Here is a 57511-nt window from a genome sequence, read left to right as displayed (position 1 = left end):
ACCGCACGCTTGGCGATGGCCCAGCGGTGGACTTCCGAAGGCCCGTCGTAGATGCGGAAGGGCCGTACTTCGCGGGAGAGGCGCGCCAGCGGGAGGTCGTCGGAAACACCGAGCCCGCCGCACAACTGAATGCTGCGGTCGACGATGCGGAAGATCGCCTCGGCGGCGAAGGTCTTCGCGATCGAGGTGGCGTTGCCCGCGTGCTCTCCGTTGTCCAGTTCCCAGCAGGCGCGTACCAGCAGCGCGCGGGTGGCGGCGATGTCGATCTCGTTGTCGGCGATCATCTTCTGCGCCATGCCCAGATCGCCGATCCGGGAACCGAAGCCTTCACGCTGGGCGACACGCTCGACGGCGATGTCGTGGCCTCTGCGCGCCGCTCCCAGCCAGCGCATCACGTGCGTCATGCGAGCCGGACCCAGTCGCACCTGGGCGTATTCGAAGCCGCGGTCGACAGCGCCGAGCACCGCTTCGCCGGGGACGAACATGTCCTCGAAGAAGACTTCGCAGTGTCCGCCGATCATGGCGCGGTCCAGCGTGGTGATATGCCTGCCCACGCGCAGGCCTGGGGTGTCGGCGGGTGCCAGGAACATCGTGGCCCCGCCCCGCTGTCCCGGTTCGCCGGACGTGCGGGCCATCACGATGAAGAAGCCGGCCCCGTCGGCGCCGGTGATGAAATGCTTGTGGCCGTTGATCCGCCAGCCGCCGTCGACGGGGACGGCCCTGGTGGCCAGCGCCGCCGGGTCGGAACCGGCTCCGGGCGCCGGCTCGGTCATCGCGAAGGCCGAGCGCACCTCGCCGCGGGCGAGCGGTTCCAGGTAGCGCGACTTCTGCTCCGCGTCGGCGATGTGGGCGAGCATGTGGACGTTGCCCTCGTCCGGCGCCGCGATGTTGAGCGCCGTCGGGCCGAACAGCGAGTAGCCCGCCTCCTCGAACACCGGCGCGCGATCCGACATCGACAGGCCGTGGCCGCCGTACTCGACGGGCGCGTGCGGCGCGAAGACCCCGGCCTCGCGCGCGAGCTTGTTCAGCGTGACGCGCAGTCCGTCGCCGCCCGCGGCGGTGATGTCGCCGGAATGCTCGTCTTCGATCGGCAGCACCGTCTCCCGCACGAACTCCCGGGTGCGGTCGATCAGCGCCCGAACTGCGTCGGAATAGGTCAGATCGATCGGCATCGCGCATTCCTCCTCGACATCCAGCGCCCGTCCGGACCGAACGATCGCTCTGTCTGAACACTGTTCCATTGGGCGCCTGTGGTGTCAAAGAGCGCGCTTCCTGCGGGTGTCCGGCGCGAGTGGTGGATGTTTGTTGTTCAGTTATTCTGAACAACATGCGAAATGGGACTATGGCGCCGCACGAGGCGATCCGGCACGCGCGCCGCGCCGCGGGCCTGTCGCTGCGCGAAGTGGCCCGCCGTCTCGAGGTGAGTCCGGCGACGCTCAGCGCTGTGGAGACGGGAAAGACCGGAATCTCGATCGCCCGGCTCACTCGCTTGTCCGATGTGCTGGGTGTGCCGGTCGCTCATTTGCTCGGCGGCACCTTTCCCGCGGCGCGCCCGAGCCACGGCCGGGCCGATTCCGAGCGGGATACGCAGGGTGACTGGCGCGAGTTCGCCCCGCTGGATGTCGACCCGGTGCTGGCCGCCGCCCTCACGTCGTTCGTAGAGATCGGCTACCACGGCACGACCGTCCGCGCGATCGCCCGGCGGGCGGGCACCAGCGTTCCCGGCCTCTACCACCATTATCGCGATAAGCACGACCTGCTGGTCCGCATCCTCGATCTGACCATGGACGAACTGCACTGGCGAGTGCGCGCCGCCCGCGCCGAAGGCCGCGACAGCATCCACCGGTTGCGCCTGATCGTCGAAGCGTTGGCCCTGTTCCACACCCACCGCCGCGACCTCGGTTTCATCGGCGCCAGCGAGATGCGCAGCCTTTCTCCGGGGGAACGCGCGCGCATCGCCCGCTCCCGTCGCGATATCCAAGCCATCCTGGACGAAGCGATCGCCGCGGCTCATGCCGAGGGTCGCATCGCCAATTCCCAGGTTCAGGCGGCAGGTCGTGCCATAGCCACCATGTGTACCGCCATCCCCCAGTGGTTTCGCGAGTCGGGCCCGGCGACGCCAGAGGAAGTGGCCGCGCAATACGCGGATTTCGCCCTGGGTGTGCTCGGGGTCGATCCGGTGCGTTAGCCGCACATTCGCGGCTTCGCCCCCGTCCTTCGCCGGTGGCCGGACAACACCCCGGCGAACAGCCCCACCTTGGTGGTGATCGGCATACCCCTTGGGGATCGGAGCCCAGCACTCGGGGGCCTGATGGCGGCGGCGCATACGGCGGAAAGTAGGACGAGTACCGCCAGTGAACCGGAGCAGCCCATGTCGACTCTCAGCACAATCGCCGCCACGGAGGAACGGCGTGCCACGGTGTGGACCGAGGACGGCACGGCGCTCGCAATTCGCGAATACGGCCCGAGAGACGCGGACCTCACCGTCGTCCTGCTGCACGGACATTGCCTGCGCAGCGAATCCTGGACCTACGTCCGCGACGAGCTGCTGCGCCGCTACGCAGGCGCCCGGATCGTCTGCTACGACCACCGCGGCCACGGCGAGTCCGCCGCCGCGCCCCCGCGGACCTACAACATCGACCAGCTCGGCCGGGACCTGCGCGAAGTTCTCGATGTTGTCGCACCGACCGGGCCGGTCGTGCTCGTCGGCCACTCGATGGGTGGTATGACCGCGCTGACCTACGCCGGTCAGAATCCGCACGAGATCGGCACCCGTGTCGTCGGGGTCGCCCTTCTCGCGACCGCGTCGGGCGGTCTCACCGACGCCGGGTTCGGCCGTCTCCTGCGCAGCCCGGTCGTCTCCGCGCTCCAGGCGGCCGTCCGACTCGCGCCGGGGGCGATGCACCACGCGAAGCTGCTGGCCTGTCAGCTGTTCGCCCCGCTCGTCCGTACCGCGGAATTCGGTGATCGCAAGGTGAGCCCGCGGGTGCTCGCCCTCGCCAACGCGATGCGCAACGAGACGCCGATCGTCACGATGGCGAGCTTCTTGAGCGACCTCATGGTCTACGACCGAACCGAGGCTCTCGCGCTTCTGTCCCGGATTCCGACGCTGGTGCTGTGCGGTGGCGCCGACTTGATGACGCCCCCGTCGCATTCCGTCGCGATGGCCGCCGCCGTCGAGTACTCGGACTTCGTGATCGTCGAGAGCGCCGGACACTCGGTGATCCTGGAGCAGCCCGCCCTGGTGGCGGAGGCCGTCGCGCGCCTGATGACGCGCGCGGGCGAGGACGCCGACCTCACCTGTGTCGCGTAGCGTCCGGAAACCTCACAGGTATCGCTGGCGGAGTTTGCCCTTGACCTGCGTCCCGGGTATTCGAGCAGGGTCGTGCAGCCGTGGTGCCGGGACCAGAAGCTGACCTGCGCCATGACCCGGCTGGCTCCTACGGGGACCGTAACCGTCTGGGCAGCAGGGTGACTCGGAGCAGAGCTGTACCGACGCGCCCGTCCAAGTCCCTCTCTCTGGTTCTCGCAGCGGTTATTTCACCCGAAGTGGGCAATACGGTCCATGGAGAGGTGAGAACCATGAGTTTGTTCCGAAATGCTGACAGATACCGATGGCGCCGCACCGGCGGAGTGCGGCGCAGCCGGTGGCGCACCGGTTACGGAAGCGGATGGCGCAACCGGTATGGCGGCCGGCGGCGGCACGAGCGTCGGGGGCCGGGCAGGTATGCGAGATCCGGCGGATTGCGAGGGGCCGCGCGCTTCGGCTTCATCGCACGCGGGATCGCCTACATCGTCATCGGCATTCTCGCCTTCATGCTGGCCGTCGGCACCGCGCAGCACGAGCCGACCGCGGGCGGTGCGCTGGCGGCGCTCGCCGGTAAGCCGCTGGGCTATCTGCTGCTGTGGATCCTGGTCCTCGGATTCGCGGCTCTGGCCGCCTGGCGGCTGGCGCAGGCCGCCGCCGCGCCCGCGACAAGTTCGAATGGGCCCCGGCTGCGCGCCTTGGCCCTCGGAATCCTTTATGCCATAGCGTTCTTCGTCGTTCTCAGGTTCGTCGTGGACGGCCGGACACCGCAGCCGAGTGACGCACTCGCACGCGATGTGACCGCCCAGATACTCGGCTGGAACGGCGGCCAAGTGGTCGTCTTGCTCCTCGGCTTGGCCATCCTGGCCGGGGGAGTCCTGATAACCCTGCGCGGGATCCGGCTGGGCTTCCTCGACGATCTGCGAATGGGCTGGATGACCCGCGCTTCGCGGGAGACCGTGATTTGGCTGGGCCGGATCGGCTATCTGGCGCGGGGCGTAATCGTCATCGGCATCGGAGTCGCCGCGGTGGTGGCGGCCGCGAACTACGAACCGGCGAACGCCAAGGGGGTCGACGCTGTTCTGCATGATTTCGCCGACAGCGCCTTGGGCCCTTGGCTGCTCATCGCTGTGTCCCTCGGGCTGATGGCGTTCGGGATACTGTCGTTCCTCCAAGCGCGATACCGGCGCACCCATGGCGGTGTTCCGGTCTGAATTCATGCGAGTGGACAGCCCGCCATGTCCCGAGGTCAGCCGCGTGTGTCCGCCGTCGGCTCGGACCGGTCGGACGGCCCTTTGATCTCGATGATCGGTAACCGGAGCGCGGCCGGAGCGTCGGCCGGGACCACGGGGTTGCGTGGCGGCACGGGGGCGATGCGCCGGTAGGGCGCGCCCGGCTCGGGACGCGGATCCGGCTCACCCTTGTTCGGCCAGAGGGCGGTGGCGCGCTCGGCCTGCGCGGTGATCGTGAGCGAAGGGTTCACCCCGAGATTGGCCGAGATGGTCGAACCGTCGATGACATGCAGTCCCCGGTACCCGTGCATCCGGTGGTAAGGATCGACCACCCCGGCGTCCGAGGAGTCACCGATGACGCAGCCGCCGATGAAATGCCCGGTCATCGGGATGTCGAACAGAGCGCTCCAACCGGCGCCCGGGATGCCGTCGATCTTGTCGGCGACCCGGTGGGCCACCTCGTGCCCGGCCGGAAGCCAGGTCGGATTCGGTTCGCCCACACCTTGTCTGGTGGTCATCTTGCGACCGAACAGACCGCGTTTGGTGTAGGTGGTGATGGAGTTGTCGACCGACTGCATCACCAGCAGCCCGATCATCTGTTCCGACCAGCCGCGCGGATTCTGGATGTGGAAGGCGTCGCGGCCGAGCTTGCGCATGGTTCGCGCCCACAGGCGCAGCTTCGATGTCCGCCCGTCGGGGTCGATCATGGCGGTGCCGATGAGGCCGATGGCGTTGCTGCCCTTGCCGTAGCGCACCGGCTCGATGTGGGTGTCTTCGTCCGGGTGGATCGAAGAGGTGATCGCCACCCCTTTGGTGAAGTCGGAGTCCTTGCGGCGGCTGCGTATCGAGAGCAGCTCCTCGGAGTTGGTGCGGGAGAGTTCGCCCAGACGCGGGGAGATATCCGGCAGAGAACCCCGGTCGCGGAGCCGGTGCAGCAGTCTCTGGGTGCCGAGCGCGGCCGCGGCGAAGACGACCTGCTCGGCGGTGAACTCGCGGCGCGCCCCGCGGACCCAGCGTCCGGTGCGGACGGTGGAGATCTGGTAGCCGCCGCCGGGCAGCGGACGCACATCGGTCACCGTGGTGAGCGGATGGACCGTCGCACCGGCCCGCTCCGCGAGGTAGAGATAATTTTTGACCAGGGTGTTCTTGGCGTTGTGGCGGCAGCCGGTCATGCACTCGCCGCAGTGCGTGCAGGTGTTGCGGGCGGGGCCCGCGCCGCCGAAGAACGGGTCGGGCACATCCTGACCGGGCCGCGCGCCGTTGCCGCCGAACAGGACGCCGACGGGGGTGCTGCGGTAGGTCGAGCCGACGCCCATCTCCTCGGCGATCTCGGCCAGTACGCGGTCCGACGGCGTGGTCGCGGGGTTGGTCGTCACGCCCAGCATCCGCTTGGCCTGGTCGTAGTGCGGAGCGAGCTCGTCCTTCCAGTCGGTGATGTGGGCCCACTGGCGGTCGCGGTAGAACTTGTCCGGCGGTTCGTAGAGGGTGTTCGCGTACACCAGCGAGCCGCCGCCGACGCCCGCGCCCGCCATGATGAAGGTGTCCTTCAGCAGCGTCAGCCGCTGGATGCCGAAGCAACCCAGGGCGGGGGCCCACAGGTACTTCTTCGCGTCCCAGGAGGTCGTGGCGAACTCGTCGTCGGCGAAACGCCGTCCCGCCTCGAGCACGCCGACCCGGTAGCCCTTCTCGGTGAGCCGCAGCGCGGTCACACTGCCGCCGAACCCGGAACCGACGACCACCACGTCGTAGTCGAACGTCATTTGATCTCCACCACTCGTCGAAAGTTGTTGCCGCAGAGAAGGTCGCGTCAAGAGACGCGCCTCGAGTCGTAGTCCGCGAAGTCGACCTTGCGCGTATGCCACCGATAGCTGGTGACGGTGCCCGGCCAGTTGTTCGTGATCCGCCCGGCCGCGTTGCGATACCAGCTCGAGCAGAAGTTCCACGGTGTGCGGTCGAGCCGCTGCTGCAGCCTGCGATCGAACCGGGCCTCGACATCGGGGCGCACTTCGAGCACGTGGCCCGGCCGCTCGGCGAGACGCTGGACGGCCCGGCGGATATAGCGGGCCTGGGATTCGATCATGTAGACGATCGAACCGACGCCGAGGTTGGTGTTGGGGCCGTAGACGAGGAACAGGTTCGGGTAACCGGGAACCGTGATGCCTTGGTAGGCCCGGGCCCCCTGCGACCACTCGTCGGCCAGCTTGCGCCCGCCTCGGCCGGAGATCCGCATCGGCCAGAGGAATTCGGTGCCCTTGAAGCCCGTGCCGTAGACCACCGCGTCCACCTCGTGCAGCGCGCCGTCGGCGGTGCGCACGCCCTCCGGGGTGATCTCGGCGATCGCGGTGGTCTCCACCGTTACGTTGGAGCGGGTGAGCGCGGGCAGGTAGTCGTTGGAGAACAGCGCCCGCTTGCAGCCGGCCGGATAGTCGGGGGTCAGCTCGGCCCGCAGGTCCGGATCCGCCACCTGGCGCTTCAGATGCCGCAGGCCGATCCGCGTCACCAGCTTGCGGATGACCGGCACGTCGACGATGCCCAGCGCGAGGAACTCGCAGAACAGCCAGAACGCGAACCGCTCGGTCAGGCGGGTGATCGGCAGGAGCCGGAAGGCGCGATGATGCCAGGCTTTGTACTCGACGTCCGGTTTCGGCATGATCCACGCGGCCGAACGCTGGAACAGCGTCAACTGCGCCACCGAGGGCGCGATCGCGGGCACGAACTGGACCGCGCTCGCGCCGGTGCCGATGACCGCCACCCGCTTGCCGGTCAGGTCGGCTTCGTGATCCCACTCGGCGGAGTGGAAGGCCGTGCCGCGGAAGGTCTCCACACCGGGGATGTTCGGCAGCGCGGGCCGCGAGAGCTGCCCGACCGCGGAGATCAGCACATCGCAGGTCAGCTCGGCGCCGTCGGCGGTGCGCACGGTCCACCGTCCGGTGGCGTCGTCGAACTCGGCCTCGGTGACCTCGGTGCGGAAGCGGATCTTGGGCAGCAGATCGTGCTCGCGAGCGATCCCGCGCAGGTAGGCGAGGATGTCCGGCTGCCGGGAGAACCGCTTCGGCCAGTCGGTGCGCGGCGCGTAGGAGTAGGAATACAGCGGCGAGGGGATGTCGCAACCCGCGCCGGGGTAGGTGTTCTCCCGCCAGACGCCGCCGACGTCCTCGGCCCGCTCCAGGATCTGGAAATCGTGCAGGCCCGCACGCTGGAGTTCCATCGCCATGCCGAGCCCCCCGAAACCGGTGCCGATGATGACGATCGAAGGTGTGCTCATGACGACAACGCTATGACCTGGACAAAGACCGATGCCAAACACCTGAGGTCAGAAAATCCATACTTTCGGCCAATCGGCGTCCGAACCCTACCCGCGGCTCATCCGTTGGGGAGGATCACCGCGCGCCCGCTGATCTTCCCTTCGTGCGGCTGACTGGTAGGCGAGCGGCGGCCCGGATGGTTCGATACCGCAGCGCCTTCATCGCCACGCCTACTGGAAGGAGCTCACGTTGTTCACCTGGTTCGCCTGCGTGTACCCGCTCAGCACGTACTCGCAGCTGAAACCGCCGGAACTGTCCCAGGTGATCGGGGTCGACTCGGTGCCGACATCGGTGATCCACAGGATGTAGATCTCGTGCCCCGCCTCGTACTCGGAGCTGGTCTGTCCGGGGGCGAGAATGAACAGCGATTTGGGCTGGTCCCATTCCTGCCGGTAAACCGAAACGTACATGTCCGTGTCGTTGTACAGCTTGTACCAGCCGGGCGAACTCTTCTGCGCGGGCGGCTGCTCGGTCGGTGCGGACAAAGACACGATCTTCCGCTTGGCTCCCATGCCGGTATCGGTCATCGGTCGTCTCCCTTCAGGTCGTGCGCTCGACAGCAATCGATGGCGCGAACCTCGTTCGCCCGGTGCAGCATATGAATTCGCGGCCGTGCGTTCCCTCACCTCTTTCGGATGAATTACTCCCGCATCGAGGAGCGGAGACGGCGATCTGGATACAGCTGCGGGAATCCGCTCCGATATGGAGCCGTTTCTGCTGTACTTGCTGTCGGCGATTCGCCTTGGACGACGACTACGAGATCAGCGCAGCGTCACGGGCGGTGTCGAGCCCGGTAGCGGTGCGCTCACACAGTGAGGACGAGACCATGGCCGAAAAGACTGCCACGACTTACCAGATCATCAACTACGAGACGGGCCAAGCACTCGCGGTCGACGGCACCGCGGACAGCGTGACCATGCGCCAGCGTGCCGCCGACGACGACGCGCAGCTGTGGACCTGTCCGGCCAATCCCGAAGAGGGCGATTTCGGCATCGTCAACAAGAAAACGGGCGGCCATCTCGCGGCGATCCGTGCGAATGGGCACCTGGTGTGCAGCGAGGAGCATTACGGATGGGACCTGCCGGATTTCCCGGAGATTTCTCCGATCGCGACCAGCGACGACGAATTCGTCGTCGGGGTGATCCAGAACAATCGACCGCAGCTGTTGATCAACCGGGAAAGCGACCGGGAGAAGTGGATTTTCCGGAAGGTGTGAGCGTTCGCGGATCGGCTGCCGCCCGCTATTTCGTTGCGAGACCGAACCGTTCGGCGAATTCCGACATCTTGTCGCGCTGCTCTTCGGCGCTCGCCGTGGTCAGGTTGACCACGATCCGGGTCACACCGTGTTCTTCGAGTTGCCCGACCTGCTCGGCCGACAGATCGGACGAGCCCCAGCGCGTGTACTCCAAGGCGGCCGGGTCACGGCCCGCTTCCGCGGCCGCCTTGCGCGCCACCTCGATCTGCAGATCGCGCTCGGCCTCCTCCAGCATTCCGCCCGCGAAGTAGCCGTTGCCGCGCAGTCCGGCGCGGCGGGCGGCAGCCCGGCTCGATCCGCCGACGTGGATCGGAAGTCCGGCCGCCGCGAGCGGCTTCGGGTAACTGCAGAGAGCGTCGAAGTCGAAGAACTCGCCGTGATAGCCGACGCCGTCGGGACCGCCCGACCACAGCAGCCGCAGCACGTCGATCGCCTCGTCGGCGCGTCGACCGCGGGTGTGGAAGTCCACCCCGACCGCCTGCGCCTCGCCGGGCATGGCCCCGATTCCGACGGTGAGCAGCCGCATGCGGCCCTTGGACAAGACATCGATGGTGGCCAGGCGCTTGGCGAGCACCACGGGATGGCGGTACGGCAGCAACAGGACACCGGTGCCGAGCAGCAGTCGTCGCGTGGCCGCGGCGACGAAGCCCAGACAGTCGAGTGGATCGAAGTAGGGCAGTGTCGCGGGCAGTTCTCCAGCGCCGTAGGACGCGCCGGGGTACAACGCGATGTGATCCTGCACGTACAGGGCCTCGAAACCGCATTCCTCGGCATGCTGGGCAAACCTGATGAGCCGATCGGGGTCGGTCCCGTTGAACGGCGTGCTGTAACTGATCGCGAATTTCACAGACATCCCTTCGTATGCGCGCCGGCGCGAATCCAGCGGCGGAGCATCTCGGATGGAGAGCGGAGCCGGTGTGGTCCCGCATCGCCGTACTCGCGATCTCCGCACCACACCGGCGTCGCAACGGTAGACCTTGCCGCCGACGTCAACGCAAGTCGAGCGTGGCGGGATCAAACCAGGTACCGGTCGGCCACCTTCGCGATCTCGTCCAGGGCGTGCAGTGTTTCAGATTCCGGAAGGGTCGGCAGGCCGAAGAGCAACCGCTGCACTCCGGCCTCGGCATAGCCCGCGATCAGGGCAGGATCCGTCGCGACGAATGCGACCGTGACCGGCAGGTCGTGCCCGTGGAGCCGGGACAGCTGAGCGGGGATTTCGGCGGGATCGGTCACGGCGGCGGGGATCCAGCCGACGCCGTGGCGGATCGCGCGTTCCGCCGCCGCCTCCGCGCCGCCGAGGAAGATCGGCGGATGCGGCTGCTGCACGGGTTTCGGCCAGGCGTACATCGGCTCGAAATCCAGGAACCTGCCGTGGAATTCGGCGAGTTCGTCGGTCCAGATCGCCCGGATGGCGGTGAGTTGCTCGTCCAGCAGTGCGCCGCGGGTGCGCGGATCGGTGCCGTGATCGGCCATCTCCTCGCGATTCCAGCCCGTGCCGACGCCGAAGACGAAGCGTCCGCCGGAGATCAGGTCGAGCGTCGCGACCTCCTTGGCGGTGTGGATGACGTCGCGCTGGATCAGCAGGGTAACGCCGGTTCCGAGGATCAGCCGCTCGGTGACGGCTGCGACGGCGGCGAGGGCGACGAACGGATCCACCGCGCGGTAGTACGGCCGCGGCAGCTCGCCGCCGCCCGGGGCGGGGGACCTGCGGCTCGCGGGGATATGGGAGTGCTCGGCCAAGAACATCGACTCGAACCCCCGCTCCTCCAGTGCCACACCGAGTTTCGGACCGCTGATCCCTTCGTCGGTGACGAAGGTGGTGATGCCTATCTTCATGAGCCCTATGCTCGAACCTTCACATCTATGTGATGGTCAACCCGGGTCGGTATGAGGTGGAACACATATGCGTATCGGAGAACTGTCCGAGCGAACCGGCACGTCTCGGCGACTGCTGCGCTACTACGAAGAGCAGGGCTTGATCGCCGCGCAGCGCTGTGACAACGGCTATCGCACCTACGACGAGCGTCTGGTGGACCGCGTTCGCCAGATCCGGGGACTGCTCGACGCCGGCCTGCCCACCCGCATCATCAAACAGATCCTGCCCTGTCTCGACCAGCCTTGCTCCATCATGTTCGACGAGGCGACGCCGGAAATGCTCACCCTGCTCGAGGACGAACTGACCCGCATGTCCCGGCGCATCGACTGCCTCACCCGCAACCGGGAGGCCATCGCCGAATACCTCGACGCGGTGCGCACACACACGAGTCGCCTCCAGCGGTCTCGGGATCTGCACGCGACCGAATCCTGACTCGCTGCGGCGTGTTCGGCCCGGCACCGAGCAGAAGGCCGACGGCTTGGTCGGCCGACGGCGAATTGCGTAGTTCCGACGGTGGCTGGAAACTTCCGTCTGAAGCGCACAGCAGGCGAATCGCGTCCGGGTCACCGGCTGGCGGCGAGCGCCGCGAGGGTTTCGGCCGATGTGTACGCCGGTTTCCAGCCGAGATGCTGCTTCGCGCGGTTGGTGTCCATGACGACGGGCGTGCGCACGATGTGCAACCACTCGAGGGTGGCGGGCACGAAAGGGAGATAGGTGAGGGCCGTCGAGGTCGCCGTGGCGGCGAAGGCGGGGACGCGCACCGGTCTGCCGCCCAGCGCGGTCACCACGTCGGACAGGCTGAGGGTGTCGTCGCCCGCGATGTTGTACGCGCCTGGCGGGGCGTCCGCGGTGGCGGCCAGTGCGATGGCGGCGGCCATGTCGTCGTGGTGGACGAGTTGCAGGGGGTGTCCAGGGTCGGGAACGATCGGCTTGAACAGCGGATTGGCTCGGGCCAGAGCGCGCACGGGGCCGGGAAGTTTCGCCCACGGTAGGTCGTGCAGGGCCGGTGCCTTCGGACCCGCCACGATGCACGGCCTCAGCACGAACACCTCGAGGTCGGAGCCCGCCGTGATCTCGGTGAGCGCGGCTTCGCAGGAGGCCTTCTGCTGGGAGTAGTAGTGCTCGGTCGAGCCCTCCGGCGGAACGTCCTCGGTGAGGGGCGAAGGATTGTCCGGGTGGTAGCCGTAGGCGGCGACCGAGGAGGTGTAGACGAGGCGGCGGGCTCGTTCGGCGGCCACCGTCGCCTCGAAGACGTTGCGGGTGCCCTCGAGATTGACGCGTGCGCTGTCCTGCCGTGAGCCCATGATCACGAATGCCAGGTGGATCACCACCTCGGCGTCGGCGACCAAGGCGTCCACGGCGGCGCGGTCGAGGATGTCGCCGCGCCGGTACTCGGTCTTCGTCCAGCCGTGCGCGGCGGGGTCGAAGGGGCGGCGGGCCATGCCGAGGATCCGGCCCACCGCCGGGTCGCGTTCGAGTGTGGTGACGGCGGAGATGCCGATCTCACCGGTCGGTCCGGTGACGGCGACGGTAATACCCATGGGGGCGGAATTCCCCTGTCGCCATGGGCGAAACGGTGCTCAGTCGGGCGGCTCCACCGCGCCCGCCTCCTCGTTGCGGTCTTCATCCCGCGGGGTTTCGTAGGTTTCGAGGTCCAGGTCGTCGGGGTGGGAGGTATCGGTCTGGTCGCCCAGTTCGGGTGCCTTCTTGTTTCCGGGTTCGGTCACGTTCGTGGCCTACCCACCGATGTCGTCTTCACGCGCGGTGCGATATCGGAATCCACCCGAGAGCTTGGAGTCGCCGTACGGCCGGCACCGAGGACGCGCATCCTCTCCGCACACCACCAGCGCGGTGCCGTCGATCCCGAGCAAGCATCGCGCGCGCCCGAGGTGTCAGAGGGTGAGTAGGACCTTTGTGGCGCGGCGCTGATCCATCGCGCGGTAGCCTTCGGCGGCTTCCTCGAGGGGCAGGGTGCGGTCGAAGACCTCACCGGGATGGATGTCGCCGCGGAGGATGAGGTCGACCAATTCGGGCAGGAAGCGGCGCACAGGTGCGGGTCCGCCGTGCAGGTGCACACCGGAGAAGAACAGTTCCATGCCGTCGAGCGCGACGTCGTGGCTCACCCCGACATAACCGACGTGTCCGCCGGGGCGCGTCGACCGGATGGCCTGTTCCATCGATTCCTGGGTCCCGACGGCTTCGACGACCGAGTGCGCCCCCAGGCCACCGGTGAGTTCCTTGATCCGGGCCACACCGGCGTCACCGCGTTCGGCGACGATATCGGTGGCGCCGAACTTGCGGGCCAAAGCCTGGCGGTCGGCGTGGCGGCTCATGACGATGACGCGGTCCGCGCCCAGCTGCCCGGCGGCCAGTACGGCCAGCAACCCGACCGCGCCGTCCCCGACGACCGCGACGGTCTTGCCGGGACCCGCCTCGGCGGCCACGGCGGCGAACCACCCGGTGCCGAGCACGTCGGACGCCGCGAGCAGGTGCGGGATCTGCTCGGGCGTGGGGTTGGCGGGGACCACGACGAGGGTGCCGTCGGCCAGCGGGATCCGGGCCCGCTCGGCCTGGGTGCCGATCATGCCGATCGGTACGTTGCGCACGCAGCGGCTCTGATAGCCGGCGCGGCAGATCTCGCAGGTGTTGTCGGAGGCGAAGAAGGAACCGACGACGAAGTCGCCGACTTTCAGGGTCCTCACTTCCGGCCCGATCTCGGTGACCACGCCGATGTATTCGTGGCCCATCGGGGTGGGTCCCCTCAGCTTCTCGATGCCGCGGTAGGGCCACAGGTCCGACCCGCAGATACAGGTCGCGGCGATGCGGATGACCGCGTCGGTGGACTCCACGATCCTCGGGTCCTCCCGCTGCTCGACGCGCACGTCACCGGGGGCGTGCATGACGACTCCGCGCATGATTCGGTCCTCCTTCACAAGCGATGTCCGTTGTCGATCGGCTCGGCGCCGGGATACCGCTGACGGCTCGGCTCACACCTCGGCGACCAGATGCCTTTGTCGAAGTGGCAATGGCCGGTCGACCCCCGGACCGGGCCGGTCTCCCGCCGGGGCCGCACCGTCGTGTCCCCGGACTGCGCCGCTCCGAAGTGGCCGCGCCGGCCGGGGCGACCTCGCCCGCGCCGCCGGGAGCCGAAGATAGGCCCCAGCCTGATCGGCGCGATTATCGCCGGATCACCGGCGCGATCCGCATACTCAGCGCTCGCAGGCGATTTCGCCGACCGCTGTTCGGGTGCGTGCGTAAGTGACGACTTCGTCCGCGTAGGCCGAGGCGTCCGGTCCCGTGGTGCACTGTTGGAAGCGGCGTATGGCCTCATCGAGGCGCGGTCCTGGTCCGCGGTCGGCGAGGAGGACGACGATCGCTTCCCAGGTCCGGATGCCCGGACCGGGTTGGGAGAATAACTCGTCGAGGTAGTGATCGGCTTCCAGCAGCCGTAGCGCTCTGCGAGCGTAGGCATGCACGCGGCGGGGAAGTTGGCCGCGGATGGCGTCGATGTCGGATTGCAACGCCTGCCGGCCCGGTTGGGCTGGGTCGAGCCGCAGGATCCACGGCGTGGTCAGTTCATCGGACAGCGAGCGAGTGTCGATCAGGTCGGGGCCGGTGGCCGATTCCAGCGGTACATGGGGCAGGCCCAGTCGGGTGTTCCGCCAGTTGCAGTACTCCCACCACGGGGTGGGGGTGGCCTTCAAGGTCAGCCCGAAGCCGAGGACCTGTTGTCCGTCGGTCCATGTGCGGGTCACGCGGGTACGGCCGACGGACGCGACGCCGCGGCCCTCGACTCGTGTCCAGGTGGGCTCGATGCCGTGGAACCCATACGGCTGTAGCAGTTTTCCTGTTTCGCGCAGCAAGCGGCGCAGTGCCGTATCGGGGTTGACCATGCCCGGCAGATTAATCGCGACATCCGACACGACGGCAGCCCCCGGGGAGTGCCCTCGGTATGAACCGCCCTAAAGGGCGCGTGAGCCGATTGTGGTCGGTCACAGCATTTACGCATACTACCCACTGGTAATGAGAGGCGTCACACTCCGATGGCGGTCCAGAAGTTAGCTGGTCTACAGATGGGTGAAACACGTTGGCGGGCAGCATAAAAACGCCGTTACGTTACTTCATGTTCTGGCCGCGATGCGGTAGGGGGAGTTCGCGTATTAAATACCGATAGGTTGGTATTTCTTCCCGCTCGTCCAGCGGATGAATGCCGCATGAACTGCACGGTTTCCAAAAGCGGGCACTTTATTGTGTCGAGCGGTGACAGGTGACGTAAATCCACTGCGCTCGCCCGGCTGTCAAATCGTCTGGGACAGTGCGTTTGCCGACGTGGTTCCCGTGGTGTGTGGCTTTGTTTCCGGAAACATAGTCGAGGAAGTTGTCTGAAAAATTGCCTTCCGGCGAAACATGCTTTTCTGCAACGGGTTTCGGATTGCAGCCCGCATAGTGCGGGTGTACAGATTGTGAGAACGCGGGACGGTGTCGTGGCGCGCCGCACGGGAAGGCGAGCGGTTCGAATCGACAGTCCCGTTCGCGGATATCGGAGGGCGAGTGGGCGCGGAATCTGCGGGTGCGAAAACCTGCGATGAACTGTGTATATCCGGTTTCGAACGGGCCGCTGGCCGTCGATCGGCACAGATGTTCGGCGCCGGTGGAAAGGTCTGGCGCGCGACGAAGGAGGCGCTGAATGAATGAATTCGATGCCCTGACCGAACGAGTTCTCACGATGTTCTCGCGTGGTCTGCACGTGGTCGAAATAGCACCGGACACACCGTTGCTGGATTATGGCTTGGACTCGGTTCGGTCGGTGGAGTTGGTGATCGAGCTCGAGCGGGAGTTCGGCATCGCGATCTCCGACGAGGAGGCGGCCATGCTGCACACCGCGCGCGATGTGATCGCGTGCGTTGCGGCGAAGACAACCCGTACGCGGCGCACCCGGGCCGAGGCGTGCGCGTGACCACGGGCGCGGGGTGGCAGGAACAATTGCCGCGTACCGGATCCGACTCGTTCGGCGATTTCGCCGACTACAACCGACCCGGCCTGGCCGGATTGCTGCGAGCCTGCCACCTGGACGTGATGTACACCGCCGCGGAGGGCGACCATCTCGTCCGCGCGGACGGGACCCGGGTGCTGGATCTCGTCGGCGGCTTCGGCGCGGCATTGTTCGGTCACAACCATCCGGCGCTGGTACGTGCCGCGACCGCGACACTGAACCAGCAGGTGCCATTCGTGGCGCAGGGCAGTGTCCGGCCGGGCGCCGCGCGGTTGGCGCGGCGGCTTTCCGAGTCGGTCGGTGCGTCTACCGGCCGGGAGTACGTGGTGACATTGGGTTCCACCGGAGCCGACGCGGTCGAGGCGGCGATCCGGCACGCGGCGGTCGCGCACGCGCGCGCCCTCAGCGAACTGGACGCCGAGCTACGGCGGACGCTGCGCCGGCTGCGCCGCGACCGCTTGCACGATGTGCGCCCGTCCACGCCCGCCGGGGACGCCGAATCGCGGACCGCCGCGGTCGTGCTCACCGAATCGCTGGGCCGGATCGCGCGGCTGCGTGGGCGCGGGCCGGTGTTCGTGTCGCTCGCGGGCGCGTTCCACGGAAAGAGTGCCGGCGCCTTCGCGCTGACCGAACAGGCCGATACCCCGGCCGACCTGGTGGTGCCCGGCCCGCCGCGGTGGCGGCTCGGCACCTGGGCGCCGGACGAGGTGGCCGGCGCGTTCGCCGACGAGCTGTGCACCGTGGGTGTCATCAGCTTCGGCGCCGACGGCGCGCCCGTGCGCACGTGGCGGCGGTTGTCGCCCGTCGCGGCGGTGTTCGCCGAGCCCGTCCAAGGTGAAGGCGGTGTGCGGGAGGTTCCCGCCGACACCCTGCGCGCCCTGCGGGAACTCGCGGATCGGCACACCGCGGCGCTGGTCTTCGACGAGATCCAGTGCGGCATGGGCCGGACCGGCACGTTCCTGGCGTCGGCTCCCTCGGGTGTGCGCGCGGACTACTACCTGATGTCGAAATCGCTCGGCGGCGGACTGGTGAAGATCGCCGCGCTGCTGGTGGACCGTGCGCACGCCGTGAGCGACTTCGGTCGCTACCACACCTCCACCTTCGCCGACGACGAGCTGTCGGCGACGGTCGCCGACGCGGCGCTGGACCTGTTGCGCGACAACCAACTCCGGATCAGCGATGCGGGAGCGCGATTGCGGTCGCAGCTGGACGAGGTGGCCCGCCGCTGGCCGCGAGAAATCGTGGCGGTGCGTGGGCGCGGGCTCCTGCAGGGCGTGCAGCTGCGGGCGCCGGAGCCGGAATCGGCGCTGCTGCGCGAGATCTGCGCGCCCGACATGTTCGGCTACGTGGTCGCCGGATACCTCCTGCACCGGCACGCGATCCGCGTGCTGCCCACCCTCTCGGCACCGACCACCCTGCGCGTCCAGCCCTCGGCGTTCATCACCCAAGGCGACATGGCGCGGCTGGCGGCGGCGCTGGACGACGTCGCGGCACTGCTGCACCGTGGGCGATACGACGTACTGCTGGCGCACTTGGCCGCTCCCGTCACCACGAAGCCCACGGTGACGGAGCGGGCTCCGTTGCCACGGCGCGCCGATATGCCACCGCCGCGCGACCCGCACGCGCCGACCAAGGTGGCGTTCCTGGCGAACCTGCCCGAGACGGCCGACCTGCGCAGGCTGGCCCCCGAGCTGGATGGCTGGAGCGACTCGGAATTCGCCGCCTTGCTCGACCGTCTGCGCCCCGTCGCCGATCCCTTCGAACTGACCAGGCGGACGATCTCCTCGCCCACCGGCGCCGAGGCCGAGATGATGGTGTTCGCGCTGCCGCTGACCGCCGAACAGATCGTGGCGCATCAGCGTGCCGGCGAGCGGACCTACGTGCGCGAACTGGTGTGGCACGCGGTAGAGCAGGCGATCGCGGCCGGAGCCACGGTGATCGGGCTCGGCGGCTACACCTCGATCGTCACCGATGCCGCACGCGAGGTGACGGAGGACGCCGTTACGGTCACCTCCGGCAATTCGCTCACCGCGGCCTGCGCCTACGAGGTGCTCAGCGCCGAACTGGCCGCGCTGCCGCCGGGGCAGCGGCGGGTCGGCATCCTCGGCGCACTCGGCAACATCGGCGCGGTCATGGCCGAACTACTCGCTCCGCTGGCCGATTCGCTGGTCCTGGTGGGCAGGCCGGGCGCGGGGACGCGCTTGCGCCGGGTGGCCGCCGGGCTGCCCGGCGAGGTGGTCGTGAGCGAGGACCTGGCCGCACTGCGTGACTGCCGGGTGGTCGTGACCGCCACCAACTCGGCGCGGCCGCTGATCACCGCGCGACATCTCGCCGCGCACCACCCGGTGCTCGTCTGCGATCTGGCCGTACCGGGCGACGTGGACCCGGCGGTCGCCGAGCATCCGCATCTCACCCTGGTCGACGGCGGCCGCATGGCGCTGCCGCTCGGCCAGACCCCGTCCCTACCCGAAACCGGGCTGCCCGCCGGAATCGTCTACGCGTGCATGGCCGAAACGCTGCTGCTCGGCTTCGAGCCGCGCACCGCGAGCCCGTCCTATGGCGCGCTCACCGTGGCCGGTGTCCGCGCGGCACGAAGTCTGGCCGCTCGTCACGACCTGCGCCCGGTTCTGCTGCCGACAGGAGCCACCACCGTGATCACTCCGACTACCGCGTCCGCCCCGATGTTCCTGGGCGCGGCCGATTTCGCCGCCGCTCGGGCGGGCGGCAAGGCCGCCACTCTGCACGAGTTGCTGACCGATGGATTCGCCGTCCCAGCCGGTTTCGTCGTGCCCGCTGACCTGGACCTCGACGGCGTCGGCGACGACGATCTGTCCGGCTGGGTACGGGCCATCGGCGGGTTCCCGGTGGCCGTGCGCTCCAGCGGCGTCCTCGAGGATCTCGACGACGCCAGTTTCGCGGGCCAGTACGAGTCCTATCTGGACATCGCGGACACGGACGCGCTGCGGACGCACATCGAACGGTGCCGCGCCTCGGTACGCAACGAGCGGGTGCGGGCGTATCTGTCCCGCCGCGGCATGGCCGACGCCGAGGCGACGGTGGCCGTCCTGGTGCAGCGCATGGTCGAGGCACGTTGCGCCGGGGTCGGTTTCAGCATCGATGTGCTCACCGGCATCGAGGAGCACGCGGTGCTGGAGACCTGTCACGGCGTGGGCGAGCGATTGGTCTCCGGGCAGGTCACCCCCACTCGCTACACACTGCGGCTGTCCGACGGCGGCGTGGTCGCGCGCGAGGCGGGCGACGAGGACGTCCGGCTCGACGGCGCCGACACCGAAGCACTGGCGGCGCTATTGCTCGCGGTGCAGGCCCGCAGGCATCGGCCGCAGGACATCGAATGGGCGATCGATGGCGACGGCGCACTGTGGCTGCTGCAGTCGCGTGCGGTCACCGCGATCAGCTGGCGCACCGACATCGACCAGTTCTCCGATGCGGACCTGCGCGACGGCGGCGTCTCGGCCCGTGTGTGCACACCCATGATGTTCTCGCTGTACGACAACGCCTTCCAGTACTCGATGCAGCGATTCTTCGAGGGTCTGGGCCTGGCCGCGGCGGGCGAAGAGCCGGACTGGATGGCGATGTACTACGGCCGGGCCTATTGGAACGTGAGCGCGGTGAAGCAGTGCTTCCAGCGCATACCCGGCTTCGACGAACAGCACTTCGACGACGACCTGGGCGTCCTCAACGAGTACGGCCCCGAGGGGCCGATCCGCACGCCGAACACGCCGCTGACCATCGCCCGCGCGCTGCCCGTCGCGCTGGCGGTGCAGCGCAGCTATCGCGAACAGCTCGCCGCCGTCGACGCGTTCGCCGAGAGCTGGCCCGCCAAGTACGCGGCGTGGCGCGAGCGGGTGCGCGCGCTGCCCCGGACCGACCGGGCGACCTTCGCCGCCGACCTCGCCGACTGCCTGCTCACCCTGCACGCGACGACCGAGCGCACCTACTTCACGACGATCTATCACAACTCGAGCGTGCAGACCGACTTCAAACAGCTGCTGGACAAGGTCGACGCGGCCACCGGCGCGACCAGCTCCGCCATCGACCTGATGGGTGGTCTCGCCGAGATCAGCCACATGGCGCTGCAACGCGGGATCGTCGAATTACACCGTGTCGCACGAGCATTCGGCATGGACCGCCCGGAGTGGGAGGTGGCGCTCGCGGCCTTCCTCGCCGAGCAGGGCTTCCACGCCGACGCCGAACTCGACCTCACCTGCCCGCGCTGGTCGGAGGACCCGCAGCGGGTGCGATCGATGATCGCGGTGATGCTCGAACACGGCACCGCGCCTGCCGACCCGGCGGCCACGCTGGTGGAGCAGCGCAAGCGCTACGAGTCCGAGTCGGCGGCGGTCCGAGCCCGGGTCCGGGCTCGTCCGACGACACGGGTGCGCTACGCCAAGGCGCTGGACAAGCAGATCGACCGGATGCGCCGCTACCTCGTGGCCAGGGAACGGATGCGGGAATTCTCGTCGCAGTGCTACGCCGTCGTGCGCGCCTACGTGGTGGAGGCGGGCACGCGCTTGACCGCCGCGGGCGCGCTCGAGCACGCCGACGACGCGTTCCAGCTGACCATCCACGAGCTCACCGACTTGGTCGCGGGCCGCGCGGACGCGGCGGACCTCGCGCCCGTGATCGCCTACCGCCGCGCGATGTACGCGGCCTATCGCGATCTCACGCCGCCGCACGAACTCGGTGGCGGGGTGACCGTGGCCGCGGTGCGCGCCGTCGCCGACGGCGACCTGTCCGGCCTCGGATGCAGTCCCGGTGTCGCCGAGGGAACGGCGCGGGTGATCACCGCGCTCACCGACATCGACCAATTGCGCGACGGCGACATCCTCGTCACGAGATTCACCGACCCGGGTTGGACTCCCGCGCTGGGCTTGGTGGCGGGTGTGGTGACCGAGGTGGGCGGCATGCTGTCGCACGCCGCCGTGATCGGACGCGAGTACGGCATCCCCGCCGTACTGAATGTGGCGGGTGCCACGAGTGTCGTGCGATCGGGTCAGCGGATCCGAATCGACGGCAGCGCGGGAGTGGTGCGGATCCTGGACGCGGACTCCGTCGCGGCCCCCGTGAGCGGCGAACCGTCCCCGGATCACCGGCGGGCGGACGTCGCTGCTCGCGCACGACCGGAGGAGGACTCACCGCCGCCCCCGGCTCTCCCCGAAACCTCCACGGAGGTGGCAGATCCTGTCGCATCGCCTCACGTGACGCGCGGCTCCGGAAAGGACACGACACTGACCGCACGTAAACGCCTGATCTGTCTCGCAGGCGGTGACGGCTCGGGCAAGACCACCCAGGTGGCGAGAATCGCCGCGGAATTCGAGGCGCAGGGCCACAGTGTCGCAGCGGTGACGATCTGGGACGCCTTCCTCGACCCGAAGGTCTCCTCGAAACTCCCTTGGGGGAGTCCCGCGGAGATCTACGGCTACCTCCAGTTGCTCACCCCGCTCAGCCGCGCGCACTTCCTGTTCCACGCCATGCAGCTGGCACTGGACCTGGCCGCCGAGCGTGGCGCGGACATCGTGCTCGCGAACGCGTATTGGTACAAGTACTACGCCACCGAAGTCGCTCACGGCGGCGACCCGGCCGTCCTGCGCAGCCTGGCGGCGGGGTTCCCGGAACCCGATCGCACCTTCTACCTCGCGGTGCGGCCGCAGGACGCGCTGAGCCGCAAACGATTGCGCAGCGACTACGAGAGCGGCTACGGCGACGAGGAGTCGTTCCTGGCCTTCCAGCAGCGCAGCCACGAGGCGCTCGACGCGCTGTCGGACGAGTTGGGCTGGATCCGGCTCGACGGCACGGCGACGCAGGCCGAGATCACCAGCGCGGTGCTGACCCAGTTGCGCGAGGACGACCGATGAGCGGCTCGTACACCCGCCGGGTGGCCCTGGTCGGCATCGACGGCGCGGGCAAGTCCTCGGTGCTGGCCGCGCTCCGCGCGCTGGCGGTGCGGACCGACGCCGGTGGGTTCGCGTCGATGACCTGCCCCGATTTCCACGACACCCGCGACGTTCCGCTCGCCGATCTGTCCCGGCAGCTGCGGGCCTTCAGCGTCGGCTGTGACGAGATCGGCGACGTCGCGATGAAGGCCACCGCGATGTATTTGCAGATGACCCTGTTCGGGCCGGTGGAACAGCACTTCCTGCGCACCTGGGAACCGGATGTGCTCGTGTGCGAACGGCATCCGCTGATCGAACTGCTCGTCTACGGTCCGCTGTACGTGGCGCTGGCGGGCACGGACGGGCGTTGCCGCGCGCGACAGGACGAGATCGCGGCGGTGCTCGAACGGCATCGACCGGGCACGTTCGCCGACATCCTCGCGTGGCAGCACGCCCAGGCCGAACGGCTGGGCAGCTCGCCTGACCCGTGGCTGCTGCTGTCGGAGATCGCGGAATTGGTCGGTCGCGACATCGCAGGCGCGGTATCCGGCTTCGGCGAACGGTTCCGCACCACGCTGCCGGACGCGGTGCTGTGGCTCGACGCACCGCCCGGCCAGGCCGCGGCCCGCTGTGCGCGGCGGTCGGCACACGGGCCGGTCGAGGCCCATGAGACCGCCGAGCGGCTGACCACCCTGCGTTCGGGATACGAGCGGGTGCGCGAGACCCTCGCGACCGCGTTCCCGGAAGTGGCGTTTCACCGCATCGACACCGGCGACGACGTCGACCTCGAGGAATCGGTGCGCGCCTGCGTGACGGAAGGGAAGTTGCTCGGATGAGTGCACGTGACGACATCGGCTCGGCCGACCTGGAGGCGCGGGTCCGCGCGATCGTCGGCGAGGTGCTGTGGGTGCCCGCGACCGATCTGGATCCGGCGGCACCGCTGATCGACTACGGACTCGATTCGCCGACCGCCATCGAACTGACCATTCAGCTCGAACAGGAGTTCTCCGTGAGCATTCCGGAAGACGTCGCCGTCCGGCTGACCACGGTCGAGACGATCGTGCGCTATGTCGAGGACCAGCCATGACCGCGTCATCAGGGACACTGCGCCCGCAACACCCGAGCATCGTGCACGCGCTGCTGTCCGGCGGCGACCGAGGTAAGGCGGCGGCGTCGACGGTGATCCTGGCCGAGCGCGCCGCTGACCGGCACGACGACGAAATCCACTGGCGCCACGATGATCTGGTGAGCGCTGCGGGCCGCGCCGCGGCGGGCCTGGCCGCCGACGGCGTGCGCCGGGGCGACCGCGTGTTGCTGTGCCTGCCCACCTCGGCGGAGTTCGTCACGGCCTTCTTCGGCGCACTGTCGCTCGGCGCGGTGCCCACCGCCATCGCCACGCCGGGTGGCTTCGGGACCGCCGAAATCTTCCTGGACCGGTTCACCCGGCTGCTGGCCTATCTGGAACCGGCGGCCGTGGTGAGCACTGCGGCGGTGCTCACCACGTTGCCCGTGCCCGTGCCCGTGCCCGTGCCCGCGTCGGTGGCGACGATCGACGCCTCGGCACTGCATGCGCTGGCCGGCACACCGGGCGCTCCCGCGCTCGCGCCCCACTTGCCCGCACCGGAGGATCTCGCGTTCATCCAAGCCACCTCCGGCTCGACCGGCACGCCAAAGGGGGTTCAGGTCACCCACGCGAATCTGGCCGCCAACTGCGAGCAGATCGCCCGCGCCGCCGCGATCGGACCCGGCGACACCTGGGTGGGCTGGCTGCCGCTGCACCACGACATGGGGCTGATCGGCGGGTTCCTCACACCGCTGTTCCGTGGCATCGACGCGGTGCTGATCCCGCCCAACCGGTTTCTGCGCCACCCGGCCGATTGGCTGCGCGCGGTGCACAGGCATCGCGGAACCCTCGCCGCCGCACCGAATTTCGCGTACGGATACGCCGCTGCGCGCATCGCCGACGGTGAACTCGACGGGGTGGATCTGTCCGCATGGCGGTTCCTGTTCTGCGGAGCCGAACCGATCCATCCGCCCACGGTGCGGCGGTTCGTCGACCGGTTCGGCCGCTGGGGGCTGCCTCCCGACGCGCTCGTACCGTGCTACGGGTTGGCCGAGGCATCGCTCGCGGTGACGGTGTCCGATCCGCGGGCGCCGATCGCGTTCGACTCGGTCTCCCGGCGCGGACTGGCCGAAGACGGCGTCGCGGTGGATGTCCCGGCCGGTGACGGCGACGCGCTCGACATCGTCGACTGCGGAGCGCCCGTGGCGGGCACCGAAATTCGCGTGGTGGACGAGCACGGAACGCCGTGCGGCGCGAACGTGCTCGGCCGGGTGCAATTTCGTGGGCCGTCCACCACGCCTGGCTACTTCCGGTTGCCCGAAGCCACCGCCGCCACCCGGACGCAGGGCTGGTGGGACACCGGTGACATCGGCTACCTGCGCGACGGGCGGTTGCGGATCACCGGGCGACGCAAAGACCTGATCATCATCCGCGGCGCGAACTACCTGCCCACCGACTTCGAGATCGCCGCCGAGCAGGTGCCGGGAGTGCGGCCGGGCGGCGTGGTCGCGCTGGGACGAACCGATGCCGACGCCGGATCGGAGGAGTTGCACTTGATCGTCGAATCCGCCGTGGCGCGGACGGAGCACGACGCGCTGGCCCGTGCGGTACGCGCGGCGGTGAGCAAACGCACCGGCGTGCTGGCGGCCGGTGTGCGGATCGTCGCGCCGCGCAGCATCCCGAAGACCACCAGCGGCAAAGTCCAGCGCGGCGCGGCGCGGCGCCTGCTGGACGGCGACGCGGACGAACTGGTCGGCGCCGTGCGCGGGGGAGACGTGGCGCGGTGACACCGACGACCGGGACCGGCGAGCGCCGCCTCGACGGCCCGTCCCCCAGGCATCCCTTGGGCGTCTACGCCCGGTACCGGACCGACCCGCTCGGTCTGTTCTACGAGTCCGCGCTCCACTACGGCAGCGTCCGGCTGCGCCTGGCGCACCAGCACGTGCACCTGCTGGTCGAACCCGAGCACATCGAGCAAGTGTTGGTCACCCGTGCGGGGCGCTACGAGAAGGGGATCAGCTACCGAAGCCTGAACCATTTGCTCGGTCCCGGCTTGCTGACCAGCGGCGGCGAGCTGTGGAAACGTCAGCGCGCCCTGATCAAACCGGCTTTCACGCGCCGTCATGTGGAGTCCGAGATCCCGCTGATGGTCGCGTGCGGACAGCGGATGCGCACCCGCTTGGACGCCCGCGCCGCCGGCGGCGCGGCCTTCGACCTGGTGCCCGAGCTGATGGGATTCGCCGCCGACGTGGTGTGCCGCGCGGTACTCGGCGCGGACCTCGACGGCGTGCTTCCGCAGATCGAAGACGACGTGCGCCAGGGCGTTTCATGGGTCATGCGGCATATGGCCGCGCCGATCCAGCTGCCGCCACGACTCCCGACTCCGGGTAACCGGCGGCTGTGGGCAGTGCGACGCCGGTTGCACCACGTGGTCGACGAGGTGATCGGCAGGCACCGGCGAACCGACGACGACGCCGGGTCACTGCTCGCCCGGCTGCTCGCCGCCCGCGACGACGCTGGACACGCGATGGACGACGCGCAGCTGCGGCACGAGGTGCTGACCTTCTTGCTCGCCGGTCACGAAACCACCGGAGCGGCGCTGGCCTGGACGATCTACGAACTGGGCCGCAACCCCGCCGTGCTCGACCGGGTGCGCGCCGAGATCGACGCACTGCCGGACGCGCCGGACGACCCGGACGCGGTGCGGGCCGCGCTGCCCCGCCTGGAGTACACCGGCCGCGTGATCGATGAGGCGATGCGCCTGCATCCGCCGGCTTGGGCGTTCAGCCGTACCGCGCTCGAGCCGGACCATTTCGACCGGTTCGACCTGCGACCCGGTGCGATCGTCGTGATCAGCCCGTTCGTCAACCATCGCCTGCCCCGGTTCTGGGACGCGCCGCTGACCTTCGATCCCGACCGGTTCACCAAGGAGCGGAACCGGGCGCGCCCGCCGTTCCGGTACTTCCCCTTCGGCTGGGGCGCGCATCTGTGCGTCGGCCAGCAGATGGCGCTGATCGAGATCCGGGTGGGTCTGGCGATGGTGCTGTCGCGCTACGACATCGAATTGGTGAACGGGATGCGGGTGCGCGAGCACCCCGAGATCTCCAACACCCCCGACCCGGTCCTGGTGCGGTTGACCCGGCGCGAGCGCGCCGTCCCGGCGACCCGGACCAGACAGGAGGCCGCACGATGACCAGTGCCACCACCGGCGCGATACTGCGCGCCGAAACCCTCGCGGCGGACCCGGCGGTCGCGGCGCACGCCGGAGCCAAGGCCGCCAACCTCGCCGGACTGCAGGCCGCCGGATATCGCGTGCCGCCGTTCGCGGTGCTGGGCACCGATACGTGCGCGCGGCTGCTGGCTCCGTCCGCCGATGCCATCGCGGAACTGCTTGCCGAACTCGATCCGGCCGATCCGGCCGCCTTGCGGTCGGTCTCGTCCCGGATCCGCGCCCTCGTCGAGGGACGCCCCCTGCCCGGCGACGTCGCCGCCGAACTCGACGCCGTGGTCGCCGAGCTGGCCGCCGCCGGTCCGGCTGCCGCGGGCGAGGTGCGCTTCGCCGTGCGATCGTCGGTACGCGGGGAGGATTCGGCGACCGACTCCTTCGCCGGACAGCTCGACACCGTGCTGAACGTCGGGGCCGCTGATCTGCCCGCCGCGATCGGGACGGTACTCGCCTCCGCGTGGTCGGAGCGCACGCTGTTCTACCGGGCGCGCCGCGGTCTCGACAATGCGCCGGTCGCCTGCGCCGTGGTGGTGCAAGTACTGCTCGACAGTGCCGTCTCAGGGGTGGTGTTCAGCTGCAATCCGCAGAGCGGTGATCCCTCCGAAGCCGTGGTCGCGGCCGCGCTCGGGCTGGGCGAAGGCGTGGTGGCGGGCACGGTGGACTGCGATACCTACTTCGTCGACCGCGGCACCGGCGCCATCACCTCACGGGTGGTCGCCGACAAGCGCAGCCGCGTCGCACCCTCGCCGAACGGCGCGGGCACCACGGTCGAAGAACTCGCCGACCCGCTGACCGTGGCTGCGCTGTCGGACACGGAGATCCAGGAGTTGGCCGAGGTGGCGGGCGCACTCGCGGACCGCTTCGGCGCACCGCAGGATGTCGAGTTCGCCTACACGCAGGACGGGCGGTTGCACCTGTTGCAGGCGAGACCGGTCACGGCGACCGGCGCACGCGAGACGGTCTTCGACAACGTCAATGTCGCGGAGTCGTATCCGGGGCTGTCGAGCCCGCTGACGTTCTCGGTGCTGCGTACCGCCTATGAGCGGGTCTTCCGCGCGTGTCACCGCGATTTCGGCGCCACCGCGCGGATCGTCGAGCGCAACGCCGCCGATCTGTATCCGTACCTGGTCGGCACCGCGCGCGGCCGAATCTACTACAACATCAGCAACTGGTACCGCCTGTTCCTCGAGATCCCCGGCATGGAATTCGCCATCGAAGGCTGGGAGGCCGCGCTCAATATCGAGAACCGATACCAGCGACCGCCTGCGCCGGCCCGTGGCGTCGCCCGGCTGCGCGCGATCGCGCTTCGTCTGCGTGTCTTCGCGATCATCCTGCTCGGCTGGCTGCGACTGCCACGGCGACTGCGCACGTTCTTCACGGCGCTGGCGGCGGCCACCACAGACCTCGAACGCAGGCTGGCCGAGGACCGGCCGGAGCGCGACCGCGACGCACACGCGTTGCTGGCGTGGACCGAACGCTTCTTCGACGAACTCGTGCCCGCCTACTCGGTGCAGATCTTCAACGATTTCCTCGCCCAGCAGATGTTCCATGTGGTCGGACTGCAGTTGCGCCGCGCCGGCCTCGCCGAGGAAGCGGCGCTCACCCTGCGCAACGAATTGTTCTGCGGCGAGGACGGTGTCGACAGCGTCGATCCGGTGCGGTCGGCACTGGCACTGACCGCGCGGGTGCGCGCCGACTCGGCGTTGCGTGCGCTGTTCGACGGTCCTTCCACCGCGCGGCAAGTGTGGGCGGCCCTGTCGGAAGACCGGTTCGCGACCTTCCGCGCGGCGTGCCTGCGCCACATCGCCGAGTTCGGCGACCGTACGGTGGACGAACTCAAGCTGGAGACCGATCCGCTCGGCGAGCATCCCGAACGACTGGTGCCCATGCTGCGGAATTACCTGCGTGGCGGGCAGAACGCCGATGACATGATCGCGCGTGAGCAGGCGATCCGGTGTGCGGCCGAGCGGACGGCGGCCGAACTGTTCGCAGGTGAAGGCGTGCGGCGGTGGGTTTTCCGGCTCGCGCTCCGGCTCGCCCGCGAACACGTGAAGCAGCGCGAGAACATGCGACTGGGCCGCAGCCGTGCCTTCGGTCTCCTCAAGCGGGTGTTCCGGGAGTACGGCAGGCGGCTGCACGCCGACGGCCTGGTGGGTGATCCGCGCGACGTCTTCTGGCTCACCTACGAGGAGATCGCGGCCCTCACCCGCGGAACGGCGGTGGACACCGACATCAGGCGTACCGTCGCCCTCCGCAAGGCGGATTACGACCGCTGGCAGGCTCAGCGCCTGCCCTCCCGCATCGTCACGACCGGGATCGCCGCGTCGGGAATCAGCGATCCGGCACTGGAGCAACCGGGCCCGGACGCTGCCGAGGGAGCGCGCGTACTGCACGGAATCGGTTGCGCCCCGGGGCGCGTCGAGGCTCCCGCGCTGGTCCTGGACACCCCGGATCCGGACGTCGCGATCGACGGGCAGATCCTCGTCGCCGCGACCACCGACCCGGGCTGGGTGTTCCTCATGGTCGCCGCGGGCGGCCTGGTCAGCGAACGAGGCAGCCTGCTCTCCCACACCGCCATCATCGGACGCGAACTCGGCATCCCCACGGTCGTCGGCGTGCCCGGAGTCACCCGCCTGATCGGAAACGGTGACGTCCTGGTGCTGGACGGCCGCGCGGGAACCGTGACCCTCGGGCAGGAGCGACGACCATGACCGCACCCGATCTGGCCCACGGCGAAAATTTCAGCCTGGAGCACTATCTCGACCCCGCCGCGCACACGTTCGACCAGCGCTTCGCGGAATTCCGGCCCTACGCGCAGCACGCGCGCGGCAGCGGGTTCGTGTTGCGAGAAGTGGCCGGGCCGTCCGGCGCGGTCGTCCAGGTGCGCGATCCGGCGACCGGCGCGACCGACGAGCTGATCATGCTCGGGTCCAACAACTACCTCGGCCTGGGCAACGAACCGAGCATCGTCGAGGCCGCCATCGCCGCCATTCGCGAATACGGCGTGGGACACGGCGGCCCGCCCTTGCTCAACGGCACCACCACTTTGCACCGGCGGCTCGAGGAACGGCTGGCCGAACTGAAGGGCTGCGAGTCTGCCATGGTCTTCTCCTCGGGCTACGCGGCCAATGTCGGCTGGGTGACCGGCCTGCTGCGCAGAGGCGATGTGTTGCTCTACGACGAACAGAACCATGCCAGCCTGTACGACGGCATCCAGCTCGGCCGGGTGCGCTCGATGGCCTTCGCACACAACGATGTACGCCATCTGCGCCACCGGCTGATGCAGATCCGCTGGCGCAATCCAGGCGCGAACGTGGTGGTGGCCGTCGAGGGCGTGTACTCGATGGACGGCGACATCGCACCGCTGCCGGAGATCCGCGCGCTGTGCGACGCCTTCGGCGCGTGGCTGGCGGTGGACGACGCGCACGGCACCGGAGTACTCGGCGCGCGCGGGCACGGCACCGCCGAGCATTTCGGGCTCGGTCCGGGATCGGTGGAGCTGACCATGGGCACGTTCTCGAAGGTCTTCGCGGGCACCGGCGGCTTCGTCACCGGGTCGCGAGACCTGGTGGACACGCTGCGCTTCTTCGCCCGCTCCTACATGTTCTCCGCCGCGCTCGCCCCCTCGGTGGTCGCGGCGGTGCTCGCCGGAATCGACTTCCTGGCCGCGCATCCCGAACGCGTGGCGCGACTGCACGACAACGTCGGCTACTTCGTGCGCGGGCTGCGCGCGATGGGTTTCGCCGTCGACCCGCAGACCGCGATCATCCCGCTGCTCGTACCACAGCGTCTCGCCGTCGCCGATGTGGTCACCGCTCTGCATCGGGAGGGTGTGTTCGTCAACGGCGTCGAATTCCCGGCCGTGCCCCGCGACCAGCAGCGCCTGCGGATCAGCATGATGGCCACGCTCACCCGCGACCACCTCGACCGCGCACTGGACCGCATCGACACCGTCGCCCGCCGCTTCGGCTTCCATCCCGAACAGGAAGGGATCGCTTGACATGACCGACACCGTGATCGCCGCGGACGGGACCGACGCCGAACGGCTGCTGGTGCACGCCGCGCTGGCCGCACCCAGCGGCGAAGAACGCGCGGAACTGGTCGAGCTGGCCCACCGGGTCACCGACTGGGCGGCCTTCCTCGAGTTGGCACAGCTCAACGCGACCGTCCCGCTGGCGCGGCGCTCGCTGATCGCCGCCGAGGTGTACGAGCTGGTGCCGCCCCTGGTCCGGGTGCGGTTCGACGCCGTCACCGAGCGGATCGCGACGGCGAACGACCGCCGCCTGGCCGGGGCGGTGGAGCTGTTGCGGCGGCTGGATGAACGCGGTGTGCGCTGCGTGGTGCTCAAGGGCATGCTCTTCGCCACCGAGATCTACCGCGACCCGCGCTACAAGCGCATGAACGACCTGGACATCCTGCTGGAACCGGACCAGGTCGACACGGCCGTCGAGGTCTACCGTGAACTCGGCCTGTTCGCGACCTCGGAGCTGCTCGGCAAGCCGCCCAAGGCGCGGGCCGAGCGATCCCACCACCTGCCGTCGTTCGTCTCGCGCGACGGCGCGCTCGTGGTGGGCACGCACTGGGGCCTGATCACGCCGCTGGCGCCCTACACGGTCGACTACGCCGCGATATGGAAACGTGTGCGTCCCATCGACTTCCACGGCGTACCCGCGTGGGCGATGGCGCACGAGGACAACCTGCACCATCTGGGCATCCACCTGCCCTACTACAAGACCGGCGTGCGCGAACTCGGCGACATCTGGAACCTGGCCCGATACGCGGGCACGGACCTCGACTACGACCTGCTTTCCGCTCAGATCGCGGCGGCGGGCAGCGAGGGCCTGATGTACCACGCCCTCGCCCTCGCGCACCGGCTGGTGCCGAACCCCGGCTTCGCGGCGCTGCTGGACCGGATCGCGCCGCGAGTGGACCGCTTCACCCGCGCCGACACCGCGCGCAAGGTCGCCGACGTGCACACGTTGCTGCGCAGTCGTTCCACCCACACCTCCCGGATCGAGAAGGCCTACACCGAATTCAATATGACCGCCGACGCGCGGGAGAAGCTGGACGGCTTCGCGCGGCTGTGGTCCGGGCTGCTCCTGGTCCCCGGCGCCGAGGCGGCCAGGATGAGTTCGCTGCGCGATCCGGGCGCGGTGGCCGCCGTCGGGGCCCGCTTGGTCGCGCCCTACCGTTTGACCAGGGTGTTCCAGCGTGACCTCGGCCGGTGGCTGTTCCCCGCCGCGCTGGCCAAGACGGTCTACGACCTCGGCGCGGCATACGCTGGGGAACTCCGGTCCCGCACCGGGCTCGGCGGTGCGCGGCCGCCCGGCATCGACGACTACGCCGCCCGCCTCGGGCTGACCAGAGCGGACCTGCGAGCGGTACTGGACAGCCAGGAATGAGCCCACGACCGACCGTGCTGTGGGATCTGGACGGCACGTTGATCGGGCAGCGGCGGCGCACCTTCGCGACGCTGATGCCCGCGGGCGCGGCTTGGGTGTTCCGCGATCTCGTCCCGCCGCACCACTTCCTGCCACTGCTGCGCCGCACGCTGGGTGACGTGCGCGCCAACGACAGCGACCACACCAACACGGAGCTGATGGTGCTGCTGCTCGCCGAGCGTCTCGGCGCCGGCCGTGACGTGGTCGCGGACCGCCTCACCCGGTTGGCCGAGGTCGAATTCGCGCGGCTGCGCGCGTGTTTCCCGCCGCGCCCGGCGGCGGTGGCGACGGTGCGCGGGCTGGCGGAGGCGGGTGCGCGGCAAGTGGTCGCGACCAACCCGTTGTGGCCGCGCAGCACCGTCGAGGCCAGGATCCGATGGGGCGGAATCGATCTCGCTTCGTTCGCCTTCGTCACCAGTGGTGACACCATGCACCGCGCCAAGCCGCGGCTCGAGTTCTATCGCGAACTGCTCGACCAGTTGGGCGCGGCCGCGGGTGACTGCGTCATGGTCGGCAACGACCCGGCCCACGACGGTCCCGGCGCGCAACTGGGCATCCCGGTCTTCCTGATCGGCCCGCCCACCACCGGCATACCGCCGGCCGTGGCCCGGACCGGACTGGTCACGGTGGGGGATCACCACGCACTACGCCGATGGCTCGGCATCGAGGAGGATTCGTGCTCGTCGTCCTGAACCCACGAGCGAACGCGGGTACCGCGCTGCGGCGCTGGGAGCCGGTGGAATCCGCCCTGCGCGCCCGTCACCCGCACCTGTCGGTCGAACTGCCCGCCGACGCGCGGCACGCCACCGACCTCGTGCGCGCGGCCGTCACCCGGCCCGATCCGCCGCCGGTGCTGGTCGCCGCGGGCGGCGACGGCATGGTCAACCTGGTGCTGAACGCGCTCATGGACCCGGCCACCGACCAACCGCGCGCTCCCGGCTGCGCACTGGGCGCGGTGGGGCTGGGCAGTTCGAACGACTTCCACAAACCGGTGCCCGGCACCGGACGTATCGGCACCGTTCCGGTGCGGGTCGACGCCGCGCGCGCCGAATTCGTCGACGTGGGCAAGGCCTGCGTGCTGCTGGCCGACGGCACGCGCGCGGTGCGCTATTTCCTGCTCAACGCCAGCATGGGGCTGGTCGCCGCGGGGAATCATTCCTTCAACCACGCCACCGGGGTGGTCGGCTGGCTCAAGTCGCGCAGCGTGGAGGCCGCCATCATCGCCACCGCACTCGCCACCCTTGCCACTCATCGGCCGCTGCCCGTCGCCGTTCGTGGCGTCGACTGGAGCCATGCGGCCCCGATCACCAACATCGGCGTGCTCAAGAGCGTGCACTTCGCCGGCGGCATGCGCTACGACACCGCGGTCACCCGCGCCGACGGCCGGTTCGATGTGAACATCTGGGCCGAGGCGGGGAAGCTCAGGACGCTCGGCTTGGTCGCGGGACTGTACGCGGGCCGATTCCGGCGGTCGCCGCTGGCGGTATGCCATCGGGATTCGGTCGTGGAGCTGCGGCCGGATCGTCCGGCGCCGCTGGAGTTGGACGGCGAGGTCACGATGGTGGAGTCGGCGCGGCTGGAGGTTCTGCCGCGGGTACTGAAGGTGTGTGCCGCGTGACGGTGGTGCTCGTCACCGGAGCGGCCAACGGCATGGGCGCGGCCACCATGAAACGGCTTGCGGCGCTGGGGTACACGGTCGAGGGATGCGACCGGGTCGCCGCGTCCGGAATCGCTCGGGTCGACGTGCGCGACGAAGAGGCGGTGAACCGCTGGGTTCGCGACGTGCATGCCAGGCACGGCAGCATCCATGCGGTCGTCACCTTCGCGGCATACGGCGTCGTCGGCGCGGTCGAGGAGACCACGCCCACCGAGGCCGCGGCGCTCTATGACACCAACGTCCTCGGCACGCACCGAGTACTGCGCGCGGTACTGCCGTTGCTACGCGCGCGGGGCGCAGGCCGCGTGATCGTCGTGAGTTCGGGAGCGGGCGCCGTCGCCGAGCCGTACGGCGGTTGGTACTCGGCTACGAAGGCCGCCGTCGAGCGGATCGGCGAGGCTGCGCGCATGGAGGCCGCCGGGTCGGGCATCCAGGTGTCGGTGCTCATCCCGGGATGGACGGTCACCCCGATCATCGACACGGCGCGACACGTGTCGAGCCCGATCTCCGCCTACGACCACGACCGTGCCGCAGTGCTGGACCTCGTACGCGGCTACCTGGCCGCGGGACAGCCCGCCGCCGCGGCGGCCGACAAGGTCGCGATGATCCTGTCCTCGGACCGGCCACGGCAGACCTACCTGTGCGGCCGTGACGTCCGCTTGTCCTTCTGGACCCGCAGGCTGCTCCCGAGCCGGGTATACGAGCGAATGGTGCGCCGATACTACGGTTTCCGGCCGGAGCCCGTCTGCCCGCTGCCGAACGCCCTGCTCGGCGAGCTGCGGGCCACCACTGGTCAGCGGTCACCGACGGACGGCTGACCAGGGCGAGCATGACCTTCAGCCTCGACCACTACACCCGACCCGCCACACGCCGTCACCACCAGCGCGGCGATCACCGCATCACCTACCTCCCCGATGGCGTTGCCCTGCTCGAACCCCGCGCATGGCTACCGGACTCCGACGACGAGCTCTGGGCCGCGATCACCCACCGCGGGCAAAACCCTGGCCGATATCGAAGTCGTCGCCATCACCCACCTGCATCTCGACCACATCGGTTGGCTGTGGCAAACCGCTCCCGCCACAACATCCAGCCCCTTCGCCGACATCCCTGTCCTGGTCGGCGACACCGAATGGCAGCGAAAAGCCTTTGCCGCTACGACCGGTGCCAGCGCCGAGATGCTCGACGTCTTCGCCGCCCAAGTCCGCACCATCACCGACGGCGAGGAAATCTTTCCTGGCATCCACGCCCTGGCCTTGCCGGGCCACAGCCTCGGACACCTCGGCTACGTGATCACCTCACCCGGGCAACGGTTGATCGTGTTCGGCGACGCGATGCAAACCCCCCCTGCCAGTTGCCCACCCCGAACTCACCGCCGCCATCGACGACGACTCCGCCCAATCCGTTATCACCAGCCGCGGCGTGATCGACCAGCTCACCACCGCTGGCACTTTCGGCTTCGGCCTGCACTTCGCCGACGTCCAACTCGGCCGAATCACCACGGCCCACGACGGCCAGCCGATATGGCAGCCCGAATAGCCCGGATCTTTCGTGGGGCTGATGTGCCAGCCAGTTCGGACTCGGATCGGTGTCTTGGGTCGTTCCGGCTGCAAAGGGGAATGAAGCGGGTCCAGTTCAGCGGGTCGGCTGCCGGGTTCCACGGGCCCGATCGGTCGTCCAGGCGTTGTCGCTACGGCTGCTCGGCCTCGGGAGTTGTCGCAAGCAGCTCACGTCGGCCGGGTTTGCAACGACAAGATATCGCGGTATGCACTGAACTGCTCGTGGTCGATCTCCATTGCGCATGCAGCCATCGCCTCACGCATGTGCGCCGGGTTGCTGGTGCCGAAGGCGACCACCCGGACCTCGGGCAGTTCGAAACTCAACCTCAGCGCCGCTTGCGCATTGGTTGAGCGCCCGTCGACGAACGACGTGAGGTCGGTGGCACGCAGCAGACGTGCCGCGCGCGAACCACCATAGGGTGCCATTCCGCGGAACTCGATGCCGGGCCATGTCACTGCATGGCGGCAGTGATTCACCGCCACCATCGCATCCGGACCGACGCCAAGCCCGGCGCGGGTCATCAGGACATCGGGTCTGATGTTGCTTCGTCGCAACGCCTGCCACACCGGGTCGGGCCGCCATACCGATATTCCCCATCGGCCTGCCAGGCCGTCGTGCACTGCCCGGACAAGTGCCTCGGCAGCGGGCCCCAGCGAATTCTCGAGAGATGTTGGCGATCCTGCCACAGCCTCCTCCGGATTGTGCAGCAGGATCGTGTCCAGCGGTGCACGCAGTCGGCGCACAGTGTCCTCGACTGCGTGGTAGAGCAAATCTGGATCGAGAGCATGGATTCCGGAGCCGTCGGAGGAACGGAAGAAGCCGACCTTAGAAGTGATCGCGAACCGTTGCGGTGCGCGCAGCTCTCCTAGTTGGTCCAACCCTTCGAACCCGCCGTAGTTGTAGGCGGTGTCCAAGCGCCGGATGCCTGCCCTAAGTGCTGCGGACAGCAGTCCCTCGTCGATCCGAGCGCGCGCGAGCCCAAGTGCGAGTTCGCGTCCCGCACTCGCTGTATGCGGTAAGCCCGCTGCCGATTCCTCGCCAACCGTCATGGCCTCTTGGTGGCAATGATTATTCCCGTGGACCAATCGATATCGGCGGTCACGAGCTCGTGGTGTCCAAGGATCGCCTCTCGCAACTGCGGAATCTTCGTGCTGTCGGGGTTCTTGGACTGTGCTTTGGGTCCCATATCATCGACGATCAGAGTGCCGCCCGGACGGAGTGCATCGACAATCGCTTCGAAATGGCCGAACTTGATGGGCGGTGCATCGGCGAAAATGAGATCGAACGGACCATGGTCTACCAAAACGGATGCCCCGTCGATGATTTTCAGGTTCACGTATGGGGGCCATTCGAAACTCGACGCACTTTCGCCGAGTGATTCATCGACTTCCGCCGAAAAGACGTGGACATCGGTGCGAGCACCGAGACCGTAGACTATCCATGCGGTGCCGACACCGACGCCAGTGCCGAGTTCGAGTACATTCGCCTGCTGCGGCAAATTTCCCGCAAGTACGGCGAGGAGTTGGCCGACGCCGTCATGACAAGACTGCCGGAAGCCGCATTCAACTGCACGACGCTTCGCCTCGGCGACCGGCATCGGGATTCCGTTGGAAAGCGCGTAGATCTTGTCGCTTGTCTCGCCGACGAGATCTTGCACGATCGCCTCGTAATCGCCTGACGCATCGATGCGGTAGCCGTCAACAGAGGCCGCAAGGAGGCTCGCCTCGACGTAGCGGCGAATGTCGGCGTAGCGCTGGGCCGGATCGGTTGCCGGAAGTCCGGCGGTTGCTGCATCGAGACGCTGGAGTTGGTCAACGTTGCCCAGATCGCGAAGGAGTTTCCGTACGGTGTCGAGTTCGCGCCCCGCAAGGTTGGTGAGTTCATCGGCACGCCCAGCCCAGAGCTGGGGAGTCTCCGAAGCTGTTCGGTGCAGAAAACCAGTCTCCCTGCGATACAAATCGAGATAGAGGTGCAGAGTCGAGCCGACCGGAGGTGGCGCCGGATCCAGCGCATCCAGGAGAGCGTGTAACCAGTCGGCGTACGCGCGGCCAGCAGTGTCCAACCTGTCCCAGCACAACGATTTGAGCTGTCGACCGAGGTAGTGGGCGCGTTCTTGCGCCCGTTTGCTGGCAATCATGCCGCTGAAGGGACCGTAGGTCGATTCCAGTTGAGAGTGTCGGTCTTCGGCCACGCGGGATAGCAACGCGAGGTGTACATAGACGTGGAATGCGGCAAATACACGCGGCGCGCTCCACCAATTCGAACCGGCGAGTCGCGACGGATTCCACGGCGAGATGACCGGCCGTGCGTCGTCCTCGATCCATTCCAACCGCGTAACCACGTGTCCGTGTCGGAAGTCGTAGAACTTTTGGTGAAGAGCCTCGTGCAGGAGGTGCTCGACGACCCACCACGGACTACCCAGTCGTGCGTTGAGAAAGATCACGCCGCCGAGGTGGAATTGCGAACTGGAACCGGTCCCGATGAATGCGCCCTCCTGCGGAACGCACGCGATGACTCGCGCGTGTTGAAGAGCACTCGGCGCGAGGTCGGGTAGCAGCTCGTTGAGTAGTCTGGCGCCGACGACGAGTTGGTCGAGCGCTTCGTCGGACGGCGTGACCGGTAGCGTGTTGTAGCGCTCGAATACCAACTTGCGAAACGCCCTACCGTAGGTGTCGTCCGAATGTTCCTCTCGCCAGATCCAGCCCAGGTTCTCACCGGGTCCGAGCGCCACGAGGGAGCCATCCTGAAGTGGCGTGTCGGTCCCCCCGTTTCGCAGATAGTCAGCCGCGGTCAGAAACAAGTTGCTGCAATCAGCGAGCCGCAGTCCGGTGGGTCCTTGCGGGACTCCGGACGCGGTCCGCTCGTGCGCGTGCACAATCGCAGCCCGCAGGGTCGGGTCGGCGAATAACTTGTAGGTCGTCGTCGACGAAGTCTGCGCCATCGCATCCAACAGCTCCGCCGCGGCCGGTAGGTGCGCGCTCAATAGTTGCAGCCGCAGTAACAGGCACTCCTGCAGTCGGTCCAGAACATACACTGGGTCGCCGAACGGTTTCTGGCTCGCCATCGCGTTCTCGACAATCGCACACACCTCACGCGGCAGCGCCTCGTCGCTCACTCGAGTCAACGTCCTGTCCCATCGTCTACTGGTGTATTTACTTGTTCGGCTGATGATTTGGTGCGAGAAGCGCAGCCAGGCGTTACGGCTGCTCGTTGACGGCTGGTGAAACCACATCCTCGATGGTGTGGTGATGATGCAAATTGGTGTCGTCGTCGTGCATCAGCTCGCGAATCGCTGAGTCGTTCAAGCTGGCCCACTTTTCCAGCACATCCAGGCGAATCTGCAGCTTTCGCACATCGTCATCGCTGAGATCGCCGATCCGTGAAACGGCCAGTGAGTCCAAGTTGTCTTTCAACCGGGCCCGTAGCGCGTCCCGTGCCCTCGATTCGGTCGTGTATGTCATGACGCTCTCCTTCGCGACAAGTTGTTGAATTCAATCGCTATCGACACAGGCGTGTTCCATTTGTTCTGCTGTGCGACTGAATTGAACCCAGTGATGACGCTAGACATGACGATAGACGAAACTCGTCGTTGCCGATGGTGAAAATCACCTACACCGCCAACCGGACGCAGAATCCTCGCGCGGCTACGTTAGCATGCGCCAATCACTGCCGTGGAGCAATCGCATCAGCAAGATAAATTCGTGTTGCGGCAACCTCACCTACGAACAGCTGACCGCGATGGTTTGCCGGGCGTTCGGTCCGGCCTGATCGAATTCGGGTTGGTCTTCGGTTGCTGAGCAGTGGTCGGTGGGTAACACGGGGTAGCCCGGTCGGCGGGTGGCTGCCGGGTTCCACTGGCCCGGATGGGAGGTCCTTTCGATCCTTGTGGGGGTGGTTTGTGCTGGTCGGTCTGGTTGGAGGCAATCCAGGGCTGTCAGTAGCAGGCCGGTTCCGCGGTGATGCCGGGATAACCGGAGGTGCACGCGGCGTGCGTGGTGGGCGAGCCGGACGGGGATCGAGAACACGTCCAGGAGCAGTCGTGTGCGTGCGGTGCAGTACTCGAGGAAGTCGTGGGTTACGCCCACCGGAGTCGTTGCGCAACAGTACTTTCCTGCCGACCCGATAGCAGTGGATGGAAGCCGAACCCTTTCTTTGTTTGTCGGTGCAGCGCCTTCTTTTTCCGAGTGCGAGTCGAGCAGGGTGGCATCCAGACAGGTGGTCAGCGGGTGGTCGGTGGTGATCTGATGGTCCGGCGCCCGCTCGTCGGCCGCCTGCCAGGCCGCCGCTCTCGCGGTGACGCGGGCGGATGCTCTGGCAACCAACGTTTTCGGTGCATCGGCGGCAAGGGAAGTGATCGGCCGGTATACGGTCGGGTCCGACGCGACGTCCCCGAACACGCCCGGTTCACCGCGCAACAGCGCCAATGGACCAGAACCCGGATCGGGCAGATCCACGTGCTGACGGCGGCGGGATGTCAAAAAGATCTACACCGACAAGAAGTCCGGCGAGGATGCCGAACGCGCGAAGCTTCGGAAATGCCTGGTGTACAGGCGCGTGGCGACACCCTCGTCGTGCCCTCGGGACCGGCTCGGCCGCTTCAAGTCTTGATCTGGGTCGTCGCCTGACTGCATAAGCGCGGTATCGGGTTCCGGTTGCTGCACAAGGTCCTGGACGCCAACACGCCAGGCGGATGCCTGGTCTTTCGCGTCTTTCATCGTCTGGCCGAGTTCATCCGCGAGCTGATCATCCAGGGCGCACACGAGGGCTTGGGCGCTGCCTGCAGCGCGGGCAGCGCCTCGGCCGCCCAACGGCTATGACCACCGACCGGATACGCCGGGCTCGCGCCATTCTCACCCGGCCGGAGGGGTCCGTCTTTTCGGTCGGCGGGCTGCCGGGCGTCTCCCCGCTCGACGATCTACAAGTACCTGCCCGAACTGACCTCAGCACAGGTACTGGACAATCCAGCTTCGACTCTGCCGGCCTGATCCGCGATGATCGTGAGGTACCGTGTCAGTCGGTCGGACACAGGTCGGCCGTTACGTGGCTGGCTGGGTGGCGGGGTAGTGGTAGACCTCGCGGCGCAGGCGTTCCAAGTCCGGCGTCGTGGAAGCCGAGGTTTGCGTGTACCGATCGGCGTGATGGGCCGTGTATGCCGTGGACCTCAGGTTTTCGTAGAGTGAGATGTAGTTCTTCCGTCGGCCGGAGAGACCGGGCAGTACGCGCAGGAGGGTGGGGAGGTAGCGGGTCACGGCGTCGATCTGAGCGCGTTTCTCGGTCAGCTGACGCTGCACTTGCTCGATGGCTTCGCCACGGGTGCATCCGGTTTCATGTCGGATGGCTCTGACCAGGTTGTAGGGGATGTGGTCGGTTTCGTCTCGTTCCAGGGAGATCAGATCGTTCTCCGCGAAGCCCACCCACCAGAGAAGTTCCTCGAGACGGCGGAATACCGGGTGGTTGCGCAGCGTCGGTGGCAGTTCCCAGTCCTGGTGCACCTCGATGATGGCGGCAGCGATGTCGAGCGCACCGGTGGAGTTCCGCAGTGGTAGCCAGTCGGCGGTGGTGGGGATGTAGCGGTTGATGCGGTGGTGTGCTTCGCGTTCGCAGGCTTCGAACCATGCCTCGAGGCTGTCGAGGAACCGCTGCTGCCATGCGAGGGTGCGGCCTGCGCGCAGGCGCGGCCACAGACTCGTCCATGCTGTCGCGATCGCGCCGGGCCTGCCTGGTTGCTGCGGGTCCTGGCGCAGCACAGCGACCAGACCATGCCGCAGCGCGGTGGCAGTTTCCGGATCCTGCAGCTGAGGATCGTCGAACATGTCATCCCATACCGCCAGCAGCGTGGTCATGGCGGCGAAGGCTTGTTCATGGTCTGCGTCCGCCGGCGCCAACGACTGTGCTTGGAACCGGAACACTCCTGACCACCTGTGGTCGTGGTCGAACTCGGCCGAAGAGGCGACGAGACCGGTTTCGGCCATCCAGTTCCCCAGCCATGACATGGCCTGCGGCGAGACCGACTCGCCGTCCTGGGGTGCCCGCGTCGATGGCGTTGGAACGGCCGGGCGGGACGTTCGCCGATCGAGTACCGACCGGGCATAACCGGTCATCGCGTGGCGAACGTGTGGGGCGACGGGCAGACCGGCAAGCTGATCCTGAGCCTGGTCGATGAAGTCCTCGCCCACCGCTTGTGCTTCGTCCACGGCGCCGGACGTGAGCACGAGCTCACGGGCACGCGAAGCATCTGCACGCGTCATTCGTCGGCCGAGCAGGCGAACGAGACGTCGGACGCGGGCTGCCGCAAGGATCACGGGCAAGGTGTAGATGCCCTCGACCAGATCCTGATTGACCGGCTTGCCCATTTCTTCGGCGGTCGAGGTCAGATCGAGGATGTCGTCCCACAACTGGTAGGCCAGCCCGAAGCATCGACCGAACTCGGCCAACGACTCCACGTGTTCCTCGGAGCAGCCGGTCTGCATCGCGCCGACCCGACACGCCAACGACAACAACGCCGCGGTCTTACCGCCGATCGACTCCAGGTAGGACTGCTCGGTGCGGGAGGCCACATGCTGGTCGGCGGCCTCGAGCACCATGCCCGCGCACATCTGCTCACTCGCGATCGCCGCCGCGGCAACCTCGCGATGGCCGAGCTCGATCAGCATGCGCTGGCCTGAGGTCGTCACGCAGTCCCCGGCCAGCACGGCCATATGTGAACCCCACACCGCATTCGTGCTGGGGCGTCCACGGCGCTGATCGGCGTGATCGATGACGTCGTCGTGATACAACGACCCCAGATGCAGCAACTCCACCCCGGCCGCGGCGCGCACCGCCCTCTCGTGGGCCGGGGTCGCGGGATCGGTGAGCAGGTAGTACGACAGCAACGTCAACGTCGGACGCACCATCCGACGAGACGTCCCGGGCCCCTCGTCGGTCAGCGCGGTCAGCTCCGGGCGGCCGGGAAACCGCACCGGCCCCAGAACGTCACGGACACGGTCCAGGTCCGCATCCAGATGTGGGAAAACAGCGGAATCGATCTCACCGGACACGCGTACGCTCCTCACTGGTGGCATAGATCATCTGCACGTTGACGCCGTTGAATATTGGCACCACAACGCGGCAAAAATCTTGTTATCAAACACTTTTGGCATTCCGCACGACAACTGTTGCCACCGACGGCAAACCTGTCCTCGCCTCGAGCGCGTCCAGCACTTGCACGGCCCGGCCGCACCGCCGGAAGCGCGCGTGCTGCGAATAAGCCTTTCTGGCATCCACTTTCGGCGGCAATTGCTAGCATCCCTACGGCCGCCGGGCCACCGGCGGTAGGCAAGGGGCGACGATGGAAGTAGAAGACGTCCACCACTCATACGGCAGGCGGTCGGTGCTGCGCGGCATCGACCTCACGTTGCCCGCGGGGAGTCTGGTGGGCATCGTGGGTGAGAACGGGGCGGGCAAGTCGACGCTGTTGAAAGCCCTTTCCGGAGAGCTGCGACCGGACCGGGGAACTATCCGGCACCGTGGGCGGTTCGGTTACTGCCCGCAGCAGGTGATCCTGAACGACGCGTTCACGGTCCGCCAGCACCTGACCTTCTTCGCCGCGGCTTATGCCGTTGCGGATCTGCGGCGGGCCGAGGAAACCATGGAGATCCTCCGGTTCTGCGAGTACACCGGCGAGCGGGTCGCGACGCTCAGCGGCGGCACGCGGCAGAAGCTCAACCTGACGTTGGCGGTGATGCACGACCCGCAGGTTTTGCTGCTCGACGAGCCATACCAGGGTTTCGACTGGGAGACGTATCTGCGGTTCTGGGATCTGGTCACCGCATTCCGCGACACCGGCCGATCGGTTCTGATCGTTTCGCATCTGACCCACGACACCGACAAGCTCGATCGGGTGTGGCGGTTGCACGAAGGGGTTCTCCACGACCCACCTGATGGGGCGGCCCTATGAGCCACGGAATTCGACTGTTCCTGATCGCCACCCGCTACGGCCTCGTCGAACACGCGCGTAACGGGTTCGCCATGGTATTGGTGACCGCCTTCGTCCCCATACTGATCACCCTGGCGCGCGTGGCCATCACCGACATCGAGGTACCGTTCCGGCTGCGCCACACCGGTCTCGTACTGCACGCCAACGGTAACCAACTCGCCCAGATCAGCGCCGCCATCATGGGGGTCACCCTGATCATCGGGTTCATGATGTTCGCGGCCACTTTCAGCAGTGGAGCGTTCGACCGGCGATTGTCGATGGCCGGGTTTCCCCGGGTCGCATTGGGTCTGGCGAAGATCGCCTGCCTGGTGGTGGCCTCACTGGTGGTCTGCTCGTACGCCACCGCAGTCATCTGCTGCTACTGGTCGCCTCGACAGCCGGTGCTGCTCGCTGCGGCGCTTTTCGGTGCGGCGATGACCTACGGAGCATTGGGTGTGGCCCTCGGCGCGCTGCTGCGCCGCGAGGTGGAGGGCATGTTCGCCATCGCGATGATCAGCTGCTTCGACATGGCCGTACAGAACCCCATCGCCAGTGCCGGGGCCGACAGCGATCTCGTGCGCTGGCTGCCCTCCTACGGGGCGATGCAAGCTTCGACCGCGGCCGGTTTCTCCGAGACCACGCCGTTGGCGGGCTTCGCCGTGCAACTGGCCTGGTTCGCCGCGAGCGCCACTGTCGGACTGGTCGCGTTCCACGTGCGCACCCGCTCATCACTCCGGCCCATGATGTGGATCCGCATCCCCGGACCGACCAGGTCCAGACAACCAGCAAAGCACTGAGTGCGTCCCGGGAATGGCGCGGCATGGTGTCCGGCCCCTCGTCGGGTACCGCGCACATCCCCGATCCCGGCGAGTATCCACTCGCCGTGGCCGCGGTCCTGCTCGACGGTGTCGACGCCGTCGTCCTGGATATCCCGGCGTCGCGTCGCCGAGACGGATGCGCGCGGTGCTCGCCCGCCTGCGAAGCCACGACGGGGTGCTCATGGTCACCAGAGCGGGGTGGCGCGTCCGGATCTGGAAATCCGTTCCGAGCTCACCGGGAGCCCAGTGTCCGCCGCCTGTCGCGATGGCTCAGTCCGGCGGAACAGCTCGGCCCCGGCTCCCCCTGAGTGCGGCGATGCAGCAACACGGATCTGGTGTCGCCAGCCTTACAGTCGACATGCCGCGGCGCTCGACGCGGTCGTCGAGCGCGGTGCCGCGCAGCCGCGCGAGCACGACCTCGACCACCTCGCCAGGGACGGCGGCGAGGTCGTTCAGGGCAACCAGGGTCGGATTCCTCCGCTGAATGAGGTGGCGTAGGCGTCTTGGTTCGCGTGTCTCAGTGTGTCTGCGGCGACACGGCATTCGGGGTAGGTTTCGACGGCGGTGGCGGCACGGCGGATCTCGGAGCGGTGCCATCCGGGGCTTTGCTGCTCGAGGGTGTCCACCGCCTGGCACACTCTGCCCTCGGCGACCAATCCGGCCAGCAGCATTTTTTGCTGCGCTCGTGTCGACCGCGGAATCCGGGGAGGTCGTGTCGAGCCCGGCGTCTTCGAGACGACCGCAGGGCCTGAGGTTTCCAGGTATACGGCTGCGCCCAGGACTTGAGACAGTTGCGGTCGGTCGATGAGGAGTGCTCCGGTGTTGTCGTCCAGCAGTAGCCATAGCAGGTCTTCTGCGAGTGTCGTCATGGCTGCGAGGCTGGCGTGGTCTCGCTGTGCGAACGCTGAGCGGGATGCTGGTCTCGCCGAGGTGGCGGCGTGCGGAGGATCGACCGGCAGGCCGGTAACCAGGCCCCGCCCAGCAACCAGCCTGCGAGGATGTCGGTGGGCCAGTGCACGCCCAGATACAGTCGCGACAGACCGATCGCGGCGATGGTGCACACCGACGCGGTGATCGCGGCCACCCGGATGAGGCGTCTGCGGAGGTAGGGAAGGACGATCGTGAGCAGGACACCGATCACGACCGTGGATCCTAGAGTGTGCCCGGAGGGGTAGGACTGGTTGGTTTCGGTGACCAGCTGATACATCGGGGCGGGGCGCGAGCGCCCGACCAGGTGTTTGCCACCGACGACCAGAATCGATGCTCCGAGCGCCGCGGCCGCGACCACCACCGCCGACCGCCACAGGCGCCGCCACGCCAGGACCACACACCCGACGGTGGCGAGGACTCCCATTACGAAGGTGCCGCCCACGACGCTGACAGCCTTCGCGACCGCGGTCAGACCGTTGTTGCGGTGGGCGATCGTCCACTGCAGCCATTGCTGGTCGATGGCGATGGGCCGACCGTGTTCGACCGCCACGAGAGCAGTCAGGACGATGACGCACAACCCGAGTCAGCCCGAACGATTCGTATCGGCGTGGGCGAAACCAGGACACCAGCGCCGGAGTATCGGGTGAGGGCAGGCGGGGCCGTGCGGGCGCTGGAGTCGGATGCATGTGCCGAGGGTGTCGGATGTCGGCTGAGAGGATGTTGAGAGCGTCGAGGTGGGGGTCGGCGGCATCAGGCGGTGGTGCATGCTGGGTGGATGCGGGTGCTGGTGGTGGAGGACGAGCCCCGGCTGGCGCAATTGCTGCGTCGCGGGCTCGAGACCGAGGGTGCGGTCGTTCAACTCGCCGATACCGGGACCGACGGATTGTGGTGGGCGTTGGAGGACGACTTCGATGTGATCGTGTTGGATATCATGCTGCCGGGGCTGAGCGGCTATGAGGTGTTGCGTCGGCTGCGCACACGCGATGTGACGACGCCGGTGCTGATGCTGACGGCGAAGGACGGCGACTACGACCAGGTGGACGCATTCGGTCTGGGCGCGGATGACTACCTGTCCAAACCGTTCTCCTTCGTCGTGCTCATCGCCAGGCTACGGGCGCTGCTGCGCCGCCGCAGCCCCCAGCAACCCGTTGCGCTGACCGCAGGTGATCTCGTGCTCGACCCAGCCCGCCGCGTCGTGCGCCGAGGTAACACGGGCATATCGCTGACCGCCAGAGAATTCGGTCTGCTCGAGTTCCTTCTACGGCACAAAGGCATCGCGTTGAGCAAAACGCAGATACTGCGGAATGTGTGGGATGCGCACTACGACGGACCGGAGAACGTTGTCGAGGTCTACGTCGGCTATCTCCGCAGGAAGATCGATGCGCCCTTCGGGAGTGACAGCATCCAGACACTACGGGGTGTCGGATACCGGCTGATCGACCCGGACGACCCCGACGGGTCCCGCGACGGGCAGATCGACCACGAAACACGCCCCGCCCCACCGTGATTCGGTCACAGTGATATTCCCGCCGTGAGCGGTGACGACCTCGGCGACGATCGCCAGCCCGAGGCCGGAACCGCCGGTTGCGCGGGCGCGGCCGGGATCCAGTCGCACGAAGCGCTCGAAGATCCGTTGCCGGTCGGGGATCGGCACGCCGAGGCCGTCGTCCTCGACGACGATGCGAGCACGATCACCGATGGCCGCTGTGGCGACCGCCACCCGGGCACGGGCATGGGCGGCGGCATTGTCGAGCAGGTTGCGCATCATCCGGGTCAGACGCTTCGGATCACCGATCACTCGTACCGGTGTGGTGTCGGTAGTGATAGGGGTCAGTCCGCGCAACCGCAAAGCCGCGGCTTCGACGCGAGCCACATCATCGAGATCGACCTCCTCGGCGTGCAACTCGAGACCGTTCTCATCAGCGGCGGCGAGGGTGAGCAAGTCCTCGATCAACGAGCGCATGCGGTGGGTCTCCGGCAGCATCGTCGCGGTGATCATGTCCTGGTCGAAAGATGTGGGCTGATCGCGGGCCAGTTCCAGCGCGGCGGTGAGGGTAGCCAGCGGGCTGCGCAGTTCGTGGGAGGCGTCGGCGACGAAGCGTCGTTGCGCGGCATGTGTCGCTTCCACCCGCGCGAGCATGCCATTCATGGTTTCGGCCAACCATGCGATCTCGTCACGGGCTGCCGGTACCGGCACACGCTCGGACAGATCGGCGCCACCGATCCGGGCTACTCGTGACCGGATCGCCTCCACCGACCGCAGAGATCTGCCCACCAACAGATATGTCGCCGCCGCGGAGGCCAGCACGACCGTGGGCCCCACCAACCCCAGCAGCGCGGTAACCTTTGTGACCGCTTGCTCGGCCGACTCGCTGTCGACGGCCACCAGCACCCTCAGCAAACCCTCCCGGGTGGCGACGCTGCGGGTGGTGATTCGCCAGTCGTCGTACTCTCCGCGGCCCCGCAGGCCTGTGGCGTCGGTGTCGGTGACAAGCACCGGGGTGGTGAATTTCGAGCTAGAGCTGCGAGCGACGTTTCCGTCCGCCGCGAGCACCTGCACGACCGCGATGTTGCCGTCGTCGTTCAGCAGTGCCTCCGGTACCGCGGAAGGCGAGGTGCGGGTCAGTTCGGCGGCGACGTCCGCGGCGCGGGCCTCGGCCGTGGAATCCAACTCCCGGAGCAACGAACGGTGCAGAAACCACAGAATCGCCGCCGCGGCCGCGGCCAACACCACCGCGACGACTACCGCCGACACCACCGCCGAACGGATGCGCAGCCCCCACCGCGACGGCGACACCACAGCGCGCAACTGGATCATTGCCCCATCATCGACCGCACCGCGCCGATCTTCCCAGTCGTCTCAGCGATCTCTCAGCGGCCAGGCGGCATACTCCCGGGCGTGAACTCCCCAGCGCCCCACTGAGCGAAGGAAGCTGCCTGGTGACGCGAGCCCAAACCCACTCGAGCTATAAACTTCCCCAGGTCACAGCCCTTTTCTGGGTGCTCAAGATCGCCGCGACCACACTCGGGGAGACCGGGGGCGACCTGCTGGCCCAAACCCTGCACCTCGGCTACGCGGCCGCATCGGTCCTGTTCCTGTCACTGTTTGCGATCAGCCTGGCCATCCAACTCCGCGCACGCAGCTTCCACCCCGCCCTGTACTGGACGGTCATCGCCACCACGAGCACCGCGGGAACCACCATCTCCGATCTGATCAACCGCGGACCCGGCTCGGGAACCTCCACCGACAACGGACTCGGCTACGGAGCCGGAGCCATCCTGCTCATCACCGGCCTCGCGATCGTGTTCGGCGTCTGGAAACTCAGCGGGCAAACCTACGACGTCACCAGCATCACCAACATCCGCGGGGAGATCCTCTACTGGGCAGCGATCCTGCTGTCCAACACCCTGGGCACCTCCGTGGGCGACTATCTCTCCGACAGCTCCGGACTCGGCTACTGGGGCAGCGCCACCCTCATCGTCGCCGTCATGGCCGCGATCCTGGCCGGCCACTACCTCACCCGGATCTCCGCAGTGCTGCTGTTCTGGCTGGCGTTCATCCTCACCCGCCCCCTCGGCGCCACCGTCGGCGACCTGCTGTCCAAACCCCACGACAAGGGCGGACTCGGCTTCGGCACCTGGGGCACCACCGCCGCGCTGCTGGCCATCCTCATCGCCGGAATCACCTACAGTCACACCAGGAAAAGCCCGACAACCACCACGCCACAGCCAGTCATCGCCGCCGACACCCACTGACCCCACCGCCTCCCTTCCACCCGCTGCGCATGTTGCCCAAGCCGGTCGGCGTCCCACGCACACCGGTGCACGGCAACGAATACCCGGCAGGCCGCGGCGACACGAGGAAGGGGCGCTGGTGCACGCGGACCGTAGAGCCCGGCGTCGAACTGGCGGTGCTGTGCATGGTCATGGTGGCCCTGGCAGCCGCGTGGTATCGGGTGGCGCAGTTGGGGCCGGCGCCGGTGGCTCCGCGCGCCGCGATACGCGGCGCGGCACAACCCGGAAACGGCCGGAAGAAGTCGATCAACCGCGTTGCCCGTCGCACCCGATACGGTCCTCGCCCCGCGGGTTTGGTGAACGTCTCACCCAGGACGGTGACCGATTCCGCCTGACCGCACGCCAGCGCGGCCTCCAGCCGGATCCGGGCTTCCTCGGCCCGGCGCTGCGCGGTCGCCACCAGGGCGGGGAGCAGCGGCAGCCGCTCGCGGGTGCGTTGGTCCATGCGTGCTTTGCGGTGGAATCCAGTTTCCGCGAATCGAGTTCCGTAGCGCTGATCGGGCAGGGGACTGCCCAGCGTGCCGGGTCTTCGGTGGCCCACTGGGCGAGGTCGAGATAGAACGCCCGCACGAGAGTGAGCAGGGGGATGTAGGAGTTGCGGGGCGCGGTGGTCTCCACCATGGTTCCGTCGGCCAGCAGGTCATTGGCTTTCCCGCCCCGGCCTCGCTGCCGCAGCGATGTCAGCGCCGTCGCTGCCCAACCTGTCCGCTTCTCGTCGGCGCCGGTGGTCTGCCACCGTTGCTGCCAGCTTTCACCGGGAAACTCCCGCAACCAGCCCAGCACCACCTGCGCAACCCGGCGGCGATGCCGATGGGTTCCCTCGTTGCCGCGGAAGCGTGGGCTGTCAAGGTGAGCGATGACTTCCTCGATGCTCATCGTGTTATGCGGCGTGCACGGGGCCGGGCGGGAAACTGCGCCAGCAACTGTTGGGCGAGCACACCCCGCGCGGCCTTGATCGGTTCGAACCTGCCGCCCGTCCTGCTGTCCGCAGCTGCCGCGGCTGTCACCGGGGCCTGCCGAACAGCACCTCGAGGGAGCGCGGGTTGTATCCGGATGCCGGAGGCGGCGGCATCGACGCTGTGGCGTCGGCTCGGCGAGCGTGGTGGGCCAAGACGCTGGCGATCACCTCGTCGCGGCTGGGAGTGGTGTAGAGCTGGGTCGTGGTCAGACGAGCGTGGCCGAGATCCACTGGACATCGGTGATATTCATCTGCGGGTCGTTGCTCATGCGGTAGCTCGCGGTATGTCGCAGGTCGTGGATCGACCAATTCGAGCCCAGCAGCCGCTGGGCTCGACTGAACATCGCCCGCGCCGCCGGATACGACAACTGCCGCCATGGCCGCCGCAGTGCGAACCACAGCGGATACCGGCGGCCGCGAGGTGCGCCCAACCGCCAGCCACCCGTGCCGTGACATGCCGTGGACGGTGATGAGGGAAGGGAGATGATCGTCGCTCTCGACCCGGCCACCGGCGTGCCGTCGTTCGCCCGGCTGCAGCAGCGCATGCGTATGAGCACCTGGTTGACGGGGTGGTGACGCCGTCACCACTTTGCTGGTGACGCCGTCACCACCACAGCAACCAAAACTGCTCTGACCTGCGGTGTTGACGCCGTCACCAGAATCCCGTTACGTTCGGTACTGAAATGCACCGATGCGTTGTGAACCTGCAGGTGAGAAGCAGGTCAGGTGTCATCGACAGGTCGCTCACCAGGGCTTTTCCGGGCGGCCGGGCGGAGGGATCGACACCCCGCCCGGACCGCATAGGAGTTGTACCAGCTTCCGGCTGGCGAATCGGGGATTTCCGGTCGTCTCACTAGAATGGGGCGACCGTATTCGTCGCTTCCGGGAGCCAGCCGTGACCATCCAGCCCGTTCGCCTGTTCGGCGATCCCATCTTGCGTGCCCGCGCCGCGGAGGTCACCGCGTTCGATCGTGATCTGCGGCAGCTGGTGACCGATCTGACCGAGACGATGCACGACGACGGCGGGGTCGGGATGGCCGCGCCGCAGATCGGGGTCGGGCTGCGCGTGTTCGTCTACGACACGGGCGACGCCGCGGGGCATCTGGTCAACCCGCAGTGGGAGGTCGTCGGCGATGAGGAGCAGGTGGGGCCGGAAGGCTGCCTGTCGATTCCCGGCGTGCGCTACGACACGCGCCGGGCCCTGCGGGTGCGGGCAACCGGTGTGGACGTCGACGGCGCACCGGTCGCGTTCGAAGCCGAAGGGTTGCTGGCGCGGTGCGTGCAGCACGAGACCGACCATCTCGACGGCGTGCTGTTCATCGACCGTCTCGACCCGGCTCAGCGCAAGGAGGCGATGCGGGTGATCCGCGAATCCGATTGGTTCGCAGCGGGCTTGACGGTGCGCCCGGCCCGTGCGATGAGCGGTGCGGGTCGGCCCAACCCGTTCGGAGCGGGCCGCTGATGCGCGTCGTCTTCGCTGGCACCCCGGAACCGGCGGTTCCGTCGCTGCGTCGTCTGCTGGAATCGGCGCACCACGAGGTCGTCGCCGTGGTGACGCGGCCGGACGCGGTCGCGGGGCGCGGCCGGAAGGTGACCAGGTCGCCGGTCGGCCTGCTGGCCGACGAACACGGCATCCCGGTGTTCACCCCGCGGCGGCCGTCGGAGCCGGAATTCGTCGCGCGGCTCACCGAATTGGCGCCGGACTGCTGCCCCGTCGTCGCCTACGGCGCGCTGCTACCCCAGCAGGTGCTCGACATCCCGCGCTTCGGCTGGATCAACCTGCATTTCTCGCTGCTGCCCGCGTGGCGCGGCGCGGCGCCGGTGCAGGCCGCGATCGATGCGGGCGACGAGATCACCGGCGCCTCCACCTTCCAGATCGAGGCCGGACTGGACACCGGCCCGGTCTTCGGCATGGTGACCGAGAAGATCACCGTCACCGACACCGCGGGCACTCTCCTGGAGCGGCTGGCCGACAGCGGCTCGCGCCTGCTGGAAGCGACGCTCGACGGAGTGGAGGACGGGAGTTTGCAAGCGATCCCGCAGTCCACCGACGGCGTCTCGTACGCGCCCAAGCTCGGCGTCGAGGCCGGGCACGTGCGCTGGGATCTGCCCGCGCTGGCCATCAGCAGGCGGATCCGCGCGGTCACCCCCGCGCCGGGGGCGTGGACCGAGGTCGGCGGCACCCGGTTGAAGCTGGGGCCGGTCGAACTGGTCGAGGAGGAATTGCCGGAGCGGGTGATCGAGGTACGCAAGTCCGGTGTGTTCATCGGCACCGCGACCACCGCGGTGCGGCTCGACCAGGTGCAGCCGCAGGGCAAGCGCATGATGGCCGCGCTCGACTGGGCGCGCGGCGCCCGCCTGCAGCCGGGCGCGGTGGTCGAATGACGCGCGGCAATCGGCCCGGCGACGGCAACGCACGCGACCGGCGGCGCGACGAGCGAGAGTCCGCGCCGAATCGTTCCGGCGAGGCAGGCCGGGCACGCGCGCAGGGTGGCGGGAAGCAGCAGGATCGCGACGCGGCGGACAGGTCACGGGCGACCGGTCGGCGTTCCGGCGGTGGGCGCGCCGAGGCGGGCGGTCGTGATCGCGACGAACGACGCGGCTCCACCGGACGACGCTCGGCGGCGGGCCGATCGGACCGTTCCACCGGCGGGCGCCCGGCTTCGCAAACCGCGCCGCGCCAAGGGGCCAAAGCCGCCGGACGACCGCATCGAAGGGAATCCGCCGACCCGCCGCGGTCGGTCGCCAGGGATGTGCTGCGGGCGGTCCGGGAGCGCGACGCCTACGCCAATCTCGTTCTGCCCGCGCTGCTGCGAGAACGGGGATTGTCAGGTCGGGACGCCGCACTGGCCACCGAACTCGCCTACGGCGCGTGCCGGTCGCTGGGGCTACTGGACGCGGTGATCGCCGAAGGCGCGGGCAGGCCGATCGAGGAGATCGACGGACCCCTGCTGGACGTGCTCCGGCTCGGCGTCTACCAGTTGCTGCGCACCCGGATCGGAGCGCACGCCGCCGTTGACACCTCCGTCGCGCTGACGCGCGCCGAATTCGGCACGGGCAAAGCCGGTTTCGTCAATGCGGTGCTCCGGCGCGCGGCGGAGAAGACCCCCGAGCAATGGGTCGACGCGCTCGCGCCCGCCGACCCCCTCGGCCGGTTGGCGTTCGAGCACGCCCATCCCGTCTGGATCGCGCAGGCATTCGCCGACGCGCTGGGCGCGCGAGCGGCGGAACTGCGCGACGTGCTCGCCGCCGACGACGCCCGCCCGCTGGTGCACCTGGTGGCCCGCCCCGGCGACATCACCGCGGAGGAACTCGCGCTGGTCACCGGCGGCGAGGAGGGCCGCTGGTCGCCGTACGCGGTCTATCTGGACGGCGGCGATCCCGGCAAGCTGGAGCCGGTCCGCGAGGGCATGGCGGCAGTGCAGGACGAAGGCAGCCAGCTGGTGGCCCTGGCGTTGACCAGGGCCACGCTCGACGGTCCGGACACCGGTCGCTGGCTCGACCTGTGCGCAGGACCGGGCGGCAAGGCCGCGCTGCTGGGGGCGATCGCCGCGATCGACGGTTTCCGGGTGGACGCGGTCGAGCCCGCCGCGCACCGCGCCGAGCTGGTCCGCAAAGCCGTGCACGACCTGCCGGTGGACGTGCACGTCGCCGACGGCCGCGCCAGCGGACTGACCCCGGGCTACGACCGCATTCTGGTCGACGCCCCCTGCACCGGCCTCGGAGCGCTGCGCCGCAGACCTGAGGCGCGGTGGCGGCGCACCCCGGCGGACGTCCGGGATCTGGTGGTGTTGCAGCGCGAATTGCTCACCGCCGCATGGGATCTGCTGCGCCCTGGCGGGGTCGTGGTGTACTCGACCTGCTCGCCCCATCTGCCGGAGACGGTGTCCATCGTCGCCGATGCGGTGCGCCGCCTCGGCGCCGAGCAGCTCGACACCCGCGAACTGTTGCCCGGCGTCACCGATGTCGGCGACGGGCCGGGGGCACAGTTGTGGCCGCACCGGCACGGTACCGACGCCATGTTCGTGGCGGCGCTGCGCAAGCCGCGCTGAGCGCGGTCATTCCCGGCTGGATTGCTCCCGCAAGCGGGCGAGGGTCTTGGCGAGGATGCGCGAAACGTGCATCTGGGAAATGCCCATCTGCTGCGCGATCTGCGTCTGGGTCATCGATTCGAAGAACCGCATGGTGAGGATGCGCCGTTCCCGCTCCGGCAACCCGGCCAGCAGCGGACGGATCGCGACGTACTCCTCGACCCGATCGAACTGGGACTCCTCCTCACCGAGGGTGTCCAGGAGCGAGGCGTCGGTGTCGCGGCCGAGCGTGGCCGCGTCGATCGAACTCGGCTGGTAGGCGTTGCCCGCGATGACCGCCTGGGTCACCTCGTCCGGGTCGACGTCGAGCTCGGCGGCGATTTCCTTCGCCGTCGGCGAGCGGCCGAGAGTCTGGGAGAGACTGTCGATCGCCGCGCCGATGCGTAGGTGAGTCTCCTTGACACGCCGCGGCACTCGCATCGCCCAGGTGTTGTCGCGGAAATACCGGCGGACCTCACCCATGATGGTCGGCACCGCGAAAGACAGGAAGTTGGAGCCGCGCTCGACGTCGAAACGGTCCACCGCGTGCACCAACCCCACCCGCGCGACCTGGGTCAGGTCGTCGAACGGCTCACCGCGCCCGCTGAACTTCCTGGCGATGTGGTCGGCGAGCGGAATGCAGCGGCTGATCAGCTCCGCGCGCAGCGCGCTGTGCCGCGTGGTCCCCGCCTCACTGGACGCGAGCTGCTCGAAGAGCAATCCGACATCGTCGTAACCGGGAACCGCGCCCGCCGCCTCCAGGGTCTCCTCGGCATCGGTCTCGTCCTCGGTGGTCAGCGTGTCGGCGTCGTCGTCGCGCTGGGAGTCGTACACGGTGTCTTCGTCCGCCACTACGCCTTCCCCCGGACCCGACGGAACTCGACCGTCGTCGGATATCCGGAAACCGTCGCGTCGAACGAATCCTGGGTCGCCTCCACCGAGTCGGTGAGGGTGCGCAGCACGTGCCAGCCGAAGCTGCGCTGGTCGGGCAGCCCCGGCTTCTCCGCCAAGCCGTCGACCCGGACCAGCAACACGGTGTCGCCGACGGTGAAACGGCAGTTCAGGCTCGATTCCGGGGCGGCGACCGCGATCAGGGTCGAGCAGACCTCGTCGACGGCCAGCCGGATATCGGCCACCTCGTCCAGTGTGAAATCGCTGAGTAGGACGAGTGTTTCGGCGAGCCCACGCACGATGGGCAGTTGTGTCACCGACGCCGCCACCCGAATCTCCACCGGGGTGCTGTAGAGCCCCTGTTCCGCCGAAATATTGATCACCCTATGCAGGCTACCCACTCCCGTGCTGGACAACCCTGGGGACCGTTAGACTCCGGCGTTGTGTCCAACCCGATTCACCCGCGTCCGGCCGCTCCGATGATCGCCCCCTCCATCCTGTCCGCCGACTTCGCGCACCTCGCGGACGAAGCGGCGGCCGTCGCAGGCGCCGACTGGCTGCACGTGGACGTGATGGACGCGCACTTCGTGCCGAATCTCACGATCGGCCTCCCGGTGGTGGAGAGCCTGCTGAAGGCGACCGAGATCCCCCTCGACTGCCACCTGATGATCGAGAATCCGGGCCGCTGGGCGCCGCCGTACGCCGAGGCGGGCGCGCGCAACGTGACTTTCCACGCGGAGGCGACCGACGATCCGATCGCGGTGGCCCGCGACATCCGCGCCGCGGGCGCCAAGGCGGGGCTCTCGGTGAAGCCGGGCACGCCGATCGAGCCGTACCTGGAGATCCTGCGCGAATTCGACACGCTGCTGGTGATGAGCGTGGAACCCGGCTTCGGCGGGCAGTCGTTCATTCCGGAGGTGCTGCAGAAGGCGCGCGTCGTGCGGAACCTGGTCGATTCCGGTGAGCTGCGGCTGCTGGTCGAGATCGACGGCGGGATCAACGCCGACACCATCGAGGCGGCCGCGGAGGCGGGTGTGGACTGCTTCGTCGCCGGTTCCGCGGTCTACAGCACCGCCGACCCCGGGGCCACCGTGGAGAAGCTGCGCAGACAGGCGGCCTCGGCGTGGGTCCGCTGAACGGTGTTAGCCGGTCCGCGTTCCACGCGCGGCGACCGCGCGGATCGTCTCGATCACCGCGCTGATCGGCGGGCGGCGGGCACCGGCCTCGGGTGACCGGATCCACACGCGATATCCGGTGCGCTCGTCGTCCGGCGAGGGCAGCACCACTTGGCTGCCCGTGCAGGCCACCGCGGCGTAGAGGCGGAACAATTCGGCCGAGACCGCCGGGCTGACGGCGTCCGGCCCGGCGGGGCCGGTGAGGAACGTCCAGTGCTTGGCTCGCGGATGGTCGACCACCGGCCCGGCGACACCGTCTCGAGCGAGTTGCCGAAGCACCTGCTCCCCGAGTTCGGCGGGCATGGTGACGGCGCCGTAGTCGACACCGATGTGCAGGAGAATGCGGTGCGAACCGGGATCCATCGATGCGGGCAGCTGGAATTCGCGCCGATACCGTGAGCAGCGAACTTCCGGCGTCGAATCGAGAAATGTGGTCACACTGCGCCTCCAGCTGCGTTCGACACAATTTGTTCCACTGTGTTCTCCGGCTTTCTCGAGGAGTGGACATCGTGTGGCAGGCTTCCCGCTTGTCGGCCATGTTCCCTGGTAGGGCGTGTCATCGGACTGCATGGTCGGGAAAGTTGAACGCGAGAAGTCAGCCGCGTAACGATATCGCCTCCCGCGTCGTCCGAGCGCAGAATCTGCGTTATAACCGTGTTTCGTTCGGGTATCGAGAATGAATCCGCAATCTCTCTGCGGGGTAAATTAATTCGTGCGGTACGTCAAATGTCGCAGAATAATCATGGATATCTCGTCCGTCCGGGCGATCACGGCGGGTGTGGACATATTTCGTTCCATTTTCGATGGGACCGGCCGGTTCCGCCCGCCTCGGCCCGCCCTGCGGTCGGTTCCGGCGCGTCGCCCGGTCCGCCCTCGGCGGGCACGGAACGCGGCTGTCTACGGCGACCCCGCGTCACTAGGCTGAGGAGGTGCGGGAATAGCGGCCGGGTCCCGCGCTGTTCCGCAACCGGAAGACAACGACGCGACAGGAGTCACAGCACATGTTCACAGGCATCGTCGAGGAACTCGGCGAGATCGTCGCCAGCGAGCAGCTGACCGACGCCGCGCGGCTGACGATCAAGGGCGAGCTGGTGACCTCCGATGCCGGGCACGGTGATTCGATCGCCGTGAACGGAGTGTGCCTGACCGTCGTGGAGGTGGTCGGCGGCGACTCGTTCACCGTCGACGTCATGACGGAGACGCTCAATCGCTCCAGCATCGGCAAGCTGGACGTCGGCGCCAAGGTAAACCTCGAGCGCGCCGCCGCTCTGAACAGCAGGCTCGGCGGCCACTTGGTCCAAGGCCACGTCGATGGCACCGGCACCGTGCTCTCGCGCACTCCGTCGGACAACTGGGACGTGGTGCGGATCTCGCTGCCCGAGAACATCGCCCGCTACGTCGTGGAGAAGGGGTCGATCACCGTGGACGGCATCTCGCTCACCGTCTCCGGCCTCGGCGTTTCCGACGAGCCCGCCGAGACCGGCAGCGGCGACTGGTTCGAGGTCTCCCTCATCCCCACCACGCTCTCCCTGACCAACCTCGGCTTCGCCACCGTCGGCACCACCGTCAACCTGGAAGTCGACGTGATCGCCAAGTACGTCGAACGCCTCCAGCAGCGCGGCTGACAGTGGCCGCCCCGCTCGTTCCCGCCCGCCCACGAGGCTGCGCGGCGGGGGTCGCAGGCGTAATAGGGCTGCCGCGACGCCGTCATCCGAGCTGCCACCGCCACGCGGAGTCACGGTGACCGTCGGCCGTGCGGGTTCGATGAGCATCGTCTCGACCGGTCGGATCGGCATCACTTCGGTCTCCGAGCGACGCGAGACAGAGCAGGCCCCGCCTGCGCCTGAGCGAGCATCCGAGACACTCTCGCATCTGCCAGCCGGTAGGCGCGGATGGCCGCTACGAGCCCAGGTCTCGAGAGGCCGTGGCAGTCGACGGTTTTCATGCCGGGCGGCGGGCCGCGGCGAACATACGGGTCGGTTGATCCCAGCACCGAGCGCCCAGCGCACCTCGACCACGACTTTCGAGCGAAGCGAGACCGAGCATGCGCCGTTCGCGGCCCGGCTCGCGTCCGAGCGGCCGCCGCGTCCGCGACGAAGTCGCCAGCGGCGGTC

At 68.2% G+C, this 57511-nt stretch carries 50 protein-coding genes and 2 pseudogenes (1 of these 52 cut by a window edge); 28 read left to right on the top strand and 24 right to left on the bottom strand.

Annotated features, from left to right (window positions below; translation table 11 throughout):
• Window positions 1–1172 carry the 5' portion of an acyl-CoA dehydrogenase family protein gene (locus ACWEH3_RS21270; RefSeq protein ID WP_450015694.1) on the bottom strand. The gene continues 43 nt to the left of window position 1, outside the view, so only the first 1172 of its 1215 coding nucleotides appear in the window; the start codon lies at window positions 1170–1172; its stop codon lies off the left edge, out of view.
• Between the two features lie 155 nt (window positions 1173–1327).
• Between ACWEH3_RS21270 and ACWEH3_RS21265 the strand changes: the two genes are divergently transcribed.
• From ACWEH3_RS21265 to ACWEH3_RS21255, 3 genes are all read left to right on the top strand, one after another.
• Window positions 1328–2188, top strand: coding sequence for a TetR family transcriptional regulator (locus ACWEH3_RS21265; protein WP_450015696.1), 861 nt, complete (start codon window positions 1328–1330; stop codon window positions 2186–2188).
• 183 nt (window positions 2189–2371) lie between these two features.
• On the top strand, window positions 2372–3313 hold the full coding sequence (locus ACWEH3_RS21260; protein ID WP_450015698.1) for an alpha/beta fold hydrolase: 942 nt from the start codon (window positions 2372–2374) through the stop codon (window positions 3311–3313).
• A gap of 431 nt (window positions 3314–3744) precedes the next feature.
• The gene (locus tag ACWEH3_RS21255) at window positions 3745–4521 is read left to right on the top strand and encodes a DUF1206 domain-containing protein (RefSeq protein WP_450015700.1); all 777 of its coding nucleotides are present in this window, start codon (window positions 3745–3747) and stop codon (window positions 4519–4521) included.
• A 35-nt stretch (window positions 4522–4556) separates the two neighbouring features.
• Here the strand turns inward: ACWEH3_RS21255 and ACWEH3_RS21250 are convergent, their stop codons facing one another.
• From ACWEH3_RS21250 to ACWEH3_RS21240, 3 genes are all read right to left on the bottom strand, one after another.
• On the bottom strand, window positions 4557–6299 hold the full coding sequence (locus ACWEH3_RS21250; RefSeq protein WP_450015702.1) for an FAD-dependent oxidoreductase: 1743 nt from the start codon (window positions 6297–6299) through the stop codon (window positions 4557–4559).
• A gap of 47 nt (window positions 6300–6346) precedes the next feature.
• Entirely contained in the window at window positions 6347–7804 is a 1458-nt protein-coding gene (locus ACWEH3_RS21245; protein WP_450015704.1) for a flavin-containing monooxygenase, read from the bottom strand.
• Window positions 7805–8014: 210 nt separating this feature from the next.
• Window positions 8015–8371, bottom strand: a complete 357-nt coding sequence (locus ACWEH3_RS21240) for a hypothetical protein (protein ID WP_356961745.1) — start codon at window positions 8369–8371, stop codon at window positions 8015–8017.
• A gap of 299 nt (window positions 8372–8670) precedes the next feature.
• Between ACWEH3_RS21240 and ACWEH3_RS21235 the strand changes: the two genes are divergently transcribed.
• Window positions 8671–9060, top strand: a complete 390-nt coding sequence (locus tag ACWEH3_RS21235; protein WP_450015706.1) for an RICIN domain-containing protein — start codon at window positions 8671–8673, stop codon at window positions 9058–9060.
• A 25-nt stretch (window positions 9061–9085) separates the two neighbouring features.
• On the opposite strand, the gene ACWEH3_RS21230 is transcribed toward ACWEH3_RS21235, so the two are convergent.
• Together ACWEH3_RS21230 and ACWEH3_RS21225 are read right to left on the bottom strand one after the other, a co-directional pair.
• Window positions 9086–9952: a TIGR03619 family F420-dependent LLM class oxidoreductase gene (locus ACWEH3_RS21230; RefSeq protein WP_452358373.1), complete on the bottom strand. Its 867-nt coding sequence runs from the start codon at window positions 9950–9952 to the stop codon at window positions 9086–9088.
• A gap of 161 nt (window positions 9953–10113) precedes the next feature.
• Window positions 10114–10935, bottom strand: a complete 822-nt coding sequence (locus ACWEH3_RS21225) for a TIGR03619 family F420-dependent LLM class oxidoreductase (protein ID WP_450015710.1) — start codon at window positions 10933–10935, stop codon at window positions 10114–10116.
• 67 nt (window positions 10936–11002) lie between these two features.
• Between ACWEH3_RS21225 and ACWEH3_RS21220 the strand changes: the two genes are divergently transcribed.
• Entirely contained in the window at window positions 11003–11407 is a 405-nt protein-coding gene (locus ACWEH3_RS21220) for a MerR family transcriptional regulator (RefSeq protein ID WP_450015712.1), read from the top strand.
• Between the two features lie 131 nt (window positions 11408–11538).
• Here the strand turns inward: ACWEH3_RS21220 and ACWEH3_RS21215 are convergent, their stop codons facing one another.
• From ACWEH3_RS21215 to ACWEH3_RS21200, 4 genes are all read right to left on the bottom strand, one after another.
• The gene (locus ACWEH3_RS21215; RefSeq protein WP_450015714.1) at window positions 11539–12516 is read right to left on the bottom strand and encodes an NAD-dependent epimerase/dehydratase family protein; all 978 of its coding nucleotides are present in this window, start codon (window positions 12514–12516) and stop codon (window positions 11539–11541) included.
• Between the two features lie 39 nt (window positions 12517–12555).
• Window positions 12556–12702 carry a hypothetical protein gene (locus ACWEH3_RS21210; RefSeq protein ID WP_355070689.1) on the bottom strand — a complete coding sequence of 49 codons (147 nt, stop codon included), beginning with the start codon at window positions 12700–12702 and terminating at the stop codon, window positions 12556–12558.
• 165 nt (window positions 12703–12867) lie between these two features.
• Window positions 12868–13890, bottom strand: a complete 1023-nt coding sequence (locus tag ACWEH3_RS21205) for a zinc-dependent alcohol dehydrogenase family protein (protein ID WP_450015716.1) — start codon at window positions 13888–13890, stop codon at window positions 12868–12870.
• A gap of 294 nt (window positions 13891–14184) precedes the next feature.
• A complete protein-coding gene (locus ACWEH3_RS21200; protein WP_450015718.1) occupies window positions 14185–14868 on the bottom strand; it encodes a hypothetical protein in 684 nt (227 codons plus the stop codon).
• 794 nt (window positions 14869–15662) lie between these two features.
• On the opposite strand from ACWEH3_RS21200, the gene ACWEH3_RS21195 reads away from it, so the two are divergent.
• The 13 genes and pseudogenes from ACWEH3_RS21195 to ACWEH3_RS21135 all read left to right on the top strand — a co-directional run.
• The gene (locus ACWEH3_RS21195) at window positions 15663–15932 is read left to right on the top strand and encodes an acyl carrier protein (RefSeq protein WP_450015720.1); all 270 of its coding nucleotides are present in this window, start codon (window positions 15663–15665) and stop codon (window positions 15930–15932) included.
• Window positions 15929–21844 carry an aminotransferase class III-fold pyridoxal phosphate-dependent enzyme gene (locus tag ACWEH3_RS21190; RefSeq protein ID WP_450015722.1) on the top strand — a complete coding sequence of 1972 codons (5916 nt, stop codon included), beginning with the start codon at window positions 15929–15931 and terminating at the stop codon, window positions 21842–21844. The genes ACWEH3_RS21195 and ACWEH3_RS21190 overlap by 4 nt, the downstream gene beginning before the upstream one ends.
• A complete protein-coding gene (locus ACWEH3_RS21185) occupies window positions 21841–22698 on the top strand; it encodes a hypothetical protein (RefSeq protein ID WP_450015724.1) in 858 nt (285 codons plus the stop codon). Before ACWEH3_RS21190 ends, ACWEH3_RS21185 begins: the two co-directional genes overlap by 4 nt.
• On the top strand, window positions 22695–22949 hold the full coding sequence (locus ACWEH3_RS21180; RefSeq protein ID WP_450015726.1) for an acyl carrier protein: 255 nt from the start codon (window positions 22695–22697) through the stop codon (window positions 22947–22949). Before ACWEH3_RS21185 ends, ACWEH3_RS21180 begins: the two co-directional genes overlap by 4 nt.
• Window positions 22946–24712 carry an AMP-binding protein gene (locus ACWEH3_RS21175; protein ID WP_450015728.1) on the top strand — a complete coding sequence of 589 codons (1767 nt, stop codon included), beginning with the start codon at window positions 22946–22948 and terminating at the stop codon, window positions 24710–24712. Before ACWEH3_RS21180 ends, ACWEH3_RS21175 begins: the two co-directional genes overlap by 4 nt.
• Window positions 24709–26118: a cytochrome P450 gene (locus ACWEH3_RS21170; RefSeq protein WP_450015730.1), complete on the top strand. Its 1410-nt coding sequence runs from the start codon at window positions 24709–24711 to the stop codon at window positions 26116–26118. Before ACWEH3_RS21175 ends, ACWEH3_RS21170 begins: the two co-directional genes overlap by 4 nt.
• Window positions 26115–28862, top strand: coding sequence for a PEP/pyruvate-binding domain-containing protein (locus ACWEH3_RS21165; RefSeq protein WP_450015732.1), 2748 nt, complete (start codon window positions 26115–26117; stop codon window positions 28860–28862). The genes ACWEH3_RS21170 and ACWEH3_RS21165 overlap by 4 nt, the downstream gene beginning before the upstream one ends.
• Window positions 28859–30151, top strand: a complete 1293-nt coding sequence (locus tag ACWEH3_RS21160) for an aminotransferase class I/II-fold pyridoxal phosphate-dependent enzyme (RefSeq protein WP_450015734.1) — start codon at window positions 28859–28861, stop codon at window positions 30149–30151. The genes ACWEH3_RS21165 and ACWEH3_RS21160 overlap by 4 nt, the downstream gene beginning before the upstream one ends.
• 1 nt (window position 30152) lies before the next feature.
• Window positions 30153–31553, top strand: a complete 1401-nt coding sequence (locus tag ACWEH3_RS21155) for a nucleotidyltransferase domain-containing protein (protein WP_450015736.1) — start codon at window positions 30153–30155, stop codon at window positions 31551–31553.
• On the top strand, window positions 31550–32284 hold the full coding sequence (locus ACWEH3_RS21150; RefSeq protein ID WP_450015738.1) for an HAD family hydrolase: 735 nt from the start codon (window positions 31550–31552) through the stop codon (window positions 32282–32284). The genes ACWEH3_RS21155 and ACWEH3_RS21150 overlap by 4 nt, the downstream gene beginning before the upstream one ends.
• The gene (locus ACWEH3_RS21145; RefSeq protein WP_450015740.1) at window positions 32269–33210 is read left to right on the top strand and encodes a diacylglycerol/lipid kinase family protein; all 942 of its coding nucleotides are present in this window, start codon (window positions 32269–32271) and stop codon (window positions 33208–33210) included. The genes ACWEH3_RS21150 and ACWEH3_RS21145 overlap by 16 nt, the downstream gene beginning before the upstream one ends.
• On the top strand, window positions 33207–34067 hold the full coding sequence (locus ACWEH3_RS21140) for an SDR family NAD(P)-dependent oxidoreductase (RefSeq protein WP_450015742.1): 861 nt from the start codon (window positions 33207–33209) through the stop codon (window positions 34065–34067). Before ACWEH3_RS21145 ends, ACWEH3_RS21140 begins: the two co-directional genes overlap by 4 nt.
• 96 nt (window positions 34068–34163) lie before the next feature.
• Window positions 34164–34538, top strand: a pseudogene (locus ACWEH3_RS21135) (MBL fold metallo-hydrolase); the annotation flags it as partial.
• Between the two features lie 435 nt (window positions 34539–34973).
• Here the strand turns inward: ACWEH3_RS21135 and ACWEH3_RS21130 are convergent.
• The 4 genes and pseudogenes from ACWEH3_RS21130 to ACWEH3_RS21115 form a co-directional block, all read right to left on the bottom strand.
• Window positions 34974–35855 (bottom strand): aldo/keto reductase, encoded by an 882-nt coding sequence (locus ACWEH3_RS21130; protein WP_450015744.1) that lies wholly within the window; start codon window positions 35853–35855, stop codon window positions 34974–34976.
• Window positions 35852–37921: an O-methyltransferase gene (locus tag ACWEH3_RS21125; RefSeq protein WP_450015746.1), complete on the bottom strand. Its 2070-nt coding sequence runs from the start codon at window positions 37919–37921 to the stop codon at window positions 35852–35854. The genes ACWEH3_RS21130 and ACWEH3_RS21125 overlap by 4 nt, the downstream gene beginning before the upstream one ends.
• Window positions 37922–38003: 82 nt before the next feature.
• A complete protein-coding gene (locus ACWEH3_RS21120) occupies window positions 38004–38267 on the bottom strand; it encodes a hypothetical protein (RefSeq protein ID WP_450015748.1) in 264 nt (87 codons plus the stop codon).
• Between the two features lie 665 nt (window positions 38268–38932).
• Window positions 38933–39230: pseudogene (locus ACWEH3_RS21115) on the bottom strand (IS1380 family transposase); the annotation flags it as partial.
• A gap of 201 nt (window positions 39231–39431) precedes the next feature.
• On the opposite strand from ACWEH3_RS21115, the gene ACWEH3_RS21110 reads away from it, so the two are divergent.
• Complete coding sequence (locus ACWEH3_RS21110) at window positions 39432–39623, top strand: recombinase family protein (protein ID WP_450015826.1); 192 nt, start codon at window positions 39432–39434, stop codon at window positions 39621–39623.
• A 219-nt stretch (window positions 39624–39842) separates the two neighbouring features.
• Here ACWEH3_RS21110 and ACWEH3_RS21105 read toward each other — a convergent pair whose 3' ends face one another.
• Window positions 39843–41843: a polyprenyl synthetase family protein gene (locus ACWEH3_RS21105; protein ID WP_450015750.1), complete on the bottom strand. Its 2001-nt coding sequence runs from the start codon at window positions 41841–41843 to the stop codon at window positions 39843–39845.
• Window positions 41844–42133: 290 nt separating this feature from the next.
• Here ACWEH3_RS21105 and ACWEH3_RS21100 point away from each other — a divergent pair, with 290 nt between their 5' ends.
• Window positions 42134–42742: an ABC transporter ATP-binding protein gene (locus ACWEH3_RS21100; RefSeq protein ID WP_450015752.1), complete on the top strand. Its 609-nt coding sequence runs from the start codon at window positions 42134–42136 to the stop codon at window positions 42740–42742.
• Window positions 42739–43557 carry a hypothetical protein gene (locus ACWEH3_RS21095; RefSeq protein ID WP_450015754.1) on the top strand — a complete coding sequence of 273 codons (819 nt, stop codon included), beginning with the start codon at window positions 42739–42741 and terminating at the stop codon, window positions 43555–43557. Before ACWEH3_RS21100 ends, ACWEH3_RS21095 begins: the two co-directional genes overlap by 4 nt.
• A gap of 473 nt (window positions 43558–44030) precedes the next feature.
• Here the strand turns inward: ACWEH3_RS21095 and ACWEH3_RS21090 are convergent, their stop codons facing one another.
• Both ACWEH3_RS21090 and ACWEH3_RS21085 read right to left on the bottom strand, forming a co-directional pair.
• Window positions 44031–44447 (bottom strand): hypothetical protein, encoded by a 417-nt coding sequence (locus tag ACWEH3_RS21090; RefSeq protein WP_450015756.1) that lies wholly within the window; start codon window positions 44445–44447, stop codon window positions 44031–44033.
• Window positions 44444–45058, bottom strand: coding sequence for a phosphatase PAP2 family protein (locus ACWEH3_RS21085; protein ID WP_450015758.1), 615 nt, complete (start codon window positions 45056–45058; stop codon window positions 44444–44446). Before ACWEH3_RS21085 ends, ACWEH3_RS21090 begins: the two co-directional genes overlap by 4 nt.
• A 225-nt stretch (window positions 45059–45283) precedes the next feature.
• On the opposite strand from ACWEH3_RS21085, the gene ACWEH3_RS21080 reads away from it, so the two are divergent.
• Window positions 45284–46015 (top strand): response regulator transcription factor, encoded by a 732-nt coding sequence (locus ACWEH3_RS21080; protein ID WP_450015760.1) that lies wholly within the window; start codon window positions 45284–45286, stop codon window positions 46013–46015.
• Here the strand turns inward: ACWEH3_RS21080 and ACWEH3_RS21075 are convergent.
• The gene (locus ACWEH3_RS21075; protein ID WP_450015762.1) at window positions 45920–47326 is read right to left on the bottom strand and encodes a sensor histidine kinase; all 1407 of its coding nucleotides are present in this window, start codon (window positions 47324–47326) and stop codon (window positions 45920–45922) included. The two genes, ACWEH3_RS21080 and ACWEH3_RS21075, sit on opposite strands and share 96 nt — an antisense overlap.
• 122 nt (window positions 47327–47448) lie before the next feature.
• On the opposite strand from ACWEH3_RS21075, the gene ACWEH3_RS21070 reads away from it, so the two are divergent.
• On the top strand, window positions 47449–48264 hold the full coding sequence (locus ACWEH3_RS21070) for a COG4705 family protein (protein ID WP_450015763.1): 816 nt from the start codon (window positions 47449–47451) through the stop codon (window positions 48262–48264).
• On the opposite strand, the gene ACWEH3_RS21065 is transcribed toward ACWEH3_RS21070, so the two are convergent.
• The 3 genes from ACWEH3_RS21065 to ACWEH3_RS21055 all read right to left on the bottom strand — a co-directional run bounded on the left by ACWEH3_RS21065 (window position 48242) and on the right by ACWEH3_RS21055 (window position 49692).
• Window positions 48242–48748 (bottom strand): hypothetical protein, encoded by a 507-nt coding sequence (locus tag ACWEH3_RS21065; RefSeq protein WP_450015765.1) that lies wholly within the window; start codon window positions 48746–48748, stop codon window positions 48242–48244. The two genes, ACWEH3_RS21070 and ACWEH3_RS21065, sit on opposite strands and share 23 nt — an antisense overlap.
• Before the next feature lie 558 nt (window positions 48749–49306).
• On the bottom strand, window positions 49307–49492 hold the full coding sequence (locus ACWEH3_RS21060; protein WP_450015767.1) for a hypothetical protein: 186 nt from the start codon (window positions 49490–49492) through the stop codon (window positions 49307–49309).
• Window positions 49468–49692 (bottom strand): hypothetical protein, encoded by a 225-nt coding sequence (locus tag ACWEH3_RS21055; RefSeq protein WP_450015769.1) that lies wholly within the window; start codon window positions 49690–49692, stop codon window positions 49468–49470. Before ACWEH3_RS21055 ends, ACWEH3_RS21060 begins: the two co-directional genes overlap by 25 nt.
• A gap of 464 nt (window positions 49693–50156) precedes the next feature.
• Between ACWEH3_RS21055 and def the strand changes: the two genes are divergently transcribed.
• Genes def through ACWEH3_RS21040 form a run of 3 tightly spaced genes read left to right on the top strand, consistent with a single transcriptional unit; the run spans window position 50157 to window position 53313 of the window.
• On the top strand, window positions 50157–50723 hold the full coding sequence (gene def, locus ACWEH3_RS21050; protein WP_450015771.1) for a peptide deformylase: 567 nt from the start codon (window positions 50157–50159) through the stop codon (window positions 50721–50723).
• Complete coding sequence (gene fmt, locus ACWEH3_RS21045) at window positions 50723–51646, top strand: methionyl-tRNA formyltransferase (protein WP_450015773.1); 924 nt, start codon at window positions 50723–50725, stop codon at window positions 51644–51646. Before def ends, fmt begins: the two co-directional genes overlap by 1 nt.
• Complete coding sequence (locus tag ACWEH3_RS21040; RefSeq protein ID WP_450015775.1) at window positions 51643–53313, top strand: transcription antitermination factor NusB; 1671 nt, start codon at window positions 51643–51645, stop codon at window positions 53311–53313. Before fmt ends, ACWEH3_RS21040 begins: the two co-directional genes overlap by 4 nt.
• Before the next feature lie 6 nt (window positions 53314–53319).
• Here ACWEH3_RS21040 and ACWEH3_RS21035 read toward each other — a convergent pair whose 3' ends face one another.
• Together ACWEH3_RS21035 and ACWEH3_RS21030 are read right to left on the bottom strand one after the other, a co-directional pair.
• Window positions 53320–54183, bottom strand: a complete 864-nt coding sequence (locus ACWEH3_RS21035; RefSeq protein WP_450015777.1) for an RNA polymerase sigma factor SigF — start codon at window positions 54181–54183, stop codon at window positions 53320–53322.
• Window positions 54183–54605: an anti-sigma factor gene (locus ACWEH3_RS21030; RefSeq protein ID WP_355070725.1), complete on the bottom strand. Its 423-nt coding sequence runs from the start codon at window positions 54603–54605 to the stop codon at window positions 54183–54185. Before ACWEH3_RS21030 ends, ACWEH3_RS21035 begins: the two co-directional genes overlap by 1 nt.
• Before the next feature lie 96 nt (window positions 54606–54701).
• Here ACWEH3_RS21030 and rpe point away from each other — a divergent pair, with 96 nt between their 5' ends.
• Entirely contained in the window at window positions 54702–55358 is a 657-nt protein-coding gene (rpe, locus tag ACWEH3_RS21025) for a ribulose-phosphate 3-epimerase (protein WP_450015828.1), read from the top strand.
• 6 nt (window positions 55359–55364) lie between these two features.
• On the opposite strand, the gene ACWEH3_RS21020 is transcribed toward rpe, so the two are convergent.
• Window positions 55365–55835, bottom strand: a complete 471-nt coding sequence (locus ACWEH3_RS21020; RefSeq protein ID WP_450015779.1) for a hypothetical protein — start codon at window positions 55833–55835, stop codon at window positions 55365–55367.
• A 563-nt stretch (window positions 55836–56398) separates the two neighbouring features.
• On the opposite strand from ACWEH3_RS21020, the gene ACWEH3_RS21015 reads away from it, so the two are divergent.
• Window positions 56399–57022, top strand: a complete 624-nt coding sequence (locus tag ACWEH3_RS21015; protein ID WP_450015781.1) for a riboflavin synthase — start codon at window positions 56399–56401, stop codon at window positions 57020–57022.
• Window positions 57023–57511: the final 489 nt, after the last annotated feature.

Source organism: Nocardia sp. NPDC004718 (genome assembly GCF_053601535.1).
This window is presented reverse-complemented; position numbering and strand designations above follow the sequence as displayed.

Excerpts from the sequence above, each read along its gene's own strand:
- ACWEH3_RS21265 (WP_450015696.1), top strand. The coding sequence starts at position 1,328 with ATGCGAAATGGGACTATGGCGCCGCACGAGGCGATCCGGCACGCGCGC.
- ACWEH3_RS21260 (WP_450015698.1), top strand. The coding sequence starts at position 2,372 with ATGTCGACTCTCAGCACAATCGCCGCCACGGAGGAACGGCGTGCCACG.
- ACWEH3_RS21250 (WP_450015702.1), bottom strand. The coding sequence starts at position 6,299 with ATGACGTTCGACTACGACGTGGTGGTCGTCGGTTCCGGGTTCGGCGGC.
- ACWEH3_RS21245 (WP_450015704.1), bottom strand. The coding sequence starts at position 7,804 with ATGAGCACACCTTCGATCGTCATCATCGGCACCGGTTTCGGGGGGCTC.
- ACWEH3_RS21240 (WP_356961745.1), bottom strand. The coding sequence starts at position 8,371 with ATGACCGATACCGGCATGGGAGCCAAGCGGAAGATCGTGTCTTTGTCC.
- ACWEH3_RS21235 (WP_450015706.1), top strand. The coding sequence starts at position 8,671 with ATGGCCGAAAAGACTGCCACGACTTACCAGATCATCAACTACGAGACG.
- ACWEH3_RS21230 (WP_452358373.1), bottom strand. The coding sequence starts at position 9,952 with ATGTCTGTGAAATTCGCGATCAGTTACAGCACGCCGTTCAACGGGACC.
- ACWEH3_RS21225 (WP_450015710.1), bottom strand. The coding sequence starts at position 10,935 with ATGAAGATAGGCATCACCACCTTCGTCACCGACGAAGGGATCAGCGGT.
- ACWEH3_RS21220 (WP_450015712.1), top strand. The coding sequence starts at position 11,003 with ATGCGTATCGGAGAACTGTCCGAGCGAACCGGCACGTCTCGGCGACTG.
- ACWEH3_RS21215 (WP_450015714.1), bottom strand. The coding sequence starts at position 12,516 with ATGGGTATTACCGTCGCCGTCACCGGACCGACCGGTGAGATCGGCATC.
- ACWEH3_RS21205 (WP_450015716.1), bottom strand. The coding sequence starts at position 13,890 with ATGCGCGGAGTCGTCATGCACGCCCCCGGTGACGTGCGCGTCGAGCAG.
- ACWEH3_RS21200 (WP_450015718.1), bottom strand. The coding sequence starts at position 14,868 with ATGGTCAACCCCGATACGGCACTGCGCCGCTTGCTGCGCGAAACAGGA.
- ACWEH3_RS21195 (WP_450015720.1), top strand. The coding sequence starts at position 15,663 with ATGAATGAATTCGATGCCCTGACCGAACGAGTTCTCACGATGTTCTCG.
- ACWEH3_RS21185 (WP_450015724.1), top strand. The coding sequence starts at position 21,841 with ATGAGCGGCTCGTACACCCGCCGGGTGGCCCTGGTCGGCATCGACGGC.
- ACWEH3_RS21180 (WP_450015726.1), top strand. The coding sequence starts at position 22,695 with ATGAGTGCACGTGACGACATCGGCTCGGCCGACCTGGAGGCGCGGGTC.
- ACWEH3_RS21175 (WP_450015728.1), top strand. The coding sequence starts at position 22,946 with ATGACCGCGTCATCAGGGACACTGCGCCCGCAACACCCGAGCATCGTG.
- ACWEH3_RS21165 (WP_450015732.1), top strand. The coding sequence starts at position 26,115 with ATGACCAGTGCCACCACCGGCGCGATACTGCGCGCCGAAACCCTCGCG.
- ACWEH3_RS21160 (WP_450015734.1), top strand. The coding sequence starts at position 28,859 with ATGACCGCACCCGATCTGGCCCACGGCGAAAATTTCAGCCTGGAGCAC.
- ACWEH3_RS21155 (WP_450015736.1), top strand. The coding sequence starts at position 30,153 with ATGACCGACACCGTGATCGCCGCGGACGGGACCGACGCCGAACGGCTG.
- ACWEH3_RS21150 (WP_450015738.1), top strand. The coding sequence starts at position 31,550 with ATGAGCCCACGACCGACCGTGCTGTGGGATCTGGACGGCACGTTGATC.
- ACWEH3_RS21130 (WP_450015744.1), bottom strand. The coding sequence starts at position 35,855 with ATGACGGTTGGCGAGGAATCGGCAGCGGGCTTACCGCATACAGCGAGT.
- ACWEH3_RS21120 (WP_450015748.1), bottom strand. The coding sequence starts at position 38,267 with ATGACATACACGACCGAATCGAGGGCACGGGACGCGCTACGGGCCCGG.
- ACWEH3_RS21100 (WP_450015752.1), top strand. The coding sequence starts at position 42,134 with ATGGAAGTAGAAGACGTCCACCACTCATACGGCAGGCGGTCGGTGCTG.
- ACWEH3_RS21095 (WP_450015754.1), top strand. The coding sequence starts at position 42,739 with ATGAGCCACGGAATTCGACTGTTCCTGATCGCCACCCGCTACGGCCTC.
- ACWEH3_RS21090 (WP_450015756.1), bottom strand. The coding sequence starts at position 44,447 with ATGACGACACTCGCAGAAGACCTGCTATGGCTACTGCTGGACGACAAC.
- ACWEH3_RS21080 (WP_450015760.1), top strand. The coding sequence starts at position 45,284 with ATGCGGGTGCTGGTGGTGGAGGACGAGCCCCGGCTGGCGCAATTGCTG.
- ACWEH3_RS21075 (WP_450015762.1), bottom strand. The coding sequence starts at position 47,326 with ATGATCCAGTTGCGCGCTGTGGTGTCGCCGTCGCGGTGGGGGCTGCGC.
- ACWEH3_RS21065 (WP_450015765.1), bottom strand. The coding sequence starts at position 48,748 with ATGGACCAACGCACCCGCGAGCGGCTGCCGCTGCTCCCCGCCCTGGTG.
- fmt (WP_450015773.1), top strand. The coding sequence starts at position 50,723 with ATGCGCGTCGTCTTCGCTGGCACCCCGGAACCGGCGGTTCCGTCGCTG.
- ACWEH3_RS21040 (WP_450015775.1), top strand. The coding sequence starts at position 51,643 with ATGACGCGCGGCAATCGGCCCGGCGACGGCAACGCACGCGACCGGCGG.
- rpe (WP_450015828.1), top strand. The coding sequence starts at position 54,702 with ATGATCGCCCCCTCCATCCTGTCCGCCGACTTCGCGCACCTCGCGGAC.
- ACWEH3_RS21015 (WP_450015781.1), top strand. The coding sequence starts at position 56,399 with ATGTTCACAGGCATCGTCGAGGAACTCGGCGAGATCGTCGCCAGCGAG.